The following is a 55,256-nucleotide window of genomic DNA, read 5'->3' on the forward strand; positions in this document are numbered from 1 at the left end:
GCCAGCCCCGCGACCCGGAGACGGTCGCCCGCGAGGTGCGGACGATGCGGGCCCTCGTGGCGAAGGAGAAGGGCGACCACGGCCCCCTCGACCTCAAGCTCGCCCCGGGCGGGCTCCTCGACCTCGACTTCCTGGCGCAGGCCCTGGTCCTGTCGCACGCCGCGGCCCATCCCGGGCTCGTCGGCCTCGCCGCGCCGGAGTTGCTGGAGCAGGCCGGGACCCTCGGCCTGATCGAGGCCGGCCTCGCCGGCCGCCTCGTCACCGCCTACCGGCTCCTCGACGACGTGCACCACTGGCAGCGCCTGATGGTCGAGGGCGAGTTCGGCCGCACCGCACCGGCGGCGGCTCGCGCCCGCCTCGCCGCCGCTTCGGGCCAGCCCGACGAGGCGGCCCTGGTCGCGCAGCTCGCCGAGACGCGGGCCGGGGTGAGGGCCGCGTTCGAGGAGATCCTGAGATAGTCGGGACGCCTGGCGGCGCCCCCGGGCTACGTCACGGCTGCCAGGCCGTCACGGCTGCCAGGCCGGCCGCTCCACGGAGGTCTCGGCGGCGGCCGCGTCCATGCGGGCCATGAGCGTCCGCAGGGCCTCGGTCACGCCCTGGCGGGTCGCCGAGGACAGGATCAGCGGCTTCTGGCCGGTCTCCTCCTCGATCCGGGCGACCTGGAGCTCCAGCGTCTCGGGATCGAGGGTGTCGGCCTTCGACAGCGCGACCACCTCGGGCTTGTCCTCGAGCCCGTGGCCGTAGGCTTCGAGCTCGGTGCGCACCAACCGGTAGGCGGCGCCGGCATCCTCGCTCGTGCCCTCGACGAGGTGGAGCAGCACCCGGCAGCGCTCGACATGGGCCAGGAACTTGTCGCCCAGGCCCACGCCCTCGTGCGCGCCCTCGATCAGGCCCGGGATGTCGGCCAGCACGAACTCGCGGGTGTCGACCCGCACGACGCCGAGCCCCGGATGCAGGGTGGTGAAGGGATAGTCGGCGATCTTGGGCTTGGCCGCCGTCACGGTGGCCAGGAAGGTCGACTTGCCGGCATTGGGAAGCCCGACGAGGCCGGCATCGGCGATCAGCTTCAGCCGCAGCCACAGCCAGTGCTCCTGGCCTTCGAGGCCCGGATTGGCGTGTTTCGGGGCGCGGTTGGTCGAGGTGGTGAAGTAGGCGTTGCCGAAGCCGCCGTTGCCGCCCTTGGCGAGGCGGAAGCGCTGGCCGACCGTCGTCATGTCGGCGATCAGGGTCTCGCGGTCCTCCGACAGGATCTCGGTGCCGGCCGGCACCTTGAGGATCACGTCCTCGCCCTTGCCGCCGGCGCGGTTGCGGCCCGAGCCGTGCTCGCCCTTGCGGGCCTTGAAATGCTGTTGGTAGCGGTAGTCGATCAGGGTGTTGAGCCCCTCGACGCACTCGATCCAGACGTCGCCGCCGCGGCCGCCGTCGCCGCCGTCCGGCCCGCCGAACTCGATGAACTTTTCGCGTCGGAACGAGACGCAGCCGGCGCCGCCGTCTCCCGAGCGGACGTAGACCTTGGCCTCGTCGAGGAACTTCACGGGACGAACTCCTGAATGGGGAAAGGCGGCCGGGGAGGGGACCCCGGCCGCCGGATCTTATCGGACGATCAGGCGCCGACGCGGCATTCCGCCCCGTCGTGGCGCGCGAAGACGAGACCGGCGGCGTGCCAGGTCTTCAGGCTGTCCCAGGCGCGCCGGTCGAGCCGGAACCGGTCGACCGGGAAGACGCCGCCCCGGGCCGGGAAGGCCTGGAGGCCCGACCCGACCGAGGCGAAGCCGCACTTCTCCAGGACCCGCCGCGACGCCGGGTTGACCACCCGGGCCGAGGAGGACAGCTCCTCGCCCTCGGTATAGGCGAAGAACGCGTCGATCATCGCCCGCGCGGCTTCCGTCGCGAGGCCCTGGCCCCAATGCGGCGTGCCGAGCCAGTAGCCGAGATGCGGCGCGTGGCCGTCCGGGTCGGGCTCGATGCTGACGATGCCGATCGCCTGGGTCGGGTGCCGCCGCGGCGTGATCGCCATGACCAGCGCGCGGCCCTCCGCGTTGGCCCGCCGCGACTCCAGGATGAAATTGTCCACGGAGGGCGGATCGAGCGGATGGGGAATTCGGGCGGTCATCCCGGCTACGGCTTTCTCACCGGCGAATCGGACGAGGGCCTGCGCATCGGCCTGACGGGCCCAGCGCAGCCACAGCCTCCGGGTCTCGAGCCGGAAGACATCGTCGCGGGTGAGGTCGGGAAACATCGCCTGACTCCGATCCGAACCCAGAGCCTCCCGCTCGGGCACGGTTACGAGAACGACGAAAGGGAAGGTGGTTCCCCACCTTCCCCTCGTGATCTCGCTCGGAGCTTGGCCGTTTCGGGGCCTAAGGTGAGCAGGAGTCGCCGGGTCGGTGTGGGGACACCGGCGGAGCTCCCTCGTCACTGGCTCCGTCGGGTTATTCTGCGGCCTCCAGGGCCGGGCCGGCGTCGTTGGCGACGACCGTTACGAACGCGCGACCGCGTTTCGTAATAAATTGCACCTTGCCGGCGGTGAGGGCGAACAGGGTGTGGTCGGTGCCCATGCCGACGTTGACGCCGGGATGCCACTTGGTGCCGCGCTGACGCACGATGATGTTGCCGGCGATCACGGCCTCGCTGCCGAACTTCTTCACGCCGAGACGACGACCAGCCGAATCGCGACCGTTGCGGGACGAACCGCCTGCCTTCTTGTGAGCCATGGGGCTAACTCCTGGATTCTGGGAAAAGGGCTCGCGGCCAGCTTACGCGGCGCTGATGCCCGTGACGCGGACCACGGTGAGGTCCTGGCGGTGACCGCGCTTGCGGCGCGAGTTCTGGCGGCGGCGCTTCTTGAAGGCGATGACCTTCGGGCCGCGGGCCTGCTTGACGATCTCGCCGGCGACGCTGACGCCGGAGACCAGCGGGGCGCCGACCTGGGTCGCGCCGGCGCCGTCGGTGAACAGCAGCACCTCGCCGAAGGTGACCGCGGTGCCGGCCTCGCCCTCGAGCTTCTCGATCGTGATGACGTCGTTGGCGGCGACGCGGTACTGCTTGCCGCCGGTCTTGATCACTGCGAACATCGTTCTCGTCCGTGTTCCATCCGACCTCCGGCATTTCGCCGGGATCGTCTTTTTGGCAATTGACGCTCGGGCGCCCGAAGGGCGGTCCGCGAACGCGACGGCACACGGTCCCTCACGGTCCGCGCGCCAGATGTCTCCGTTACGGGTCCGCATCCCGTCTGTCAACGCCGCGGCCGCCGGGATTCGGCTCCCCGCCTTGATTTCGCGGCGGCCTTCGCCGAAGACCGCCCGGTCGCAGGCCGCATGTCACCCCACCGACATGGGCGGTGCCGACGCGCGGGAGACCACGATGGAAGAGCTTGTTGCCCGGGTGACGCAGGCCACGGGACTGGACGCGACCACGGCCCAGACGGCGATCGGCCACATCCTGGCCTTCCTGCAGAAGGAGGGCCCGGCGACGGAGGTCAACCAGCTCATCGCCGCCATGCCGGGCTCCGAGGCGGCGATCGCCCAGGCCGGCTCCGGCGAGGGCGGCGGCGGCCTGATGGGCATGCTCGGCGGCATGATGGGCGGCGGCGTGATGGCGCTCGGCCAGAAGCTGATGTCGGCCGGCGTGCCGATGAACCAGATGCAGCCGCTCGGCCGCGAGCTGTTCGCCTATGGCCGCGAGAAGGCCGGCGAGGACGTGATGGGGCCGATCGTCGGCTCGATCCCGGGCCTGAGCCAGTTCGTCTGAACGGCGCGCGGGCGGGGCAGGACTGCCCCGCCAACCCTCTGATCGATCTCAACAACCCTTGTCATATTCCCGTGCCGGCTTCGTGGTGTTGTGTCGGCACGCGGGGACGGTCGCGGCGACCGCTCCACGGGCGCCGGATCGGTCGGCGCCGCACGGGATGCCTCGACCATGGTTCCGTTCCTTACCCGCGGCCCCTCCGGCGACGGCCGCGACGCCCCGCCCGGCATCCCCCTCGCGCGCCTCCTCGGCCGCGCCGCCGAGGGCGGCATCCACCTCAAGGACATCGGCCAGAAGGGGTTCGGCCAGACCTCGCGGCTCTTCCCGCGCCTGAGGCATTTCGAGACCCCCGGCCTCGACCCGGTGCTCGGCCGCATCGGCTCGCTGGAGGTGCGCCTCGCGACGACGCCCAAGGAGATCAAGCGGGCCCAGCGCCTGCGCTACCGCGTCTTCTACGAGGAGATGGCGGCGATCCCGACCGGCCTAGCCCTGCTCAAGCGCCGCGACGCCGACGAGTACGACGCGGTCTGCGACCACCTCCTGGTGATCGACCACGACGCAAAGGAGCAGACGCCGTTCCGCAAGCCCAAGCCCCGGGTGGTCGGCACCTACCGGCTGCTGCGCCAGGAGCAGGCCGACCGGCATTTCGGCTTCTACACCGCCGGCGAGTACGATCTCGGCCCGGTGCTGGAGGCCAATGCGGGCAAACGGCTGCTGGAGCTCGGCCGCTCCTGCGTGCTCAAGCCCTACCGCACCAAGCGCACCGTCGAGCTCCTGTGGCACGGCATCTGGACCTACGTCCTGCACCACCGCATCGACGCGATGCTCGGCTGCGCCAGCCTCGAGGGCACCGATCCCGACCGCCTGGCGCTGCCCCTGAGCTTCCTGCACCATTTCGCCCGCGCCCCCGAGGGCTGGCGCGCCCGGGCGCTGCCCGGCCGCCACGTCGCCATGGACCGCCTCAGCCGCGAGGCGATCGACCCGAAGGCCGCCCTCCATGCCCTGCCGCCCTTGATCAAGGGCTATCTGCGGGTCGGCGCCACCTTCGGCGACGGGGCGGTGGTCGATTACCAGTTCGGCACGACCGACGTGTTCGTGGTGCTGCCCGTCGAGGCGATCGCCAAGCGGTATATCGGGCATTTCGGGGCGGAGGCGGGACGGCACGCGGCGTGAGGCGGTCAGGTCTCGTGGCTGCATCACGTCAGGGCGTCGGGCGGGATGGTCTCCCCGGCGCGACGGTCGTCGCGCGCACTGTCGAAAGGTCGTGGGCAGCTTGCAGGTTGCTCCAGAACTGAGCCGTGGTGCCGAAGAAGCGGCCGAGTCTCAGGGCCAAGTCGGCATCGATCCCTCGGCGCTTGTGCATCAAATCACCGATGCGGGATCGGGGCAGATCGAGCGCGTCCGCGAGTTCGTCGGCGCTGAGGTTGGAGCCCCCGAGATATTCCCCGGCCAAGTATTCCCCAGGATGGATCCGTGTCCGGGGCATCGCGGTTTTCCGGTCGCGTCGGCGCTCATGACATCGTGCGGTGGGGTTCGGCACCTGTTTCCGATCGGGGCAATCGTCGCTTCAAAGGTCGGGCAGGGCAACCCACAACGGTCGCACCAGCCCCGACATCCCGCGTGACCACGGCGCCGGCCCCGACGACCGCCCCTCGGCCGATCCGCAGGCCTTGCAGGACGCAGGCATTGAGCCCGACGAAGACGTCGGCCTCGCACAGGACGGTGCCGGCGAGGCGCGCTCCCGGGCCGAGGCAAACCCCGGCATCGAGCCGGCAATCGTGGTCGAGGCTCGCGCCCGTGTTGACGAGGCAGGCTTCCGCCAGGATCGCACCGACGCCGACGATCGCGCCGGCCGCGACGAAGGCCCCTGCGCCGATCACGGCACTCGGCGAGACGATGCCGGCGGGGTGCACGATCGTGCCGAGTCGCCCGCCATTGGCCTCGACCACCTCCGCCATCGACCGCCGCACCGCCCGGTCGCCGGTGCCGAGGTGAAGGCGGCAGCCCTGCAAGAAGCTCCGGTCGTCGAGAAGGTCGAGCTCGCCGAGCACGCGATGCGATCCGAAGAACGGTGCGCCGGCCGGCATCGCATCCGACAGAACGCCGAGGACCGCCAGCCCGGCGAGATCGGCGGCCTCCAGAACGACGCGGGCGTGCCGGCCCGAACCGCCGACCGCGACGACCAGGGGAGCCGGCGGGACGGACACGGCGTGCCCCTACACCAGCCCCCGCAACCCCTCCCGATACGTCGGGTAGGCCAGCTCTACTCCCAGCTCCTCCCGGATCAGGCGGTTTTGCACCCGCTTGTTCTCGCCGTAGAAGCTGCGCGCCATCGGGCTCAGGGACGCGGTGTCGAAATCGACCGCCGGCGGCAGCGGCAGCCCGGCGAGCTCCGCCGCGAAGGCGGTGACGTCCTGGGGCGGGGCCGGCTCGTCGTCGGTGACGTTGTAGACCGCGCCCGGGCGCGGCCGGTCGAGGGAGGCGGCGAGCGTGGTGGCGATGTCGTCGACGTGGATGCGGTTGAACACCTGGCCGGGCTTGACGATGCGCTGCGCCTTCCCCTGGCGCAGCTTCTCGAAGGCATTGCGGCCCGGCCCGTAGATGCCCGACAGCCGGAAGACCTGCACCGCCTTGCCGGTCCGCGCGCCGAGCGCCAGCCAGGCTTCTTCCGCCGCCACCCGGTCGCGGGTGCGCTGGTGGGTGGGGGTGGGCGGCGTCGCCTCGTCGATCCAAGCCCCGCCCTGGTCGCCGTAGACCCCGATCGTCGAGAGGTAGCCGATCCAGCGCGCCGGCCCGGCCGCGATGGCGTCCGCGAAGGCGTGCAGCGCCGGGTCGTGGCCGGAATCCGGCGGGATCGACACCAGGATCGCGTCGGCCCGCGCGAGGTCGTCGGCGATCCGCGGATCCGCCTCCCCGGGCGAGAGGACCCGCAGCGTCACCCCGTCGATCGCGGCGGGCGCCTGGCGGGTCGCGGTGACGGAGGCGAAGCGGGCGCGCTCGCGCGCGACGAAATGGCCGGCGGTGTAGCCGAGCCCGAAGACGAACAGGTTCATGCGGCCCAAAGCCTCGCCCGAGGGAACGTGCCGTCTTATGCAGGGCGCCGCCCGGCCCCCGCCAGTGGGCGCGCCCTGCGAACCCCTCGGTTTTTTGCCGCCGCCCATTCGGCGAGGACGTCGGGATCCCGCTCGTCCTGCGGTGGACCATCGGGCAGGCGGCCGAGGCGGGCGAGCGCCCACACCGCCATGCCGCGCACCAGCGGCGAGGCGTCGCCGAGGAGCCGCAGGGCCTCCCCGGCGAGGTCCGAATCACCTGAATTGCCCACCGCGATCAGCACGTTGCGCAGGAAGCGATCGCGCCCTGTCCGCTTGATCGGCGTGCCGGCGAACCGCTGGCGGAAGCTCGCCTCGTCGAGCCGGGCCAGTTCGGCGAGGGGAGGGGCGGCGAGGTCCGCGCGGGCCGTAAGCCGTGCCTCCCGGGCCGCGGCCGCGAACTTGTTCCACGGGCAGACCGCCAGGCAATCGTCGCAGCCGAAGACCCGGTTGCCCATCGGCTCCCGGAACTCCGCCGGGATCGGCCCCTCGTGCTCGATCGTCAGGTAGGCGAGGCAGCGCCGGGCATCGAGCCGGTAGGGAGCCGGAAAGGCGTTCGTCGGGCAGGCGTCGAGGCAGCGCCGGCAGCTCCCGCAGCGGTCGGGCTCGGATGCGTCCACGGCGAGGTCGGCCGTGGTGTAGATCGCCCCGAGCAAGAGCCAGTTGCCGAACGTCCGCGACACCAGCACGCTGTGCTTGCCCTGCCAGCCGAGGCCGGCGGCTTCGGCGAGCGGCTTCTCCATCACCGGCGCGGTGTCGACGAAGACCTTGACCTTGGCCCCCGCCTTGGCGGCGAAGGCGCCGCCCAGCTCCTTGAGCTTGCCCTTGATCACGTCGTGGTAGTCGCGCCGCCGGGCGTAGGTGGCGATCGACCCGCGTGCCGGATCGGCCAGGGCCGCCAGCGGGTCGCCCTCCGGCCCGGCATTCATTCCCAGCATCACGATGCTGCGGACCGCCGGCCACAGCCGCGCCGGCTCGGCCCGCTCGGCCGTGCGCTCCTCCATCCAGGCCATCTCGCCGTGGTAACCGGCGGCGAGCCAGGCGGAGAGCCGCTCCGGCAGGGCCGGCACCGCGTCGGGCCGGGTCACCGCGAGTGTGTCGAAGCCGAGGATCCGGGCGCGGGTCTCGAGGAAAAGCCGAAGCTTGTCCGGGGTCGGGGCCGCCGTCAGAAGTCGAGATCCGCGTAATGGTCGGCCGGCGCCATCCCGGCCACCCGATCGGCCAGCAGGCTGCGGAAGGACGGGCGCGACTTCACCCGCGCGTACCAGTGGCGTGCCATCTCGTCCTCGTCCCACGGCACGTCGCCGAGATAGTCGACGCAGGACAGGTGCGCGGCCGCCGCCAGGTCGGCATAGGTCAGATGGCTGCCCGCCAGCCAGTTCCGCCGCGAGATCAGGTAGCCGATGTATTTCAGGTGGTAGCGCACGTTGCTGCGCGCCGCCCGGATCGCGTTCATGTCGGGCGGACCGCCGCCGTGCTGCGAGGTCATGAAGCGCTTGTGGATCTTCTCGGTGACGAGGTAGCCGGTCACCTCCTGGTCGAACTTCTGCAGGAACCAGTCGAGCAGGCGCCGCACCTCGACCCGGGCGGCCGGCGCCTCCGGCAGCAGCCGGATGCCGCTGAGCCCGAGGCCCCGGGTCTCGTCGAGATACTCGGCGATGACGCTGCCGCCGGGTACGGCGAGGCCGCCTTCCTCCACCAGCACCGGCGTGGTGCCGGCGGGGTTGAGCATCAGGAAGTCGTCCCGGCGCTCCCAGGGGCGCTCTTCGACGAGCTGGGGCTCCATGCCCATCTCGGCCATCACCAGGCGCACGAAGCGGGAATGCGGGCAGAACGAGGAGTGATGGAGCGTCGCCATGCGGGGCCGTTTCGCGCTTCGTCTGTTGGCTGGCCTTGAAGGTCGGCTCGCGGTGGGTCGTGCGGTGGGTCGCGTCTGTGTCAGGCTTGGCCCGCGCGTGATTAACGCCCGGTCACCACCATGGCTATGTCTTTCGGCATCCTTAACACGGTGATGCGAGGCTGGTAACCGAGCCTCAACCGTACCGGTGCGAGGCTTCGTCCCGTAGCCGGGACCATCGATCGGGGTCGCGGAACGGAGCCATGCGGCCGGAGCGGTCCGGTCCCCCGTGCCGGTCGGCCTCCCACCACAGACTTGCCACAGAGGTCTTGCCACACGGACCGGCAGGCGGGGCACGGCGCCGGCCCGACCAGGGCGACCCCAGTTCTTCCCCCCCATCCCCGCCGGGCGCGGTCGCGACCGCCCGCGGCGCGACCACGAGAGCAGGCGACGATGACGACGGTGACAGGGTGGAAGGCGGGCCGGCCCGCGTACGGCACGACCACGGACCGGGGAGCGCGGTGATGGACGTCGCCAGCATCGGCAAGGCCGTGGTGCTCGCCCTCGTGGAGGGCGCCACCGAGTTCATCCCGGTGTCCTCGACCGGCCACCAGCTCCTCGTCGGCCACTTCATCGGCTTCGAATCGCCCAACAACACCTTCGAGGTGCTGATCCAGCTCGGCGCCATCCTGGCGATCGTCGGGGTCTATTTCCGCCAGCTCCTCGACCTGCTGCGCCGCGCCCCCCGCGACCCGAGCGCCCGCCGGTTCATCCTGGCGATCCTGATCGCGTTCCTGCCCGCCGCGATCATCGGCGGCCTGTTCTCGAAGTACATCAAGTTCTACCTGTTCAACCCCTGGATCATCTGCTCGACGCTCGTCGCCGGCGGCCTCGTGCTGCTCGTCATCGACGAGACCGAGATCGAGCAGAAATACGACGACGTGCACCAGTACTCGCTGCCGATGGCACTCAAGATCGGCTTCTTCCAGTGCCTGGCGATGATCCCCGGCGTGTCGCGCTCCGGCGCCACCATCGTCGGGGCGATGCTGATGGGCTCGGGCAAGCGCGCCGCCACCGAGTTCTCGTTCTACCTTGCCATGCCCACCATGGCGGGCGCCTTCGCCAAGGACCTCCTCGACAACTACAAGAACCTCTCGAAGGACGATGTCGGGCTGATCGCCATCGGTTTCGTGGTGGCGTTCCTGTCGGCCCTGTTCGTGGTCCGCAAGCTCCTCGACTACGTCTCGCGGCACGGCTTCGCGCTGTTCGCCTGGTGGCGCATCCTGGTCGGTGCCGCGGGCTTCGCCGGGCTGATCATCTTCGGGTGACGCTTCGGCGGAGGCGCCCCGCGCCTCCGCCGAACGCGACGGACCTCGACCCACGCCCCGCGAGGGACCTCGACCCACGCCCCGCGAGGGACCTCGACCAATGGCGTGTGGCGCGGCTATGTGCTGGCGTTAGGGAGAGATCCGCGCCACGAGGACCCGCGACATGGACGATACGACGCTCGCCGCCGCCTTTCCGGCCGCCACCGAGGCGCAGTGGCGTGCCCTGGTCGACGGGGTGCTGAAAGGCGCCGATTTCGAGAAGCGGCTGGTGCGCCGCACCCCGGACGGCATCAAGGTCGCCCCGCTCTATCCGCCGGCCGAGGCCGCCCCCCAGCCGGGCCGCGCCGAGCCCGGCCGCTGGCGCGTCAGCCAGCGGGTCGACCATCCCGATCCGGCCGAGGCCAACGCCCTGGCGCTCACCGACCTCGACGGCGGTGCCGACGCCCTGACCCTGGTGATGGCGGGAAGCCCGGCCGCCCGCGGCTTCGGCCTTCCCGGCCCGCAGGCCCTGGACGCCGCACTCTCCGGCGTGATGCTGCCGCTGATCGGCCTGCGCCTCGATGCCGGCGCCATGGGGCCGGACGCCGCGAGGGCTCTCCTCGCCCTCGCCACAAGCCGGGGCGACGACCTCACCGCCCTCGACATCGACCTCGGCCTCGATCCCGTGGCGATCGAGGCCGCGACCGGCGCCGCGCCGTCCTGGCCGGCCCTGCCCGAGATCCTGCGCGACCTCGACGCCGCGGGATTTGCCGGCCGCGCCTTCCTGGCCGATGCCCGCCCGTTCCACGAGGCCGGGGCCGGCGAGGCGCTGGAACTCGCCGCGCTGCTCTCCGGCGCGCTCGCGACCCTGCGGGCGCTGGAGGCCGGCGGCATTCCGCTCGAGCGGGCGCGTGAAGCCCTGGCCTTCCTGCTGGTCGCCGATTCCGACGAGTTCCTGACGGTCGCCAAGACCCGGGCCCTGCGCCGGCTCTGGGTCCGGGTGGAGGAGGCCTGCGGGCTCGCGCCCGCGCCGATCCGGCTCCACGCCGAGACCGCCTGGCGCAGCACCACCCGGCGCGACCCGTGGGTCAACCTGCTGCGGGCGACCACCGCCGCCTTCTCGGCCGGCCTCGGCGGGGCCGACGCGATCACGGTCCTGCCCTTCACGGCGGCGCTCGGCCTGCCCGATGCCTTCGCCCGCCGCTGCGCGCGCAACACCCAGCACGTCCTCCTCGACGAGGCCAACCTCTGGCGCGTCGCCGATCCGGCCGCCGGCGCCGGCGGGTTCGAGGCCCTGACGGAGGCTCTCTGCACCGAGGCCTGGGCGCAGTTCCAGGCGATCGAGCGGGACGGCGGGATCGCCGCGAGCCTGCGCTCCGGCGCCCTGGCGACCCGCCTCGCGGGCCTGCGCAAGACCCGCGACGCCGACCTCGCCACCCGCCGCCAGCCGATCACCGGCACGAGCGAGTTCCCGGACCTGCACGAGGCGCCGGTGGCGGTGCTGGCCCCGGCCCCGGCGGCCGAGCCCGTGCCGGAGGGGGCGCTGCCCTCGCGGCGCCTCGCCGAGCCCTACGAGGCCCTGCGCGATGCCTCCGACGCGGCGCTCGCCCGGACCGGCCGGCGCCCGCGGGTCTTCCTCGCCAATCTCGGGCCGTTGAGCGCCTTCAACACCCGCGCCACCTTCGCCCGCAACGCCTTCGAGGCCGGCGGCATCGAGGCGGTGACGAACGAGGGCTTTGCGGATCACGCCGCCATGGCGGAGGCCTTCCGGCAATCCGGCACGCGCGTCGCCTGCCTGTGCTCGTCGGACGCGGTCTATGCCGAGCAGGCGGTCGCCGCCGCCGAGGCGCTGCGGGCGGCGGGCGCCGCGACCCTCTATCTCGCCGGCAAGCCGGGCGAGTTGGAGGCGGCCTTGCAGGCGGCGGGCGTCGCCCACGACCTCTATGCCGGCTGCGATCTGGTGAAGCTCCTCGCCCAGGCGCAGGAAGCGGCCTGAGCATCGTGCCCCGGGCCGGTGCCGCCGGCCCCGGGGTGCCCTATCTCATGAGCGTGACCGAGATCCTGTTCTACCACATGCAGCGCCAGCCCCTGGAGGCGGTGCTGCCGAGCCTCCTGGAGAAATCCCTGGAGCGGCAATGGCGCGTCGCCATCCAGGCGACGAGCGAGGAGCGGCTGCAGGCCCTCGACGACCACCTCTGGATTTTTTCGGAGGAGAGCTTCCTGCCCCACGGCACAGACCGCGACCCCGACTGCGCGACGCAGCCGGTGGTGCTGACCCTGCGCGACGCCAACCCCAACGCCGCCTCGATCCGCTTCCTGGTCGAGGGCGCATCCCTGCCCGACGACGCGGCCGAGTACCAGCGCATCTGCATCCTGTTCGACGGCACCGACCAGGACGCCCTGCTGCGCGCCCGCGAGCAGTGGCGCACCGCCAAGGAGGCCGGCCATGCCGTCGCCTACTGGCAGCAGGACGAGGGCGGCCGCTGGCAGAAGAAGGCCTGACCGGGCCCGCCCGACACAGAAGGCGCCGGCCGTCCGGCCCCGCCTCCCGAGGAGACGTCATGACCCGCATCACGACCCGGATCCTCGCGCTGGCGGCGGCCCTGTGCCTCGGGCCCGCTCCGGCCGTGCTGGCGCAGCAGGCCCGCCAGGAGAATCGGCAAGAGACTCGGCAGGAGGCGCGCCAGCCCGAGGGGCGGCGCCTGCCGCCGGATGCCACGACCCAGCACAGCCTCGCCCTGGCGGGCGGCCGTAACTTGAGCTTCACCGCGACCGCCGGCAGCCTGCCGCTGGTCGACGAAGCGGGCAAGCTCCAGGCCGAGATCGCCGTCACGGCCTTCACCCTCGCCGGCAAGGATGCGGGGACGCGGCCCGTGACCTTCGCGATCAATGGCGGGCCGGGGGCGTCCTCGGCCTATCTCAACCTCGCGGCGGTCGGACCCTGGCGCCTGCCCCTCGACGGCACCAGCATCAGTCCCTCGATGGCGCCGGTGCCGGTCCCCAACGACGAGACCTGGCTCGACTTCACCGACCTCGTCTTCATCGACCCCGTCGGCACCGGCTACAGCCGCGCGACGGGCGACGACGCGAAGCGCTATTACGGGGTCGAGAGCGACGCCGCCGTCCTGTCGGCGGTGATCGCCCGCTGGCTGCGCACCAACGACCGGCTCGCCTCGCCGAAATTCTTCCTCGGCGAGAGCTATGGCGGCTTTCGCGGGCCCCTGATCGCCCGCAAGCTCCAGGACGATGTCGGGGTCGGGCTGTCGGGCCTGGTCCTGCTCTCGCCGGTCCTCGATTTCGGCTACCTCCAGCCGCCGCGGCACAACCCGCTCGGCGCCGTGACGCGGCTGCCGTCGCTGGCCGCCGCCGGGCTCGAGCGGCGCGGCGAGACGCCCGGTCCCGCGCGGATGCAGGAGATCGAGGCCTACGCCACCGGTCCCTACCTCGCCGACCTCCTGCGCGGGCCCGCCGATGCCGCCGCCCTCGACCGCCTGACCGAGCGCGTCGCGGGCCTGACCGGGCTCGACCCGGCGCTCGTGCGCCGCCAGGCCGGCCGGGTCTCGGGAGCGAGCTACCAGCGCGAGGCCGATCGCGACGCGGGCCGGGTGGCGAGCGCCTACGATACCGGCGTGAGCGGATGGGACCCGGATCCGAGCGCGGCCTTCGGCCGGTTCCAGGATCCGATCCTCACCGCCATGCAGGCGCCGCTCACCAGCGCGACGATCGACCTCACCGCCCGCACCCTGAACTGGCGGGTGCCGAACCTGCGCTACGAGCTCCTGAGCAACGCGGTCAACGGCGCCTGGAACTGGGGCGGCGGCCGCGCGGCCCCGGAGGTGGTCGGCGAGCTGCGCCAGGCGCTCGCCCTCGACGGCAACCTGCGGGTCCTCGTCGCCCACGGCTACACCGACCTCGTCACGCCGTACTTCGCCTCGAAGCTGATCCTCGACCAGATCCCCTCCTACGGGCCGACGCCGCGCCTCTCGCTGGCGGTCTATCCCGGCGGGCACATGTTCTATTTCCGCCAGGCGTCGCGGGCGGCCTTGCGCGGGGACGCCATCCGCCTCTACGAGACGGCCCTGGCCGCACGGGGAAGCGGCCCGAGGACGGACGAGGCGCGATGACCGGCCAGACGACGACGCGGCGCATGGTGGCGGTCCTGATGGGTGTCGGCACGCTGGCGCTCGCCGGCTGCGGCGGCAGCACCGACCGGGCCGCCCCGCCGCCGGTGGTCGCCGCCCCCAAGCCCACGCCGCCGGCCCCGTCCTGGGGCCCGGTCCTGGCGCAGGACGGCAGCTGCACCGGCTCCGTGCCCGCGACCGCCACCGAGATCGCTCCCGGCATCCCCGAATGCGAGCTGGTGCGGCTCAAGGGCCGCCCGCCGACCGACGTGCTGGTCGGCGAGAGCGGGCGGGGCCAGCGCGAGGTCCAGGTGCTCTACACCGAGCCCGGCGCCAAGGAGCTGTACTTCTTCGTCAACAACCGGCTCGACCGGATCGTGAAGTAGCGCGACGGCACTCGACTTGCACCGCGCCGCCAGGGGCGGCGGCGCCTCCCCGAGATCGGCCGAGCGAGACCCGCGAGAGGGACCACGGGCATCATGCGTGAACCGAATGCGGTCGATTTCTGGCGCGGCATCGCGCTGATCACGATCTTCATCAACCACATCCCGGGCAACGTCTTCCAGAACTATACCTATTCCCAGTACGGGATCTCGGACGCCGCCGAGCTGTTCGTGTTCCTGGCCGGCTGGTCGATCGGCATCGCCACCCGCGGGCGCGACGGCACGCCCGAGCCGGCGCTGCGCACGGTGCTGCGGCTGCTGTCGCGTATGGTCGAGGTCTACCGCGCCCAGCTCGTCATCACCGCGCTGGCGCTGGCGATGCTGGCGGGCGCCGCCCTCTACCTCGACAACCCGCTGCTGGTGGAGTGGCACAATGCCGGGCCGATCTTCAGCGACCCGATCCAGGCCACGGTCGGCTGGGTGACGCTGCTGCACCAGCTCGGCTTCTTCAACATCCTGCCGCTCTACGTCGTGCTGCTCGGCCTCGCCCCGGCCTTCGTGCTGCTGGCGCGGGTGCATCTCGGGCTGTCGGTCGGGATCTCGGTGCTGCTCTACGCGGTCAGCCTGGTGTTCGAGATCAACATCCCGAGCTGGCCGATGGAGGGGCACTGGTTCTTCAACCCGTTCTGCTGGCAGCTGCTGCTGGTCCTGGGCTTTGCCGCCCACGAGTGGCGGCGCGGCGCGGGCCGGTTCCTGGCTTGGCGCCGTCGCCTGATGCCGCTCGGGATCGTCATCGTGATCGTCGGCGCGGTCCTGTCCTGGTTCAATCTGCGGCCCGATCCGCTGGCGGTGCCCGAGCCGCGCCTGCTCTTCATCTTCGACAAGTCCTACCTGTCGCCGGCCCGGCTGGTGCACTTCCTGGGCGTGCTGCTGGCCTTCCAGACGGTGTTCGGACTGGTCCAGCCCCGGGCGCGATGGCTCACCGAGCAGCTTGCCGGCCTCGGGCGCAACTCGCTCGCGGTCTTCTCCGTCGGCTCGGTGGCGAGCCTCGGTGCACAACTGATTCGGTTCTGGACGGGGGGAGGTTTCGCGACCGACGTCTTTGTCGTAGGGTGTGGCTTGGCTTCTCTCTCCTTCACGGCATGGTTCGTCGAATGGCGCTCTCGCTCTCCCCGTCCCTCCTCGGCGGCGTGAGCGTCGCGTTGCTCGCAAGCCTCGGCTTCGCCGTGCAGGCGCAATCGACGACGCCGCCGGCAGCACAGGTCCAGCCCGCGCCGTCGCAGCCCGCCCTGGCGGAGATTCCGGCGCTCCAGGCCACCGCGCCGAGCCTGGAGGCGCCCGATCCGAGCCTGTCGCCCGAGTGCCGGGTGCCGGGCTCGAAGCTCTACACCCTGGCCAAGCTCAAGGCGGTCAAGAAGGCCCTGCGCGAGCATCGCGCCGTCCAGGTTCTGACGATCGGCTCCAGTTCCGGCGGTCTCGGCACCGCCGCGACCTACCCGGTGCGGCTCGAGGACGCCCTGACCCGCTCGCTCCCCGACATCGAGGTGACGGTCGAGAGCCGTGGCGTCTCCGGCGAGATCGCCTTCGGGGCGGCGGAGCGGCTGCGCAACCAGGTGGCGGAGATCGAGCCCGACCTCGTGGTCTGGCAGGTCGGTGGCAACGACGCGCTCGCCCGCGTCGACATCGAGGACTTCTCGCAATCGCTCGCCGAGACCGTGGCCTGGATCAAGTCGCACGGCATCGACGTGGTGCTGGTCGATCCCCAATACACCGCCAGCCTCGCCAAGGACGACTATTACCGCCAGTTCGTGCTGGCGATCCAGAAGGTCGCCGAGCGCGAGCAGGTGCCCCTGGTGCAGCGCTACGAGGCGATGCGCTACCTCGCCACCCGGGCGATCAGCGCGCTGAAGGGCAATGCGTCGCAATCCGGCGCGGGCTTTCGCCTCGCCGATCTCGGCTATCGCTGCATGGCCGAGCACGTCACCCGGGCGATCACGGTGTCGCTGCTCCAGCCTGACATCGCCGGCCCGGCCCTACCGCCCCCGGCGCACTGACGGGGTCGTCCCGCCGTTCCGTCGTTACGGCTTGGGCGGCAACTCGCGCAGAATGTTGTTCACCACGTCCTCGACCGCCTCTCGGCCGGTCTCGTGTGCCTTGAGGCGGCTCTCCAGCCGGCGAAGCTGCGGCGTGAATTCCGCCGGCAGGACCGGATCCCCGAGGTAGTCCGGCTTGTCGGCCTCGGCGTTGTAGGCCGAGCGAAGCTCCTTCCCGAGGTGCTCGCGCACCGGCTCCGGCAGGGCGGCGTCGTGGTTCTCGTGCAGATCGGGGGGCATGGGCGTCCGCGTCGGTCAAGGTTTCGTGGTAGCGGATGCAGTCGATCCGCGCCTTCCTCGGGAAGAACGACGTTCGACGTGGTTTCGTTGCAGTCTTTGACGCAACACAGCGAAGGAAATCGTGCCGCCGAAACGCAGGAAGCCCCGACCAAGAGGCCGGGGCTTCCCGAAGGTCCGTGTCGCGCCGCCGTTGGGCGGCGCGGCAGGCGATCGATCAGTCGATCACCTGCACGATGCGGCGGGTGCCCGGATCGACCAGCACGACGCGGTCGTTGACCACGGTGTAGCGGCGGCCGCGGATGCCGTACTCGGACGGGACCTCGTAGTAGCTCACGCCCGAGGAGGGCAGCACGCCGCCGACGGCCACGTCGCCGTCCCAGTCGTAGGAGCGGTGCTGGCGCACGGCGTAGGAGCGGAAGCGGGGGCGCTCGTCGACGCCGAGCAGGCCGCCGACCGCACCGGTCGCGGCGCCGACGGCACCACCGACGATCGCGCCGACCGGACCGGCCGCAGCGGCACCGTCCTCGGCGCCGCGCTGCGCGCCCGGCAGCAGGCCCTGGGCCTGGGCGGCCATCGGCAGAGTGAGGGCGAGGGCGGCGGCGGCCAGAAGGGTCTTCTTCATCGGATCGGTCTCCGTTTCGTCCAGTCCACCCCGGTCGAGCGGGGCGGCTCTCGGGGGATGTAACGTCGCTGTTGGCGAAACGGTTCAATCGATGCGGCGGGTTTTGTCGCACCGACCCCGATGACCGACACCCGAACCCGGTGGGAGTACTCTACCCGCGAAGGAAGCCGGGTCAGGCGTCCTTCGGCATCGCCGACTGGATCAGGCGATCGGTGCCGAGATCTTCCTCGTCGTAGCCCAGAAGCTCCGCCAGGCGGCCGCGGGCGCGGCTGACGCGGCTCTTCACCGTGCCGACCTTGCACCCCATGATCGTCGCCGCCTCCTCGTAGGAGACGCCCTCGGCGCCGACGAGGACCAGGGCCTCGCGCTGGTCCGGCGGCAGCTTGGCGAGCGCGCTCTGCAGGTCCTCGACGTCGAGCCGGTCGCCCTGGTGCGGCGCGGTGGCGAGCCGGGCGGCGTACGAACCGTCCTGGTCCTCGACCTCGCGCACGCGCTTGCGGTGGTCGGAGTAGAAGATGTTGCGCAGGATCGTGAACAGCCAGGCGTTCAGGTTGGTGCCGGCCTGGAACCGGGCCCGGTGCTGCCAGCCCTTCAACAGCGTGTCCTGCACCAGGTCGTCGGCCCGGGCCGGGTTGCTGGTGAGCGAGAGCGCGAAGGCGCGCAACGACGGCACCGCCTGCAGCAGCCCGTCGCGGAATTCCGGCAAGACGATCTCGCCCTGCGCCTTCAGCACCGCCTCCAGGCGCGCGATCAGGTCGGCGAAGCGGTTGTCCGGGTCGGCGTCGCCCAGGGCCTCGTAGGTCGCCCGGAGCTGGCTGCCGAGATGCGACCGGATGGTGGCCGAGAGGCCGGGACGGTCCTCCCCTGAGGGGATCGGGGCCGACGGATTCGGGGCTATGTCTCGCGTCATGGCTCTCGCGTCTGCCTGCCTAGGGGAAGATGGGCCCGGGGGCCGCGACCGGAAAGGGGCAACCTTAGCGAGAAACGGGCCGGGACCGATAGACCGCCCGGCCGGAGCGGCTCAGCCGCCGATGCCGGCCCCCGCTTCGTCACCGTCCGGCACGCCGAGACGGAAGGCCAGGACCTCGCCGGGGGCGAGGTCGGTCCAGCGTTCGTCCCGGGTCAGCGGTCGCGTCGCCACCACGGTCACGATGTCGTCTGGCGTGGTCTCCTGCGCGAAGTCCACCCGCCAATCCTCGTCGATCAGCGTCGCGGTGCCGAACGGCGCCCGCCGGGTCAGCGTGCACAAGCGCTTGCCGCAATGGGCGTAGAGGGTGCGGCTGTCGGAGAGCAGCATGTTGAACACCCCGAGCCCGTGCAGCTCGGCGCAGAGTTCCCGCACCGCCCCGTCGAGGCGTGTGGGTTTCGGCAGGCTGGCCCAGCGCTCCTCGAGCCTGCCCAGCATCCAGCAGAAGGCGTGCTCGCTGTCGGTGGTGCCGACGGGCTTGAAGCGGCCGAGCGTCAACCGCTTCACGCCCTTGAGCTGGCCGTTATGCGCGAAGGTGAAGGTGCGGCCCCACAATTCGCGGCTGAAGGGATGCGTGTTCTCCAGCGTCACCCGGCCGCGGTTGGCCCGGCGCACATGCGCGATCACGATCCGGCTCTTGATCGGGTATTGCCGCAACAGCCGGGCGATCTCCGAGCGCGCGCTCGGCTCCGGATCGTGGAAGCTGCGGCTGCCGCGGCCTTCGTAGAACGAGATGCCCCAGCCGTCCTGATGCGGGCCCGTCTCGCCGCCGCGGCGCGCCAGGCCCGCGAAGCTGAAACGGATGTCGGTCGGGACGTTGGCGCTCATGCCGAGCAATTCGCACATGCGACCGATATAGCGCTGCGGTGGTGAGCGGGGAGTGAACGGCCCTATCCCCGCGACAGGTAATCCACCAGGGTCATCGCGAACAGGATCCCGACCCAGAAGAAGCCGATGCCGGCAAACAGCTTCACCAGCGGCGGCTCGTGGCGGACCTCCATGGAGACCAGCAGGATCGTCGCCACCATGGCGCCGGCGACCAGAAGCTCGACGATCCAGACATGCGGGAAGGGAAGGGCGGCCCCGAGACCCACATTGACCGCGAGTAGGGCCAGGAGCGCGCACGCCGTCAGGACCGGCTCGCGCATGTGCCGCCAGAGGATGCGGCGCTCGTCGGGGGTGCCGAACACGGGCCTCTCTCCTAGCGGTTGAGCACGTAGAGGATCGGGAAGGCGAGGATCCAGATCAGGTCGATGAAGTGCCAGTAGAGCCCGAAGATCTCGATCCGGTTCTGGTGCCGGCTCAGGAAGCCCGGCCGGCTCGCCTGCAAGGTCAATGCCAGCAGGATGCTGATGCCGGTGACCAGGTGGAGGCCGTGCAGCGAGGTCGCGACGTAGTAGAGGTTCACGAACAGCCGCGAGGGCGGCGAGTCCTTCAGCTCGTAGGGCCGATCGGCCAGGAACGGCATCATGTGTTCGTGGTAGTCGGCGTAGTACTCGTAGCCCTTGAGCACCAGGAACAGGCTGCCGAGCGCCGCGGTGGCGAGCATGAACCGCACCATGCCGCGCTGCCAGCCGAGCCGCGAGAGCTGGATCGCCCCCGACATGGTGAGGCTGGAGCCGATCAGCACGACGGTGTTGACGGCACCGATCCAGAACTTGAGGTGGCGCGCCGCCTCCTGCACCGCCTCCGGGTGCAGCAGGCGCAGGATCAACGCCGTGAGGAACAGGCCGGCGAAGAGCAGGAGCTCGGTCAGCAGCCAGGCCCACATCCCCAGTACGGCGGCGCGCTTCTGCTGCTCAACGCAAGCGAAGTGGGAGACGAGCTTGACGCCGACCGGCGTCTCGGTGGCACCCGCGCTCACGAGTGCTGCCTCCCGGTCTCGCGCGCCTGGATCGGGTAGTCGTAGGGCACCTTCGGCGCCACCGGCTCGGTGAGGAAGTTGTGGGCCGGCGGCGGCGAGGGCACCGTCCATTCGAGGCCCCTGGCGTCCCAGGGGTTGGCCTGGGCCCGCTTCCCGAACCAGATCGAGTAGACGAGATAGACCATCGGAAAGATGTAGCCGACCGCCAGGATGGTCGATCCCGCCGAGGACAGGATGTTGAGGAACTGGAATTCCGGCGGGTAGACGTGGTAGCGCCGCGGCATCCCGAGATAGCCGAGGATGAATTGCGGGAAGAAGGTGACGTTGAAGCCGATGAAGATCAGGAAGGCGGAGATCCGGCCCCAGGCCTCGATATACATCCGCCCGGTGATCTTCGGCCACCAGAAATGCAGGCCGCCGAGGAAGGCCAGCACCGTGCCGCCGACCATGATGTAGTGGAAATGCGCCACGACGAAGTAGGTGGCGTGGACGTGCTGGTTGATGGCGAGCGTGGCGAGGTAGAGGCCGGTCAAGCCGCCGAGCACGAACAGGCCGATATAGCCCATGGCGTAGAGCATCGGCGTGTCGAGCTTGAGCGAGCCCTTGTGGATCGTCGCGGTCCAGTTGTAGACCTTGACGGCGGAGGGTACCGCCACCGCGAAGCTGAGCACCGAGAACGCCACGCTGGCAAAGTCGCTCTGCCCGTTGACGAACATGTGGTGGCCCCAGACGAAGAAGGTCACCGAGGCGAGCCCGATCGCCGCGTAGGCGACGAACTTGTAGCCGAAGAGCTTCTTCTGGGCGAAGGCCGGGACGATCTCCGAGATCACTCCCATGCCCGGCAGGACCATGATGTAGACGGCCGGGTGCGAGTAGAACCAGAACAGGTGCTGGAACAGTACCGGGTCGCCGCCATAGGCCGGATCGAACACCCCGATATGGAAGGCGCGCTCGGCGATGAGCAGGATCAGCGCCACGGTGATGACCGGGGTGGCGAGCAAAAAGATCAGGCTGGTGGCGTAGTGGGTCCAGACGAAGATCGGCAGCCGGAACCAGGTCATGCCCGGCGCCCGCATGGTGTGGATCGTCACCACGAAGTTGAGGCCGGTCAGGATCGACGAGAAGCCGACGATGGTGACGCCGATGAGTGCGGGCACCACCCAGGTGTTCGAGAAGGCGGTGGAGAGCGGGGTGTAGAACGTCCAGCCGGTATCGACGCCCCCCAGCACCACGCTGACCAGCGTGAAGAACGCTCCCGTCATGAACACGTACCAGGAGGCGAGGTTCAGCTTCGGGAAGGCGAGGTCCCGCGCCCCGATCATCAGCGGGATCAGGAAGTTGCCGAAGGTCGCGGGGATGCTCGGGATCAGGAAGAACCACACCATCACGACCCCGTGGATCGTGAACAGCTTGTTGTAGGTGTCGTTGGTGAAGACCTGGCCGTTCGGCACCACCAGCGCCAGGCGCACCAGACCCGCCGTCACAGCGCCGATGACGAAGAAGCCGGTGATGCTGGCGAGATACAGGAGCGCGATGCGCTTGTGATCAGTGGTGAAGAACCACGAGCGCAGGGTGTGCTCGGCGTGCAGGTAGTCGGCCCCGTGGCCGAGACGGGAATCCGGGGTGTGGGGCTCGCGCAGCGCCGCCCCGTCGGTGACCGTGCCGCTCGTCATGGGGAGGCCTCCTGCTGGGCCGTCGCGCGTCCGCTCTTCAGGTAGGAGACGAGACGGTCGAGGTCGTCGTTCGGGATCACGTTGCGGAAGGCCGGCATCACCTGCTTGTAATCCGCCGCCAGCTTCTGCCGGTTCGGGTTCAGGATCTTGTCGCGCAGATACGTCTCGTCGGCCGTCACCGTGCGGCCGTCGGCGAGCTTGACCTCGCGGCCGTAGAGGCCGGCGAGCGAGGGCGCCCGCACCTTGGCGCCGGGGTCGTGGCAGGTGCCGCAGCCGTAGGATTCGTAGATCGTGCGGCCCGCCCCGGCCTGGCCGCCCTGCTGCGCCCCGGCATTCTGCAGCCAGGCGGCGTAGTCGGCCTGGGTCATCAGGGTCAGGTTGCCGTCCATCTTCGAATGGTCGGTCCCGCAATATTCCGAGCAGTACAGCCGGTAGCTGCCGGTGCGGTCGGCCTTGAACCACATCTCGGTGTAGCGGTCGGGCAGGGTCGCCATCTGCATCCGCAGGGCCGGGAAGTAGAGATTATGGATCACGTCCTGGCTGATCATCCGGATCTTGATCGGCTGGCCGATCGGCAGGTGCAGGTCGTTGATCTCGGATTGTCCGGTCGGGTGCTGGAACTTCCACATCCATTGCCGGCCGATCGCCTCGACCACCATGGCATCGCCCGGCACCTGCTTCGAGATGAAGAACAGCCGGGCGCCCCAGACGAAGAAGATCAAGGTGAGCAGGAACGGGATCAGCATCCAGCTGATCTCGATCAGCACGCTGCGGGTGTTGCCGTGGCTGCGGTCGGCCTCCTCGCCCTGGCGGTAGCGGATCGCGAACCAAGTGATGGCGACGAAGACCGGGACGGTCAGGAGCAGCGTCAGGACCGTGAAGGCGAGGATCAGCCAGTCGGTCTCGACCGCCGTGGCGGAGGCCGCCGCCGGCCAGAGCTGGAGCGCGAGGTCGGTCGGGTTCATCGAGCGGGGGCTCCGCCGGCGGGCGGCAGGGACGGGGGAACCGGCGCGCCCGCTCCGGCGGGATCGAGGGGCGTGCCGGCGATCAGCCGCATGGCGCGCTCGACCGGGATGCGGGCGCGCCCATCGGGCAGGAGGGCGTAGGTGGCGAACTGCGCGGCCTCCCGCGCCTCGTGGCGGGCGAGATCCTCGTAGGGCGCGCCCTGCAGGTTCGGCGGCGGCGGCTGGACCCTGGCGCTCTGCTGCGGCGTCAGCGGCACGCGGTTGGCGACGTTCCAGGCGCCGAACAGGTGCATCATCAACCCGATCGCCCCGATCGCGGCGGCGACGGAGCCGGCGAGCCCCACGACCACGAAGGCGGTGCGGCGGACGTCGACGTCCTCCTCCTCGAACCCCTCGGGGTTGTGCGGGCCTGGGTCGGGCTCGGGCCGGTGCGGGGCGGGCTTGAAGCCGGAGAGGCGCAGGAGCCCCGCCGCCGCGAGGGCGGGCAGGAGCGCGAACGGGCCGGGGCGGGTCTCGTCGCTCACGAGGCGCGCCCCCGCAGGCGGCGGTCCACCGGGCCGTAGAGGCCGCCGGCGACCCCCACCACCCCGATCAGCGCCAGCGCATCGGCCCAGGTGAACCGGAAGGCGCCGCGGAAGCCCGGCGTGACGAGCCAGAAGATCTCGGCGCCGTGGAGCAGCAGGATCAGGAGGGCGATGCCGGCGAGCAGCGCCGGCCGGCCGGCATGGCGCTGCGGCACCAGCACCAGCGCGGCGAGCACCATCACGCCGACGCCGATCCAGATGCCGAGGCGGCCGAGCGCCCCGTCGCGGGCGAGGTACCAGCGCGCCTCCTCGGGAAGGTTGGCCGACCACACCGTGAGGTACTGGGTGGCGTGGACGAAGCCCCAGATCGCCAGGAGCACCAGGATCGGGTCAGCGAAGGCCGCGGCGGTGCGCTGGTCGCGGCCGGGCCGGCCCGAGGAATCCCGCGCGGCGATCAGCGCCGCCGCCGACAGCGCCAGGCCGGTCTGGATCGTCATCATCAGGAGCCCGAAGGCCGTGGAGGCGAGGCCGGGATCGGCCGACTGCACCCAGTCCTCCGCCGCCAGCGTGCCGGTGACGGCATAGAGGCCGAGCCCCACGACCGCGCGGGCGCGCCGCCGGGCCGCCGCCGGGCTGCCGGGCTCGGCGGCCGGGCGCCGGAAGGTGTCGGCGAGCCACAGCCAGATCGCCAGGTAGGCGAGGCTGCGCAGGATGAAGAAGACGGGGGTGAACCACAGGGCGGCCAGAGCCGTGCGCGGCGGGGCGCCCCTGTCCCACGGGTAGAGGCCGCCCAGGCTCAGGAGCACCGGCAGCAGCAGCAGGCCGGCGATGGGCAGGAGCCCGAGGAGCCGGCGCAGGGACGCGGCCATCGGCCCGGCGGAGAAGCCCGCGAGCTCGAGGCCCATCAGCAGGGGCAGGGCGCCGGCGGGCAGCGCCACCAGCACCAGCCAGGCGGCGAGGTAGGAGGGCATCACCGGGCTGCCGGAGGCGCCGGCGAGCGCGCAGGCCGCGAGCGCCGCCGCGCCGAGGGCGAGGGAGATCGGGCGGCGGCTCATCGCTTGGTCCTCTGCGGGTCTGTCGATTCGCGGTCGGTCGCTGGCTTGGCTGTCGTCGGCTCGGCGGCCGCGACCTTCGCCCGGTCTTCCTCCGGCAGCGCCGCCAGGGTCGCGCCCTGGCTCAGCTGCAGCGCCCGGATGTAGGCGACGATGGCCCACCGGTCGGCGGGCGGCACCTGGGCGGCGTAGGGCAGCATGGTGCCCCGGCCGTGGGTGATGACGTCGTAGAAGTGCCGCGCGGGCGCCGCCCGCAGGCGGGCCTCGTCGAACGAGGGCGGCCGTGGATAGCCGCGCTCGACGATCATACCGTCGCCGTGGCCGGCCCCGCCGTGGCAGGGGGTGCAGAAGACGCCGTAGCGCTCCTGGCCGCGGGCCAGCAGGTCCGGGGTCGCGGCGGCCGGCTGCGGCACCGGCCGGTCGGGCGCCGCGCGGGCGACGGTGCCGGGCGGGGGCAGACGCATGGTCTGGCCCTGAGGGAAGAACGGGTTGCGGTCCCAGGTCTTCGCCTTGGGCTGGCTCACCATGTCGGCACGGTCGCAGGCGGCGAGCACCAGGGGCAGCAGGAGCGCGAGGCGGGGGAGGAGCGGGGAGCGCGTCACAGCGGCACCCTCCGGACCATCAGCGGCCGCCCCTGCGGCAGGCGCGCCAGCGCCCCCTCGATCCGGGCCGGATCGAAGCGCGGGCCGGCGGCCTCGAGGGCGAGGAAGAAGCGGTCCTCGCTCGCCCGGGCGAAGCCCGGGATCGCGAAGGCCGGATGGTTGAGGCGCGGCAGGCGGTTCTGGAACAGCAGCGCCAGCACGGTGGCGAGCCCGCCGCAGAGGGTGCCGAACGACACGCTCGGCACCATGAAGGACTGCCACGAGAAGCGCGGCCGGCCGCCGACGTCGAACACGTAGTCGATGCCGCTGGCGTAGAGGCACATCGCCATGAAGGCGAGGCCGCCCGCCAGCGCCGCCCCGAGGGCGAGGAGCGGCAGGATGCCGGCCGGGTGGCCCAGCGCGCGCGCGACCCGCGCCATCGGCACGGGGCCGTAGGTCTCGATCCGGGCCCCGAGGTCGCGGTCCTTCAGGGCCTCGACGGCGGCGGCGAGATCGCCGGCCTGCGCGAACTCGGCGCTGACGCCCCAGAGCGGCGCGTCGTCCGTCTCGGCCGCGGTCGGCGCCCGCTCGCCGCTGGCGCGCCCGTCGGCGTGGCTCTCGGCGAAGCGCCGCGTCTCGGTGATCGAGACCATCGGCAGCGTGCGCAAGCCGAGGAGCAGCAGCGCCAGGAACAGGCCGACGGTGCCGAGAAGCGTCGCGATGCCCCACACGCCCATCGAATAGGGATGGGCGGAGGACGGCAGGAAGTCGTGGCTGAGCGTGACGATCAGCAGCATGAAGTGGTCGCCGAAGCTGCCGACCGCCGCCGCGATGCCCACCATCGCGACGACGAGGCCGGAGCGGCGCAGCGCAGCGCGCCAAAAGAGCTGCACCGGCAGCAGGGCGAAGACGACGATGAGCCAGAACGCCCAGGCATGCGGGCCGGCGAGGCGGCGCACCAGCACCGAGCGGTCGAAGGCGTCGCCGTGCAGGAGGCTCGAGAAGATCTCGGTGCCGTAGCAATAGGCCGAGACGAGGCCGAGCCCCAGCATCAGCCGTGCCATCAGGTCGAGATGCCGCTCGGTGATCAGCGCCTCGAGATGGAGGGCGCGGCGCACCAGCACCGCGAGCGCCGCCGTGACGCCGACGCCGGACAGGAGCGAGGCGGCCAGGAAGGTCACGGGCAGAAGGGTGTCGTGCCAGCCCGGCAGCACCGTGCCGGCGAGCATCACCGAGGCCCCGGTCTGCAGCGCCACCACGAGGACGATGGCGAGCGCCGACAGCGTGCGGGTCGCCAGCACCCAGCGCTCCCAATGGGTCGCCGCGCCGCGCCAGCCGAGCGCCAGGATGCCGTAGATCTGCGCCCGCAGCATCGTCCGGCGCCGGCGCCGGCCGCTGCCCTCGTCGGCGGCGCGCCCCTCCGCCCGGGCCGCCTCGAAGGCGCGGTCGCGCAGGACCGCGAAGTCGGGCAGGAGCCCGACATACCACAGGCCGAGGCAGACCCCGAGGAAGCTCACGATGTCGATGGCGTCCCAGACCAGCGGCGAGCGGAATTGCGGCCACAGCGCCAGGGTGTTGGGGTAGGGCAGGGTCCAGTAGAACACCCAGGGCCGCCCGAGATGGATGATCGGGTAGAGGGCGGCGGCCGCCGCGGCCAGCACCGCGGTCGTCTCGGCGATCCGGTCGATGCCGGAGCGCCAGGCCGCCCCGGCGAGCCGCAGGGTGGCGGAGGTGAGGAGCGCCCCGCAGGCGATGCCGATCCACCAGTCGTAGGCGACGATGTCGAGCGCCCAGACGACCGGGTTGTTGTTGTGCCAGATCCCGACGCCGTTGAAGAGGAGCCAGGCGAGGGCGGCCGCGAACACGCCGAGGAGGCCGCAGGCCCCCGCGAAGGCGATCCACCACGCCCGCGAGCGGGCGCGCGCCGGGGCGCCCGCGACGGCGCGGCCGATCGAGGCGAAGTCCTCCTCGGCGCCGAGCAGGCCGGCCCGGGGGGAGAGGGTGCCGCTCATCGGGCGCCTCCGGGCTTTGCCGCGCCGGTCGCCGAGGCCGCCTCGACCAGCCGAGCGAGGTAGGTGGTGCGGGGCTTGGTGTTGAGCTCGGCGAGGAGGCCGTAATTGCGCGGATCGGCCGCCGCCGCGGCGACGCGGCTGCCGGAATCGCGCAGGTCGCCGAAGGTGATCGCCCGGGTCGGGCAGGCGCCCTGGCAGGCGGTGACGACGGCGCCGTCGGGGATCGGCGCATGGTCGCCGCGCGTCGAATCGATGCGCGCGGCGGCGATGCGCTGCACGCAATAGGTGCATTTCTCCATCACCCCGCGGGCCCGGACCGTCACTTCGGGGTTGCGCTGCTGCTGCTGCACCGGCGCGGTGTCGCCGGAATAGTCGAGGTAGTTGAAGCGCCGGACCTTGTAGGGGCAGTAGCTCGAGCAGGCCCGGGTGCCGACGCAGCGGTTGTAGACCATGAGGTTCAGCCCCTCGCGGTCGTGCACGGTCGCCTCCACCGGGCAGCCGACCTCGCAGGGCGCCTGCTCGCAATGCATGCACGGCACCGGCATGAAGTGGGTCTTCGGATCCTCGAGCCCGCCCTCGTAGTAGCGGTCGATCCGCAGCCAGTGCAGCCAGCGCCCCAGCGCCACCTCCTCCTTGCCGACGACCGGGATGTTGTTCTCGGACTGGCAGGCGGTGACGCAGGCGTTGCAGCCGATGCAGGCGTCGAGGTCGATCACCATGCCCCAGGCGCGCTCGCGGTCGTAGCGCCCGCCGGGCGAGGTCGGCGCCGGGGGATAGAGCGAGGGCAGGGCCTCGCGGGAGGCGACCGGGGTCGCCGCGCCCACCGGCTGCACCCGCACGAGGTCGTGCCCCTCCATCGTGCCGTGGTTCTGGGTCGTCACCGGCGGCGCCTTGCGGCCGGTCTTCGCCAGCGTCGCCTCGGCGAGGCGCCAGGGGCTGGCGCTGCGGCGCAGGGGGTAGGCGTCGTAGCCGAGGCCGTCGGCGAGTTGCTCGGGAACCCGGCGTCCGTAGCCGAGGGAGACCGTGACGGCGTCCTCGGCCTGGCCGGGCTGGATCCAGACCGGCCCCTCGATCCGCCGGCCCTCGGCTTCGAGCGTCACCACGTCGCCCTGGCGCAGCTCCTCCCGCTCGGCGAGGCCGGGGCTCACCGCGATCACGTTGCCCCACACCACCTTGGTCAGGGGCTTGGGCAGCTCCTGCAGCCAGGCGAGGTTGGCGAGGCTGCCGTCCCAGACCGTCGCGTCGGGCCGGAACACGACCTCGACCCGCCGGGCGGGCCCGGCCGGCGAGGGCGCGGGCGCGGGCCGGGCGGACGCTGCGGCGGGCAGGGGAGTGCCGATCGTCTCGGGGGCGAGCGCGGTGTCGGGAAAGAAGCCGGCCTGCAGCACGGCCTCGCGGCGGGCCGTCCAGGCGGCGTCCGCCTCGCCGGGCCGGCGCCAGTGGGCGTCGAACAGGGCGGCGCCGTCCTTGGCCTCCGCGTCGGTGAGGATCGACAGGATCTCCGGCACCGAGCGGCCGTCGTAGAGCGGACGGATCGTCGGCTGGATCGGCGTCACCGTCCCGTCGAGGGAGCGGGCGTCGCCCCAGGCCTCGAGCGGGTGGGCGAGCGGCAGGTTCCAGTCGCAGTGGAAGGCGGTCTCGTCCTGGTAGAGGCCGGCATGGACCTTGAGCGGCACCCGGGCGAGGGCCTCCAGGAAGCCGAGATCGCCCGGCGCCTCGTAGACCGGGTTGACGTCGAGCATCACCAGGAGCTGCACCTCGCCCCGGCGCATCGCCTCGGCGAGCGCGTCGAGGGGCTCGGCGTCGAGGACCGGCACCGGCGCGGTGTGGAACACGGTACGGCCGGTATTGCCGAGTGCCGCGTTGAGGCGGTGGACCTGGGCCAGCAGGTCCGGCCCGGCCTGGGTGCCGGCGAGGACGAGCCCGCTGCCCCGCGCCGCGTCCAGCGCCGCGAAGGCGCGCGCGCGCCAGGCCGCCGCGGGGCCGCCGCGATCCGCCGCCGTGCCGCCGCCAGCCTCCGCCAGGAGGTCGCGCACGAGGGCGGACAGGCCGTCCGAGCCGATCGCGAGCGGCGACTCGGCCTTGGCCGACGTCAGGTTCGGGCTCGGTCCGGCATGGTGGAGGGCGAGGAGGCGCCCCTCGGCGGCGGCCTTGCGGCGGGCCTCGACCCAGTCCCGCGCCTGGCCGACCTGGCCGGGCCCGGGATCGAGCACGTCGCCGTCGAGGGACACGACGACCCGGGCCCGGTCGAAGCGCCAGCGGGTCTCGAGCGGGCGGCCGAGGGCGAGGCGCGCGCCCTCGTAGAGCGCCTCGCGCCCGGTCGGGGCCGAGATGTGCCAGCGCATCGCCGGGAAATCCCGGCGCATCGCGGCGATCTGCGCGGCGAGCGACGGGGAGGTGACCGGCCCGGTGACGAGGTGGAGCCCGCGCCCGCCCGCGGCAGCCTTCAGCGCGGCGAACCGCCCGGTCATCGCCGCCCGGAAGGCCGGCCAGGAACTCGGCCGGCCGAGATGCTGCGGGGTCTGGAGCCGGAACGGATCGTAGAGCCCGAGCACCGAGGCCTGTGCGAACACGTCGGTGCCGCCGCGGCTCCAGGGATGCTCGGCGTTGCCCTCGATCTTGAGCGGCCGGCCGTTGCGGGTGGTGACCGTGATGCCGTTGGCGAACCCGTCGACGAGCGCCGCCGAGGCATAGGCGAGGGGTGCCCCCGGGACGATCCGCTCGGGCTGGCGGACGTAGGGGATCTCCTGGCTGCGCCCGTCCGGCTGGCCGCAGGCGGCGAGCCCGCTCATCGCGAAGGACGCGGCCATCAGCTTCAGGAAGCCGCGCCGGTCGGGCGCGGCGGCGAGCCGCGCGGCCGCCGGGTACTCGGTGTCGAGGAAGGCGCGGAACTCGGGAGAATCCGCCACCGCGTCGAGGCTGCGCCAGAAGGCCGGGCCGTCGCCGGCGGCGAGGCGGGCGCGCAGCGCGCCGATGTCGTGCGTCATCGGTGGCAGACCCCGCATTCGGTCAGGCGCTCGCCGCCCCGGATATGGTACTGGGCCACGAGTTCCGGCCCGAGCGTGGCCTGGTTGGCCGGCGGGCTCCAGGTCATGTTGAGGATCTGATCCTTCGGCCGCACGTATTTCTCGGGATTGCGGTGGCAATCGAGGCAGAAGCTCATCTCGAACGCGTTGGCCCGGTAGGTGAGCTGCATGTCGGTGACGCTGCCGTGGCAGGTCGAGCAGCCGATGCCGTTGGTCACGTGGACCGAGTGGTTGTAGTAGACGTAGCCGGGCAGCTTGTTCAGGCGGTTCCAGACCAGGGGCTGGTCCTTGGCATAGCTCGCCCGGACCGGCTCCAGCATCTCCGAGCCCGACCAGATCTGGGAGTGGCAGGTCATGCAGGTCTCGGTCGGCGGGATCCCGGCGGTCGCCTGCGTCTCCACGGTGGTGTGGCAGTAGCGGCAATCGATCTTCAGCTCGCCCGAATGGTGCTTGTGGCTGAACGGCACCGGCTGGGCCGGCGCCACCCCGACGCCGGTGACGTAGGAGGATCGCACCAGTCCCGCCCCGACCACCGGGATGCCGGCAAGGCAGGCGGCCGCGGTGAGGAGCGCGAGGCGCAGGAGGGCGTCGGCCCCCGGGGCGAAGAGCTGGCGCATGGCGTCAGGCCCTCTCCGCGCCGCGCATCGTCCGCAGCGGGGGACGGCCCTGCGGGATCGTTCGCTTCAAGGCGGGTATCACGCTCCGCACGCCGTCCTCGTCATGCCCTGGCCGCCCTGTTCGGAACGATGCCAGGCTAGGTGGCGCGCGACCGGGCGGCGGCCAGAGGCGGCCCGGCGATCGATGCCGCGCTGCGACAGCATGGCGTCGGAAAACCGAAGGCCGTGTCGCCGGGGCCTCGCCTCACGGCACCAGGGATCGCACCATCACGGTCGCGCCGGCGCCGTAGCCCGCCGGCGCCGCGGCCGGGGCCGACCGGAAACCGTGCCGTCGCCAGAAGCCGGCGGCATCGCCGACCGCGACCAGCACCGCCTCGGGCAGACCGCGCCGCGCGGCCTCGGCGAGCATCAAACCGACGACCTCTCCGGCCGCCCCATGCCCGCGCGCCTCCGGCAGCAGCGCCACGTCGTGGATGCACCAGGCTTCCGCGGGCACGGGCAGGGCGCCGAGCAGCGTGTCGAGGTCGGGCACCGAGCCCGATAGCCAGGGATGCCCGACGGCGTAGCCCACCGGGAGGTCGCCCGGCCCGGCGAGGGCGTGGCAGCCCTGCGGGCACAGGCGCAGGCGCTCGGCCATCACCGCATCGTCCTCCGGGTAGCCCGGATGGACGCGGGCCGCGACCGCCGAGGCCACCGGAAGGTCCGCGTCCCGCATCGCACGCCAGCGCGGCGCCCCTGCGCTCAACGGGCGGCCTCGTACCGGAATTCCGGCGCGGCCTGGAGCTGGGCCTTGGTCAGCCGGATCTCGGCCTCCGCCACCGTGGCGTCGGGCCCGGTCGCCAGCACGGTCGCGCGACCGCGGGGTTCGGGCGCCGCGACCGTGCCGGTGGCGTCGTCGACCGTGCCGCTGCGCTTGGCCGGGACGGCGGCCAGCGCCTGGTCGGTCACCTTGGCGCCCGGCATGGTCTGCGGGCCGGCGCTCTGCGCGGCGGCCTCGCTCGGCGCCCGCTCGGGCGTGGTGTGGGACGGCGGCGCCTCCGCGGCGGCGCGACCGGTGTTCCAGGCCAGGGCGTCGAACGGCACGGCGACGGATTTCTGGCCGATGCCGAGGAAGCCGCCGACGCCGATCACCACCGCGCGCACCCGCCCGTCCTGGGACAGCAGCACGTCCTCGATCTCGCCGACCCGGACGTGGTCCTGGCCGATCACCTTGACGCCGACGAGCTTCGAGGCCCGCACGCTGCCGGGCTCGGGCCGGGTCAGGAAGCCGGCCGCCTCGGGCGCCGGCTGCTGGGCGAGGACCGGGAGGGCCAGCACCGCGACGAACGGAAGGGCGATCAGGGGCGCGAGGCGGCGGACGGGCATGGATCAAGATCTCCGGGAGGTCGCGGCGCGAAAACACGTTTGGGCTCGGAGGCTCAACGGGGCGGGAGCGTGACGGTTCACCGTGGAGTGCCGGCCCTCGCATAGGCCCGTCACCCGATGGACCGGGCGAGCGAGGCGGCGTCCCCGGGGCCTTTGTGCGCTGGCGCACACCGCCCACCGGCGGCCGAGCGATGGCGAGTGACGATTATTGACATTCATCACTCGTCCGGTAGGTTGACGGACATGCGGCCGGGCCGGTCGCGATCTTCGGTTGAGCTCCGCCCCCTCGCTCCGCCGCAGACCGTCGACCGGCCCGGCCGTACCCGTTTCCGGGCCGCCCGCTTTACGCGGGCCGGCGTTTCTGGCACCGGCCCGTCATGTCGCTGCACGCCTGCTTCGTCCTCGCCCTGCTCGCCGGCCTCGCCGGACTGTCCCTGCGCGTCGCCGTACCGGTCACCCCGGTCGACCAGGATTACCGCGACGTGGTCGCCTTCTACCGCGCCATGCCGGCGGGCGCCGGGCACTGACGCCTCGCCCGATCTCCCGTTATCCGATCTCTCTGCCGGCCGCCGTGGCCAGGTCCCGGAATCTCGCCCCGTCCAGCCCCTCCGCTCCGTAGAGCAGACGCCCGCCGTTCGGCAGGATGTCGAAGGCGTGATCGGGCGCCTCGCGGAAGCGCTCGAGGGCGATGGGATAGCGGTTCAGGGTCTCGGCCTGGCTCGCATGGGCCGCGAACAAGGCGGCCTTGAAGGCGCAATCCTCCGGATCGAGGTGGAGCGCGATCGAGCGCCGCGGCGGCTCTGTCGGCAGGAAGCCGCCGGGCTCGGGGCCGTCCATGCCGGCATGGCGAAACGTCATCTCGATCACCGCGAGGCGCTCGGGCCCGAGGATCCGGCGGGCGCCCGCCACCGCCAGCGCCACCGCGTCGTGGTCCGGGTGGCCGCCCTCGTAGGCGTGGGTCAGCGCCAGCGTGATGCCGCGCGCCGTGAACAGCGCGGCCAGGCGGCGGGCGAGCGGCGCGATCGCCCCGGCGACCTCGCCGTCGGGATAGCCGAGGGCGACGCGCCGCTCACGGGCGATGCCGGCGAGCGTCAGCGCCGCGTCGAGCTCCCGCGCCCGGACGGCCGCATAGGCGGCGGAGTCGGGGAAACCGGGCCGGACGCGGCCCCGCGGCGCGCCGTCGGTGACGTGGACCACGGTGAGCCCGGTTAGGCGCGGCAGTTGCGCGCCGCAGCCGATGCTCTCGTCGTCCGGGTGCGCGACCACCAGGGCGGCGGCCTCGGCCGGAACGGGCCCGCAGGCCGGGTGCGCCAGGGCGGCCAGGACGCGCTCGGCGGCCGGCGAGGTCGGGGCGATGACCGTCATCGGATCAGATCGCCGGTTGCGGCCCGCGGGCCGGACCGCGCCGGATCATCCCGGCATCGCGCCGCACCATGGCGGAGACCGTTTTCGCCCGCGGCGGGCGGGCGGGGTGGGGAGTGATACCCCGGTATCGGGGGATGGAGCAGAAGGTCACGGTCATGTCGAACTCCGCCAGGGGCTCCGTCGTCCGGTCGGGGCCGCCACCGGCATCGGGCCGGGGAGATGCCGCCCCGGGCCGACGCATCCAGGGCGCCGCCTCGTTCAGGTGCGCGGTCCTGATAAGGCAAGCACGGGCGCAGGCCCAGGGCCGGGCACAGCCCCGACCGTTCGCCGCGACCCCTGACGCACCGGAGGCGGGGTCGCGCCGCGAAGCATTCCAAAGAACAGCCGGTTATCCCTGCGGCGTGACGGTCACGCAGACCCCGCTTGTGCGGCGGCGCCTTGACGGCACTGCCGCACCTGCGAGATGACCCATCCCAAACCGCGACGCGCGTCGACCGCGAGACGCGATACCGTCGGAAAGACCGCAGGATCCCTGGCACGATGAGCAACTTCAACGAGGAGCGCGTTCTGGCCGTCCATCACTGGACGGATTCGCTCTTCAGCTTCCGCACCACCCGCGACCCGTCGTTCCGCTTCCGCAACGGCGAGTTCACGATGATCGGCCTCAAGGGCGAGGGCAAGCCGCTCCTGCGCGCCTACAGCGTGGTGAGCGCCAACTACGAGGACGAGCTGGAGTTCCTCTCCATCAAGGTGCCGAACGGCCCGCTCACCTCGAAGCTGCAGCACCTCAAGGTCGGCGACCCGATCGTGGTCAGCCGCAAGGCCACCGGCACCCTGGTGCTCGACAACCTGATGCCCGGCCGGCACCTCTACCTGCTCGGCACCGGCACCGGCCTGGCGCCGTTCCTGGCGATCATCAAGGACCCGGAGACCTACGAGCGCTTCGAGAAGGTGATCCTGGTCCATGGCTGCCGCCAGGTCCAGGAGCTCGCCTACGGCGAGACGATCACCGAGACGCTGCCCCAGCACGAGCTGATCGGCGAGATGGTCCGCGACCAGCTGATCTACTACCCGACCGTCACCCGAGAGCCGTTCCGCAACCGCGGCCGCATCACCGACCTGATGACCTCGGGCAAGCTCTTCTCCGACATCGGCCTGCCGACGATGACGAAGGAGGCCGACCGCTTCATGCTCTGCGGCAGCCCCGACATGATCCGCGACACCCGCGACCTGCTGTCGGAGGCCGGCTACGTCGAGGGCAACCATGGCGAGGCCGGCCACTACGTCATCGAGAAGGCCTTCGTCGAGAAGTAGCGGCGTGCTACGCGGGATGCGCCGGGAGACCGACCGTTGCGCATCCTGCTGATCAACCCCAACACGACGCCGTCCGTGACCGAGCAGGCGGCGGCGCATGTCCGGCGCCTGGTCGCGGCCGAGATCGTGACGGCGACCGGGCGGTTCGGCGCCCGCTACATCGCGAGCCGCGCCGCCGCGGCCATCGCCGGGCATGCCGCCCTCGACGCGCTCGCCGCGAACGTCACGGGCTGCGACGCGGTCTACCTCGCCTGCTTCGGCGATCCTGGGCTGCTCGCCCTCAAGGAAGTCTCGCCGGTGCCCGTCATCGGCATGGCGGAGGGGGCGCTCCACCTCGCCTGCACCCGGGGGCGGCGCGTCGGCATCGTCACCGGCGGCGTCCTGTGGAAGCCGATGCTGACCGAGTTCGTCGCGATGCTCGGCCTCGCCGAGCGCCTCGCCGGCATCCGCACCGTGGCGCCCACCGGCGGCGAGATCGCCCGGGCCCCCGACGCGGCCCTCGACCGCCTGGCCGCCGCCTGCCGCGACTGCGCCGAGATCGACGGCGCCGACGTCGTGGTGCTCGGCGGTGCGGCGCTGGCCGGCCTCGCCGAGCGGGTCCAGCCCCGGGTCGCCGTCCCGGTGATCTGCTCGGTCGAGGCCGGGGCGCGGGCGGTGATCGCCGCCGCGGGCCTCGCCGGGCCGCGGCCGGTGCTGCCCGCGACCGAGAGCGTCGGGCTGTCGGACGAGCTGGCGCGGATGCTGCGCGCCGAAGGATGAGGGTTTGGGGCGCCGGTCCGTCGAGGCCGGGAAGCGTTGGCGGACTAAGCAGATTTCGCCGAAGTGGTCGCCGGTTCGGCGCCGAAAATCTGCGACAAAACAAGAACCTAAGCGGGCGGAGCGTTGGCCTGCCAACGCAAGTCTGCTTAGACCAACGAGATCATCGCCAGCCCGTCCCTGCTGAAACGGCTCGAACCGGGACCCGCACCTTTTCCATCACCCCCGCGACGATGATCCCCTCGCGAAACGCGCGTAAGCCCTTCCGCGACAGGCTCGTGGTCGCGCCTCCGTGCACGCCCAGACCCGCATCGCGGAGGCCGTCCCGGCAATCTCACCCGTCGTGGCGGCTCTCCACCGAGAAGCTGCGGATCGCCGGGTCGAGGGCGGTCTCGAAGGTCACGGGTTCGGGGGCATGGCCGGGGTCGGGGCTCAGGTGCACCGCCGCCTCGATGCGGATGCGCAGGAGGCGCTCCAGCGGATCACGACCCTTGAGCACCGTCACCGTCACGGCGCGAAAGCGCAGCTCGAAGGCCTGGATCGTCGTCTCGAGGGCCCGGGCGAGGTCGGCGCGCTGCTCGGGCGTGGCGAGGGGGGCGCCGACGAAATCCTCGACGCCGTAATGCGGCAGCGCCGCGCGCACCCGTTCGAGGCCGGCCGGCGGGCTCGTCGGCAGGCGGCGGGTGTTGAGCAGGGCCTCCAGGTCGCGGCGAAACCCCTCGCGCACCCGGCGCAGCTCATCCGCGCGGGAGCGCGGCGGGTCGACGACGCGCTGCGGCTCGTCGTCGATCAGGCGGTCGAGGAGGGAGGGCTGGAGGCGCATCGGCTCACGCCTCGACGGCGATGCGCTCGATCGTCAGGAGGTCGCGCGCCTCCTCGCCGACGAGCCAGACCCGCTGGCCGCGCCCGCGCACCACCCCGCCGGGCGCCGCGATCCAGGCGGTCTCGCGGGCGAGCCGCTCGGCCTCGCCCGCCTCCGGGTCGTGGTACTGGGCGAGCACCAGGAAGGTCGCCTCGCGCCCGTCGCGCAGGCGCGCCTCGGCGCGGCGCCAGAGCAGGTCGCGCGGGCGTTTCGGCGCCGCGAAGGTCAGGCTCTCGATCCGTTCCGGAGCCAGCCAGAGGTAGCGCCCGGCGAGCGTCAGCGCCTCGAATCCGGCCTGGGACAGGTCGCAGGCGTCGCGCACCTCCTGCGCCACCCCGTCGTCGATCCGGGCGCGGACCGGCGGCATCGCCTCGAGGGCGGCGAGGGCGGTCCCTGCCGCCTCGGCATCGCCGGACCGCACCGCGAGGGCGAGGCGCATCGCCTCCGCCTGGCGCGGCGTCGGCCCGTCGACGAAGTCCGGCACCGCCCCGGTCTCGTACCAGGCGACGCGGGCGACCGCTCCGCGCAGCAGGTGGCGCAGGATCGCGAGGGCCGGCGCCTCGGCGGGCGCCTGCTCGGCGGCGATCTGGAGCTGCGCCTCGGCCCGGTCGAGGGCGCCCTGGAGGATCAGCAGCTCGGCCAGCGTCACCCGGGCGGCGGCGTCGCCCGGCCGCGCCTTCACGCTGCGGCCGGCCGCGGCCACCGCCTCGTCGAGGCGGCCGGCCGCCAGGAGGTCGGCGAGGGCGGGGGTGTCGAGGACCGTCATGCTGACCTCCTGATGCGGGCGGCGCTCGCGCCGGCGTCTCGGATGAGGATGGGCGGAGCCCGGGTGCGTCTAGGCGGCGCCTTGGGCGGCACCCTGGGCGGTGGTGACCTCGGCGACGAGCTGGAAGCTCGCCGCCACGTCGTCGAGCTGGAAATGCGGCTGGAGGCGCAGCGTGCAGCCGAGGACGCCGGGACGCCCGGGGATCTCGCGGACCTCGACACCGGCGTCGCGCAGGGGGTAGCGGGCCTTCAGCTCGGCCTCGGCGCTGTCGCTGCCGAGACGGTAGCGGGCGAGCCAGTCGACGATCAGCCGCTCGACCGCCGGTGCGCCGCCGAGGCGGCCGACCTGGTCGCGCATCATCACCTTCAGCGTGTGGGCGAAGCGCGAGGCGCACAGCACGTATTGCAGCATCGCGGCGAGCCGGGCGTTCTCCTCCGCGGCGAGTCCCGCGACGCGGGCCGGCCGGTGCAGCGAGGGATTGGCGTTGAAGACCAGCGCCGCCGTGAACGGCACGTGGCCGACCGGGATGATGCCGTGGTCGGCGAGCTGGCGCTCCTGCGCCGCGGTGAGGCGGAGCTCGACCGGGGGCTGCGCCGCCAGGCCCGGCCGGTCGGTCGAGAAGCTCAGGGTCGGCAGGTCGGCGACGAGCCCGCCGCCCTCCTGGTCCTGGGGCACGCCGCGAAGGTCGGCGAACCAGCCCGAGGCCTCGAAGGCCCGCAGCACCACCCGGGCGAAGGCGTAGACCGGGCTGCCCCAGAGCAGGGCCGCCCCGTCCGCCCGCACCTCCTCCTCGAACGGGAAGCCGTCGATCCGGGGGCGGTGATGGGCCCGATGGGGCGTGCGCATCAGCACCCGCGGGGCGAGGAGGCCGACGAAGCGGCAATCCTCGGTCTCGCGCAGGCTCTTCCAGCGCACGAAGTCCGGCCCGTCGAAGATGGCGGCGAGGTTCGGCAGGCCGTCGAGATCGGCGAAGCCGTCGAGGGCGAGGGCGGCGGGCTTGAGGCCCGCCAGGAACGGCGCGAAGGCCGCCGCCGCCACCCCGGCGATGCCCTGGAGCGTGGCGACGTCGTCGGTGCGCGCCGCCGGGTCGACCCGGTGGCCGACCGCGTAGTCGCCGAGCAGGAGCCCGAACGGCTCGCCCCCCGGCATGCCGAACTCGCGGGCGTAGACGAGTTCGAACAGGTGGCTCTGGTCGAACTCCACCGCGCGCTCGAAGTCGCGGGCGAGCTCGCGCCAGGACACCGCCAGCACCTTGACGGCGACCGTGCCGCTCCCGTGGCCCCCGCCCTGCGCCGCGCCGACGAGGTAGGACAGGCCCCGCCAGCGCGCCTCCAGGCCCTGGAAGCCCGGGTGGTGCAGGATCGCGTTGACCGCCCGGTTGAGGCTCCGGTCGATGAGGGCGACGAGCCGGTCGGCGCGCCGCCGCACGTCGTCCCCGTCGGATGCTCCCGCCGCGGCCCTGCCGCCCGCCATCCTCCGGTCAGCCCTGGCGCGGGATGCGGGCGACCATGCGCAGCGAGGTGGTCAGTTCCTCCATCTGCAGCCAGGGCCGCATCCAGGCCACCGCGTTGTAGGAGCCCGGCCGGCCCGGGATCTCCTGCACCTCGACTCGTGCCTCGCGCAGGGGGTAGCGCGCCTTCATCTCCGCCCCGGCCTCGTCGTTGGCGTTGACGTAGTTGCCGATCCAGCGGTTCAGCCACTTCTCGCAATCCTCGGCCTCCATGAAGGAGCCGATCTTGTCGCGGCCGATGACCTTCAGGTAATGCGCGAAGCGGGCGGTCGCCATGATGTAGGGCAGCCGCGATGAGATCGCGGCGTTCGAGGTCGCCTCGGGCCGGTCGTACTTCTCGGGCTTGTGGGTGGTCTGGGCGCCGAAGAACACCGCGTAGTCGGTGTTCTTGTAGTGGCACAGCGGCAGGAAGCCGAGCTTGCCGAGCTCGGAATCGCGCCGGTCGGTGATGCCGACCTCGGTCGGGCATTTCAGGTCGAGGTCGCCGTCGTCGCTCTGGAAGACGTGCATCGGCAGGGCCTCGACCTTGCCGCCGCTCTCGGCCCCGCGGATGGCGGTGGCCCAGCTGGTCTTGGCGAACGCGTCGGTCAGCCGGGCGCCGAGCACGTAGGCGGCGTTCGACCAGCAGTAATGCCCGTGGTCCATGGCGAGGCGCTCGCCGGGCGTGCCCGGTGCCTCCTGGAAGTCGAACTCGTCGACCATCCGGGTCTCGCGCCCATAGGGCAGGCGGGCGAGCACCCGGGGCATCGTCAGGGTGACGAAGCGCGAATCCGGCGAGTCGCGGAAGGAACGCCATTTGGCGTACTCGACCGTGTCGAAGATCTTCTCGAGGTCGCGCGGCCGCGCGAGGTCGCGAAAATCCTCGAAGCCGAAGAGCTGCGGGCTCGCCGCGGCGATCAGCGGCGCGAAGGCGGCGCTCGCCACCCCCGACAGTCCCTGCAGCATCTCGACGTCCTCGAAGTGGTTCGAGAACTCGTAGTCGCCGATCAGCGCGCCGTAGGGCTCGCCGCCCGGCGTGCCGAACTCGCTCTCGTAGATCGACTTGAAGATCTGGCTCTGGTCGAACTCGGCCGCCTTGAGCAGGTCCTTCGCCAGCTCGCGCTTCGAGACGTTGAGCACGCGGATCTTCAGGTTGACCGAGGTCTCGCTGTTGTTGACGAGGTACTTGAGGCCGCGCCACGAGCCTTCGAGCTTGAGGAACTCGGGCCTGTGCATGATCGCGGCGAGCTGGCGCGAGATCCGCGCGTCGATCTCGGCGATCGCCCGGTTGATCGTCACCGTGAGGTTGCGCTCGAAGCTGACGGTGCCTTCCAGCGCGCTCTGCGTCAGGGTCCGCAGCAGCGCCTCGGTGCGGTCGGGGGCGGTCTGCTTCGTCGCCGCGATGGCGGAATCGAGCAGGCCGCTCTCGACGGTCGCGGGGATTGCTGGGTGCGCCGCGTCCGGGCGAGCGGTGTCCTTGGTGGTCGACATCTCAGGCGGCTCCGTCGGAGGGCGTTGCGGGCGGGGTCGGGCGGCCGGCCTCGCCCGTCCTCTCGAGCTCGTCGACGAGGCGGCGGAGCTGGCCGTTGTCCTGCAGGATCCGCTCGAGCAGGAGTTCGAGGTCCTCCGAACGGTCGGCCTTGGTCATCAGGTCGCGCAGGGCGTCGCGGGTCTCGAGGAGCTTGGCCAGCGCCGGCACCTGCCGGACGATCGCGGCCGGCTCGAAGTCGTCGAGGCGGTCGAAGCGCAGGCGCACCGGCATCTGCGTGCCGTCGTCGGCCAGGGTATTGTCGACGACGAGGTTCAGGCCGGGCGCCATCCGGGCCATCACCTCGTCGAAGTTGTCCCGGTCGATCTGGATGAACTTGCGCTCGCGGAACGGCTTGAGCGGCCGGCTCGGGTCGCCGGTGAAGTCGCCGAGCACGCCGACCACGAAGGGCAGCTCCTTCTCGATCAGCGCGCCCTCGGTCTCGACCTCGTACTTGATGTGGACCCGGGGCTTGCGCACCCGCTCGAGCTTCTCGTGAATGCTGGACACGCGCGCACCTCTTCAGCAGGGACGGATGGGGGTTGGGGACCGGCCCGGCGCGGGCGCCGACGGCCGTCCGGGGCGGATCGGGCGGGTCACGGCCCGCGGCCCTCGCCGCCGGCCTCGATCCCGGCCTGACGCAGGAACCGCTCGCGCCCCTCGGGCTCCGGGATCAATTCGCCCAGGAGGTCCATCAGGGTCATCCGGCCGCGCCGGACGACCGTCTCCAGGGCGTAGGAGATCGGCGAGTGCGGCTCGGTCTGCCGGAAATACGCGGCGATCGTCAGGAGCTCGTCGAAGGCTTGGTCGCGGCTCGCGATCGTCCGGGGGCCGGAGGGGAGGGCGGCCGGGGGCGGTACGGCGAAGGGCGCCTCGGCCGCCGGGGCGGCCCGCGCCTCCGGCTGTCCCGGCGCTTGCCCCCAGGCGGCGCCGAGCAACCCGCGATAGACGTCCAGCACCTCCTCCAGCACGGTGCGGATGTTGGCGAGCGGCGGCGCGTCCGTGCCGCAGAAGGCGTCGAGCGTCGCGCTCATCCGCAGGAACGCGGCATGCGCCGTCCGGGCCGTCTCGGCATGGGCCCGCAGGGCGTCCGAGGCCGTCGCCGCCCGCGCCTCCATGAAGTCGTGGCCGAGCTGGCCGGTGCCGCGGCCGCCGCCCCGCGCGTGCCACAGCGCGTGGGTGCCGTAGGCATGGCCCGGCACCAGCGGGATCATCCGGATCGGCTGGATCAGCACGCCGTCGCCGCCGATCCCGTTCAGGCCGGCGAGCGGCGCGAGCCGGCCCTCGGCGTCGTCCTCGTCGACCGAGTGCAGGTCCGGCCAGTAGCGGTCGACCAGCCCGTCGACCAGGGCGAACCCGAGGGCGAGCCCGGAGAAGCCCTCGAGCCGCGCCAGCGCCTCGATCAGCCAGGCGGCGACCTCCAGGTCCTTGCTGCGGGCGAGAAGCCCGCCGGCCAGGTCGCGCACGGTGGACCAGGCCGCCGGTACCGCGATCGGCTCGCCGGCGGCCTCGGCGGCACGCTCGGCGGCGCGGGCCTGCGAGCGCGCGTCCTTCAGCTGCAGGTACGTCGCGCTGACCGAGATGTCCGATCGGATATCGGGTCCGACGGGATCGTCGTCGCGGACTCGCGCCAGCATGTTGTCGAGATCGATCGGCATAGGCAGTGCGTTCGAACCAATTCCACGGCGGAGCTAGAGCGATTGTCCTCGGGCGGAAAGACGTCGTTCGAGATTTTTTGCCCCTATCGCTGGAATGAGCGAGCGTGCGTTCGGTTCCATAGTCGATAAGAGCTAACTACTGGATGCCGTCGGGACTCGTCGCGGTGATGCGCCGTCTAATCGTCAGATTTTCTCAGGGCAGGCTTTTCACGGCAGGGCATATGCCTATAACATCAGCGTCACTCGAACCGTATCGATGGTGCCTCGTCTCGGGGTCCGTCCCATGGAGGGACATCGCGCATGCCGACCTTCGACCTCCACGTGGTCGTGGGCCGTCTCGATCCCGGCCTGCGCCGGGCTCTCGAGCGGGCCGTGGGACTTGCGGTCGCCCGCGAGCACGGCTCCGTCGAGGTCGAGCACTGGCTGTCGGCCCTGACCGACGAGGGGGAGCCGTTCGGCGCCCTGGTGCGGTCGGCCGGCTGCCCCCCGGCGAGCGTCAGGGCCGAGCTGACCACGGCCCTCGACCGGATGCGGCGCGGCGGCGCGGCCGCGCCGTCCCTGTCGCGCGGCACCCTGGGCTGGATCGAGGAGGCGTGGCTCACCGCCTCGCTCCGGTTCGGCCGCGACGCCGTCGCCCCGGTCGACCTCGCCCTCGCGCTCACCTCCTCGACCGGCCTGCGGGCGGCCCTGCGCGAGGCCGCCCCCTCGCTCCGCCTCGATCCCGCCGTGCTCGAACGCGAGGCGGCGGAGGTGACGGGACCGCCGCAGGCCGCCCCGGGCGAGGCCGCGGCGCCCGGCGGCGCGCCCGACCCGGAGGTCGAGCGCTACACCCGCGACCTGACCGCCGAGGCGCGGGCCGGGCGGATCGACCCTGTGGTCGGCCGCGAGGCCGAGCTGCGCCAGGTGATCGACGTGCTGCTGCGCCGGCGCCAGAACAACCCGATCCTCACCGGCGAGGCCGGGGTCGGCAAGACCGCGGTGGTCGAGGCCCTGGCCCTGCGCATCGCCGAGGGCAGCGTGCCCGAGCCCCTGCGCAACGCCACCCTGCGCGCCCTCGATCTCGGCCTGCTCCAGGCCGGGGCCGGGGTGAAGGGCGAGTTCGAGCGCCGGCTGACCGCGGTGATCGCCGCCTGCCGCACCGCCTCGGTGCCGGTGATCCTGTTCATCGACGAGGCCCACACGCTCATCGGCGCCGGCAACCAGGCGGGGGGCAGCGACGCGGCCAACCTCCTCAAGCCGGCGCTGGCCCGGGGCGAGTTGCGGGCGATCGCCGCCACCACCTGGTCCGAGTACAAGCGCCACATCGAGCGCGATCCGGCGCTGACCCGCCGCTTCCAGGTCGTGACGGTGGCCGAGCCCGACGAGGCGACGGGGGCCCGGATGCTGCGCGGGCTGGTGCCGGCGCTCGAGGCCCATCACGGTGTCGTCATCCGCGACGAGGCGGTGGTCGAGGCGGTGCGCCTCTCGGCCCGCTACCTGCCGGCCCGGCAACTGCCCGACAAGTCGGTGAGCGTCCTCGACACCGCCGCGGCCGCGGTCGCCATCGGCCGCCAGTCCGAGCCGGCGGCCCTGGAGGATCTGCGGGCGGAGGCGGCCGGCCTCGCGGCCGAGCGCGCGGCGCGCGCCCGCGAGGCGGACGCCGATCCGGACGACCTCGCCGACCTCGACGTCCGGCTCGCCGCGACCGAGGAGCGCCTGTCGGCCCTGCGCGACCGGCTCGGCCACGAGCGCGGCCTGATCGCCGAAATCGACGCCCTCGCGCGGCCGCAGGAACGGGAGCGGGCCGAGGCCCGCGACCGCCTGGCGGAGCTGCGGGGCGAGCTCGCGCGGCTGCAGGGCGAGGCGGCGCTGGTCCACCCGGAGGTCGACCGCGGGGCGGTGGCCGCGGTGGTCGCCCGCTGGACCGGCATCCCGGTCGGGCGCCTGGTGCGGGATGCCGCCCGGGCCGCGCAGGCGCTCGAGGACCGCCTGCGCGCCCGGGTCACCGGGCAGGACGCCGCGCTCGCCACGATCGCGGCGGCGATCCGCACCGCGGGTGCCGGCCTCGCCGACCCGCGCAAGCCCCCGGGCGTGTTCCTGATGGTCGGCACCTCGGGCGTCGGCAAGACCGAGACCGCGCTGGCGCTGGCCGAGGCGCTGCACGGCGGCGAGGCGAGCCTGACGACCGTCAACATGTCGGAGTTCAAGGAGGAGCACAAAGTCTCCTCCCTGGTCGGCGCGCCCCCGGGCTATGTCGGCTACGGCGAGGGCGGCGTGCTGACCGAGGCGGTGCGGCGGCGGCCCTACGGCATCCTGCTCCTCGACGAGGTCGAGAAGGCGCATCCCAGCGTCCAGGACGTGTTCTACCAGGTCTTCGACAAGGGCAGCCTTCGCGACGGCGAGGGCCGCGACGTCGATTTCCGCAACACCACGATCCTGCTCACCGCCAATGCCGGCTCCGACACCCTGGCGGCGCTCGGCGCGGACCCGGAGACGATGCCGGAGGGCGAGGCCCTGGTCGAGGCGATCCGCCCGGAGCTGCTGCGCCACTTCAAGCCGGCCTTCCTCGGCCGGGTGACGATCGTGCCCTACCGGCCGCTCTCGCCCGACATCCTCGCGCGCATCGCCCGGCTGCAGCTCGAGCGGGTGCGCGAGCGCGTCGCCGCGGCGCACGGGGCGGACCTCGCCTGGGACCCGGCGGTCGAGGACGCCCTCGTCGCCCGCTGCCTCACCGCCGACATCGGCGCGCGGGCGATCGAGGGAGCGCTCACCCGCGAGGTGCTGCCCGCCCTCTCGGACCTGGTCCTGGCCCGCGCCCTCGACGGGGCCGCGGTGCCGCCCATCGCACTCACCGTCACGCGGGAGGGCCGCTTCGCGGCGGCGCCCGCCACCGGAGCAACCGCCGGGGCGGCACCGCCCCCGGTCGCACCCCCGCCGGACGCCGCCTGAGGCGCGTCCGGCGATCTCGCACGGGCCGGACGCCGCCCGCATCCACCACACGAGAGGACAGGGATCACACGACCATGCCGATTTACCTGCAGATCGACGGAATCCAGGGTGACGCCACCCACGAGTCGCACCGGCGCTGGATGGACATCGAGTCCCTGCACTGGAACGTGACCCGCAACATGAACACCTTCGCGGGCTCGGCCGCCAACCGCGAGGCGTCCGAGCCGACGGTGAGCGAGGTCACGCTGACCAAGGTCAGCGACTCCTCGACCACCAAGCTGTTCCAGGAGGCCTGCTCGGGCCGCAACGGCAAGACGGCGGTGATCCACCTCGTCACCACCGGCAATCCGGGCGACACCTACATCGAGTTCACGCTGCACAACACGCTGATCGCCGGCTACACGATCGGCACGACCGGCGACCGGCCGCTCGAGACGGTGACGCTGAACTTCACCAAGATGGACGTGAAGTACACGCCGTCCGACAACCAGAACGCGTCGCAGTCGCCGATGATCGCGTCCTACGACCTGGCCACGGCCCGGTCGTCCTGAGCGCCGCCCCCCTCTCAGTACCGGCAGGCGGGAGGCGCCGCGCGCGCCTCCCGCCCCCACCGCGGCCGCGCCGACCGGCGGGCCCGCCCGCTTGTCCGGAGGACACATGAAGCCCGTCCGCTACGTGCTCAAGGCCGGCGACACGCTGTGGAGCGTCGCCGAGGCGCATTACGGCGACCCGGTGCGCTGGCCCGATCTCTACGCCTACAACAACCGGCCCGACATCGTCGCCCTGACCGAGCGGCCGATCGCCGATCCGGGGCGGCTGAGCCCCGGCCAGGCGATCTACCTGCCGCCGGCCGAGGCGCGCGCCACCCAGCGCCGTGCGCCGGCGAGCGCGGCGACCAAGGGCGGCGCCCCGGCCTCCGGCCTCGGCGGCGGCGGCCTCACCGGCGGCATCCGCGGCGCCCATTCGGGCGCGACGCTGACAACCGGCGGCCTCGCGCCGAACCCGGCCGCCGAGACCTTTGTCAACGATTTCGCCCACGCCTTCGACCTCGACGGCGTCCAGGTGGCGCTGCGGGGCGAATCCGGCACCGCGACGCTGACGCTCTCTGGCCTCGTCCTGCTGCAGAAGACCGGCCGGGTGCCGCTCCTGCGCTACAGCAACCGCAGCGCCGAGGCGCAGGCGCGCAGCCTGTCGGCGATGCTGCTCGGCCGCCTGCTGGCCGCACCGCAGACCCGCCTCGGCTGGAATCCGGGCCGCGCCCGCCTGCGCCTGCAGACCCCGCTCGCGCTCAATGCCGGCGCACCGCCGCCGGAGGGCGCGCTCGCCCGGGGGACGACCGCCCGGGGCGCGCCGGCCTGGACCGCGCGGCTGGCGCTGCCCGACCTCGCCGGCCGCATCGCCGGCCACGCCTACCTGACGCAAGGCGTAGTGGCGCAGGTCGCCCTCGCGGGGGCGCAAGGAGCGGCGACCGACGGGCAGGGTGGCTGGCTGTGGCTCGACGGGGTGTCCGACCCGTCCGTCGCGATCCTCGGCGCGACCCTGTCCGAGGCGGCGGTGACGGCCGGCAACGGGCTCGCCGACGCGGCGACGACCCTGGCGGCGCGAGGCGGCCGCGACATCGACCCGGTCGCGGCGACCGCCTCGTCGTGGACGCCGGTCCAGATCGGCGGCTGAGCGGACGGGTGGGGGCAGGAGGGCCGTCGGTGAGCGGCCGAGGGAGCGATCCGGGGAGCGGCTCGCGATGATGTACACCCAGGCCGGGCGCCTGATGGCGATCGACACCGTGCTCGGCGCGGACGTCCTCCTGCTCGAGCGCCTCGAGGTCGAGGAGGGCATCAACCGCCTCTTCACCATCCAGGCCCGCGTCCGGGCGCAACGCGACGAGGTCCGCCCCGACGAGATCGTCGGCACCGCCGCCGATCTCGTCCTCACGCTGGCCGACGGCTCGCAGCGGGTCTGGAACGGCCTCGTCACCGACCTGCACGAGGGGCCGATCGTCACCCGCGGCGCGCGCCAATACGCGCTGACCCTTCGCCCGCGGCTGTGGCTGATGAGCCAGCGCAGCGACTGCCGCATCTTCCTGACCCAGTCGACGCTCGAGGTGGTCGAGACGCTCTGCGCCGAGCACGGCATCCGCGACTACACCCTCGCCGGCGTCACGAGGCCTCCGCAGAAGCGCGACTACGTCGTGCAGTGGAACGAGACCGATCTCGCCTATCTGCTGCGTCGCCTCGAGGAAGAAGGTATATTTTACTGGTTTCGGCATGAGCGCGGCAAGCATATGCTCGTGATCGGCGACCATCCCTCGGCCTACGACGGAAGTCCAGCCACCCGCGTTCGTCTCGCCTTCGGCTCGTCGGATGCCGAGCACATCCACGACTGGCGCCGGCAACTCTCGTTCACCCCGGGGCGGCGGGCCGCAAAGGATTACGAATTCCTAACGCCAAATCTCGATCTTGCTTCGAATACGCCGTCGATCGACCGCGTTCCCGAGAACACGGCGTATGAACTCTACGAGTACCCCGCCCGGGCGCTGACCCGGGAGGCCGGCGAGTGGGCGACGCGGCTGCGGATCCAGGCGACCGAGACCGGGTTCGACCGCGTCGAGGGCCGCTCGAGCGTACGCACGCTGGCGGCGGGCGAGCGCTTCACGCCCTACGAGGTGGCGCATCCGGGCCACGTCTACCCGGCGCAGGTGGTGACGCAGATCCTGCACCGGGCCGAGGACCCGACCTACGAGAGCGGCGCGGGCACGCCGCACTACGAGAACGCCTTCACGACGCTCCCGGCGGACCGCCCGGCGACGCCGCACCGGGCGATCCCGCGCCCGCGGATCGACGGCTTGCAGATCGCCCTGATCGCGGGGCCTCCCGGCGAGGAGATCCACACCGACGCGTTCGGGAGGATCAAGCTGCAATTTCCCTGGGATCGGCGGGCCCGGGGCGACGGGACCGATACCGGCTGGGTGCGGGTGACGCAGTCCTGGGGCGGCCGGACCTGGGGCCATCAGGTGATCCCGCGGGTCGGGATGGAGGCCTTGGTGGCCTACCAGGAGGGCGATCCCGACCGGCCGATCGTGATCGGGATCGCCCCCAACCCGAACAACCCGGTGCCCTACGACCTGCCGGCCAACAAGACCCGGATGGTGATGCGCTCGAACTCGTACAAGTCGAAAGGCTTCAACGAGATGACCTTCGAGGACGCGACGGGCGCAGAGAACATGTTCTTCCACGCACAGAAGGACCACACCACCAAGATCGAGAACAACCAGACCCATTCGGTCGGCATGGATCACGCCAACGTGGTCGGCCGCAACCAAGCCCTGACGGTGGGCGCCAACCAGACCCAGGAGATCGGCGGCTCGCTGAACCTGACGGTCGGTGGCACCGGGGCGGGGGCTGCCGCCCTGATGGGGCCGCTGCTCGGGATGGCCGGGCAGACGGCGGGGTTGCTGGGCCAGGCGATGGACCAGGGCGGCGGCCTCGCGGGGCTTGCCGCGATGGCGCCGCAGCTCGCCTCCTCGGTAATCGGCATGCTGGGTCAGGACGGCCAGCAGGCACAGCAGGGGGTGTGGAACGGCCCTTCGCCGCGACCGGATGCGGGCGTGGCCCTGGCGGCGGCGGGGGCCGGGTTCGGCCAGGCGGCGGGCGGTCTGTTCTCGCTGCCGGGGATGATGAACACCCTGGTGGGCAGCCTGAAGACCGACTCGGTCGGGGTCGCCCGGGTCGAGCAGATCGGCTCGGCCAAGGTGACGCATGTCGGCACGGCCTTCGCCACGCAGGTCGGCAAGGCGTGGTCGCTGTCCGTGGGGGAGAGCGCCAAGACGCAGGTCGGCCGGGCCCAGCAGGTTCTGGTGGGCGAGGCGGCCGAGGAGCAGGTCGGCAAGACCAAGACGATCGACGTGGGCCAGGTGTTCGAGATCCAGGTCGGCGAGCGGTTCGCGATCACGGTCGGTGCGTGCCGGTTCGTGATGGACAAGTCCGGCACGGTGACGATCGAGGCGCCGAAGACCACGCTGGTAAAGGGCGGCGGAGCGGCGCTGACGGTAGGGCCGGGTCCGGTTCTGTACACGCCGGATCTGGTCAAGGGCGGGGGCGGGTCGTCGTCGGGGCAGTGTCTGCGGCGCATGGCGCAGGCCGGCATGCCCTTCGTGCGGAGCTAAGGCATGAGCGACACTTCGTCGATCGATCGTCTCGCGAAGCTGAGGGCTGTCGTCGAGGCGTTTCCCGGCCAAGCCTTCGCGGTCGTGGATGGCGGGCAATTCGACGACCTCCCGGATGTCTGCCGCCGCGAGCAGCTCCTGGTGCGCTCCCTGTTCCTCGACCATCCCGATGCCGAGGTGGAGCGCGCCGGGCCCTGGCTGGTGTCACTGGCGCAGTCACCGGACGCCCTGGAGCGCATGTTCGCCCTGACAGCGGAGAAACCGGCGGCGGTCTACTGGAGCTGCGCGTCGGGTGAGGCCATCCTTCATCGCCATCTCCGCACCTTGAACATGGTGCGCATTCCCCGATGGGCGGCGGATGGCGGCGAAGTCCCGCCGTCGGACGGTTCGGGGCAGGAGCCGGCGGCGGTGATGTTCCGGCACTGGGACCCCCGGGTTCTGGGGGCGACGATGCCGGTCCTGAACCCTGGGCAGTTCGCACGCATCCTGGGACCGGCGGCCGAGATCGCCTTCCTGGCCGAGGATTACGGGGGCGTGCGGCGGGTGGTGGCCGATCCGGCCTTTCCGCCGGATCCGGGCGGCGTGCTGACGATCGGCTCCAAGCAGATCGAAGCGTTGACGGCGCGACGGCTGACGGCGTCGCACCGGCGCATCGCGGCCTACTTGCGCGAGGTGGCGGCCGGCGAAGTCGGCACCGCCTCGGACACGGCGTTGCACGAACACGTCGTGATCAGCGATCGGACCGGGCGCAGCCTCGGTCTGGCGGGTGAGGCGGCGCAGTGCCGCTGGGCGCTGTTGATGCTGCTGAGCCAAGGCCGGATCGCCAGCCATGAGCCGACCCGGGCGTATCTGGCGCAAGGCGGGGATACGCCGGACGGGCATTTGAGACGTCTGTTCGATCTGACGATCGCGGCGATGCGTGAGGCTCGCGATGCGCGGGGGCCTCGTCGATGAGCGGCTTGTTCGAGGGGATCGGCGGTTCGGTCGGCGGAGTGATCGCGGGTGGCGCGAGCGGGGTGGTGCAGGGGCTGCCCGGCGCGGTGGCGGGGGGAGCGGCCGGCGGGGCGATCGGGGCGGCAGCGGGCGCGAGCGTCGGAGTCCTGGCCGGGGCCGGGACGGGCGGGGTGACGATCCCCGTGACGGGAGCGGGCGGTCTTGCGGGCGGCGCGGTGATCGGGAGCGCGGTGGGGGCGGGTGCCGGCTTTGCGCCGGGCTTCTCCCAAGGGTACCGTGAGGGATACGGTCCCGGTTCTGCGATCGGCGGCGGCTATGGCCGAGCGGTGGACGACACCTGGCTCGGTAAGAAGCTGAACGCCATGGTCAAAGGCCAAGATAGGGCTAATGAACAGGCGAGCGATGAGGATCAGAAAAAGTGCGCCGGGAAGTGTGATAAGGCGTACTCCGACCCGAAGCAAAGGCCAAAATATGGCAAGAATCAGGTGAAAGATGTCTGGGACGCAGCAAAAGATGAAAATGGCGATGTCTATGACCCCAATACCGGCGAAAAACTTGAATGGGATGAATCTAAGTCACGATCAGGGCAATGGGATATGGGCCACAAGCCAGGAGAAGAATATAAAAAATTACATGATGACTACATTAATGATAGAATCACACAGGAGGAATTTATGCAACGTTATCGCGATCCCAACAATTACCAGCCAGAGGCAATGAGCGGAAATCGTAGCCATCGTTTTGAGCAGAAATGAGTGATGCTATGGATGTATTTGCAAATATCAGAACAAATCCAGACTTTCAGCCAGAAGATGTAGAAGATTTTTCTATTTTAAGTAATGATAATCATACCTTGCTTCAAGAAGCCATAGTTTGGCGCCCCGAGGTTGCTGAATTTTTTATAAAAAATGGTGCGCCAATCGACCACCAAGATGATAAAGGACAGACCGCGCTTCAATATGCGATTGCCAGATCTCATAATCAAATCGTTCTTTCTTTACTCCAAAAGGGCGCGAATCCAAATTTAATAGATCAATATGGCAATAATGCATTATGGACAGCTGTCATGAACCCAAAGCCTGACTATGATGTCATTGCTGCCTTGTTTTCAGCGAATGCAGATCCTCAACACAAAAACGCAGCCGGTCGGTCTCCACTTGATATGGCTCGCACGAAAAAAAATACTAAAATATTGCAGATTATTGATAAATAATATTTTTGACATCGAAGTTTGTTATATTCTAATACATCGAAAATAAATGTGCGGTATTTTATATTATTAGATAAATAAAATTAAGAAATAGAACGCAGTCCGATCACGTTGCGATCGGGCTGCGTTCTACTCAGATAAATCCATCTTATTATTAGAAATTTGCTCTAGTAGAAGATACAGATCAAATCTTCTAGCAGCCTCTGCCGTTCCGGCTCGTTCGCTGCCGCGCGACGAGTCCGGCGGCCCGTGACCCACTGACCTCCGCGGTCGCCCTCGTCGGCGGTCCGCTGCCCGAGGCGGAGACGGCCGAGATCGTCCTGGCGGAGCGCGCCCGACTGCGCCGGTTCCATCCCGACACGGAGAACGTCGCATGAGCGGATCGGGCGAGGCGAGCGAGGCCGGGGACGACTATGCCGGGGAGCCGCCCCGCCCCGATCCGTGGACGACGCAGCGCCCGCTGGAGGGCCTGCGGGAGACCCACGAGGCGCGGGTGGTGAGCCTGTCGCCGGACGTGTGCCTGACGCCGCGCGGCGCGGCGCTGGTGCCGGTGCCCTACCCGATCGTCGACTACGCCGACCACTTCGAGGCCTACGCGCACACGGTGCGGTTCACCGGGCAGAAGGCGATGGTTCTGCGCTCGCGCACGACGCACGTGCACGGGGACGAGGCGGGGACGGGCGGGGGCGTGAAATCGGGGACGCATGGCGACGTGACGGAGCCGATCGGCCACGCGCCGCAGGTACGGGCGGAGGGGTCCTCGGTGATCCGGCACCTGGACCGGTTCTGGATGAACCGGCGCAACACGGTGGGGGAGGCGGTCTACGTGAAGGACCAGCGGGCGCGTGCGGCACCGGCGGATGACGACCCGCTGCCGGGCAGCCTGCGCCGGTCGTCCTGAGGGAGCGGGGCGATGGCGGGAACGGCCGAACCGACTTGGAGCAGTCCGCCGCCGGCGGCGTCTGCGAGCCCGAACCTGGAACGCTGGGGGCGGTGGGGATTCCGGCTGTTCGGCCGTGGAGGTCCCCTCCTGCGAGCCGCGACCGCGATCTTCGATGCGTCGCCGACAGCTCCGCCGTGACGAGACGAGATCCCGCGCGACGCGTTCGAGCAGCAGTTGTTTCGGAAGGCGACCGACCTCGAGAAGCAAGGCGTTCCGCAGGCCGACGTTCAGGAGTGGTTCAAGAATGAGCGCTCCGCGAGAGCACGTCGGAAACCTGACAACCAGGAAGGCCCTCGTCCGAAACCCGTTCCGCCTCCGCCCGGCACGGTTCGTATCACGCAGAAACGCCGCAAGTGCCTCGTCGACGAGTACAAGAAACTTCTCAAGGTCTGTGACGGCGATTCGCATCACATCGTTCCCGACATGGTCTACAGGCTGGGCAGCCGGCCGAAAGGCGCCGGGATGAACTCGACCGCCAATCGTATTCGGAACGCGCCAACCCTCAACGAGGGCATGGCCGTTTGTCTGACCGAGGAGCAGCATGGCAGCGGTGAGGATGGCATCCATGCGGACTTGCGAGCTTCGCTCAATGATCTAGGCGAAAAATACTCGCCCAATGGCACAGCTCCGCTAATTGAAATCATAAAGGCATCAAAAAATCGATCGATAGAATCGAAAATCTCCCCGTTGAATGCAAGCAACTCGCAAAATCCAAACTTGATTCGCAGGCGCAACAAAAGAACCTTGATCTAGAACAGCCAGGAAGAACACGCGAAAAGCCTCTTCCAAGTGGAGATGCCAAAACAGTTATGCAACGTGGGCATTACTAAAAGGGAGCAGGAATATGGAAGACAATGATTGGAATCCGACGATCAATGCGGCGCATGCCGCTGGTCACGGCCGCTTCTGCATTGCTTTATCCGAGTTGGAGTACGACGATCCCTTCACGGCGATCGTCGAATATGGCGACGCTTTCCCGCAACCCTGGTCTCGGACCGACGTATTACGCGAAATCTACGCAATCAAATCTGCTCCAGTCACCGACCAATCAAGCTCAAGGTTTGCAGCCCTGAGCAATGAGGGCGATGTGTATTGGATTGGCGATCAGACGGTACACGAGACAATCCAGGGTGCTGGGATCCAGAGCCCCGATGCGACGGGTGCAGGAGCCCTCGCCAATCTCGGCTTGATCGAGGGACAGCTCTGGGCTGTCGGGCATGGGGCTCAGATCTATCACAGGACCGCTGACCATCAGTGGGTGAAAATGCCTTTTCACAGCGAGCCCGAGCCCGGCTTTAACGTCATCAGATTTGGAAATATTGCCGGCCCAAGTGAGGATAATTTTTATATCAAAGGATCACTGTCTCCAAAACGCATAGATTTGGACGAAAAAACCAGGAAAAGCCTAAAAGGCAACAAGAGCTGGGATGATTGGAATCGGGCACACGAAATCGCCGAAGAAAACTCTCCAAGCAAAGGGTTGGTCAACGAGGGCCGTGCCTACCACTGGAATGGCACGAGATGGACGGAGATCCCGATCCCCGGATCGAGCCCGCACATCATCAAGGACATCTACGTCGAAACGCCGGACAAGGTCTGGATGGTCGGCAGCCACGGCACCATCTTGGTCGGCAACGGACGCGACGGCTTCCGGAGCATCGGCTTCGCGGGCGACACCGAGACCCTTCTGTCGATCACGCGCTTCAAGGACCAGTACGTCGTCGCCTCCGACTACGCCCTGCACCTCTTCGACGGCCACCACCTCACGCCCTTCAAGCCGCGGCTGCGCGGTCGCGCGCGACCGACGCCGCTGAAGGTCCAGTCGGTCGACGACGTGCTCTACTACTTCGACTACAAGCGGGGCATCCACTGCTACGACGGCGAGCGCTGGACGGAGATCGTGATCCCGCCCGAACTGCGTGCCCGCGAGTTCAAGGGCCTTCCGCCTCGCTCACCCTGACTGGATCCAGGCCGGGAAGCGAACGCATCGCCCGCGTTGCCGACACCGACCCCGATGGGGCAGGCGATGCTGCTGTCGGTGCCGGTGGACGCGTCGCGCCGGGATGATCAAGTCGACGACGACAGTGATGTTCCGGCACTGGGACCCCCGTGTTCTACTTGCACGAGGTGGCGTCCAGCGAAGTTGGTACGGCCTCAAAGGCGGCGCCCTCCCGCTTCACCCGCTTCGGCAACCTCCTGGAGCTCTGCGCCCTGGCGCTGCCGAACGGTGCCACGGCGGGGGGCCTGCCGCTCTCGCTCCAGATCGTCTGCCGCGGCTACGAGGAGGCGATGGCGCTGCGGATCGGCCAGGCCTACCAGGCGGCGACGGAGTGGCACCGGCGGGCGCCGGATTTGTAAGACCCGGTCCGACGTGAGAGGGGCCCCTCATCGCGTCGAGGTCGCCCAAAAACGATACCCCCGAACGTCATCCGTCCATGGGGCGATTGACGCCGCCGATGCGTTGTCCCGGTCAGCCCCGCCGCAGCGACGCCGCGTCCGGCAGCTTCTGGCGCTTGGCGCGGGCGACCGCCTGGAGCGGCTCGGGCCGCGGGGTCACGGCGTCGAGGATGTCGCGGCCGAGCGCCTGGACGAGGCAGGCATAGCCCTGGTCGCCCATGTGGAAGCGATCCGAGGACAGCATGCCGGCCAGAAGCGCCGGATCCTGGCGGTTCCAGTCCTTCATCAGGGCATAGCGCGAGAAGACCGGCACCTCGGCCTCCTGCGCCACCGCGGCGACGAGGCCCACGAAGCGCTCGTAGCGGGCGTGGTCGGGGATCGCCGGATAGTATTGCTGATCGAGGACGATGAGGTCGCTGCCGGCCGCGCGGACCAGGGCGACGCCCTGTTCGAGCCGGCGGCGGAACGCCGCCTCGTCTCCGCCCGTGATCGCGTCGTTGGTGCCGACCTGCCAGATCACCAAGTCGGGCTTGACCGGGCGGGCCAGGGCCTCGGCGAGGCGGGCGAGGGTCTGGTCGGCGGTCTCGCCGCCGATGCCGGCATTGGTCACGTCGACCGGAGTGCCGCGCCAGGCGCCGCGCAGGGCCTGCTCCAGGAGATGCGGGTAGGTCCGGTCCGGACCCGAGGCGCCGATCCCCTCCGTCGAGGACGAGCCGATCGCCAGAACCCGCACCGGCTCGCGCCGGGCGACGTGCGCCTCGGTCACGTCGAGGCTCATCCGTTCCGCCGCCGGCGGCAGCGCGGCCGGGCAGGCCGACGCCGGACGGGCCGCGACGAGG

Annotated in this window: 57 protein-coding genes (2 of these 57 only partly in view); 24 read left to right on the top strand and 33 right to left on the bottom strand. The window is 71.2% G+C overall.

The window, feature by feature from the left end; genetic code table 11:
• Positions 1-458: the final stretch of a bifunctional [glutamine synthetase] adenylyltransferase/[glutamine synthetase]-adenylyl-L-tyrosine phosphorylase gene (locus BMX97_RS13635; protein WP_091750837.1), read on the top strand. It extends 2,446 nt beyond the left edge of the window; only the last 458 of its 2,904 coding nucleotides appear in the window; its start codon lies off the left edge, out of view; its stop codon occupies positions 456-458.
• Positions 459-506: 48 nt separating this feature from the next.
• Here the strand turns inward: BMX97_RS13635 and obgE are convergent, their stop codons facing one another.
• From obgE to rplU, 4 genes are all read right to left on the bottom strand, one after another.
• Positions 507-1,535 carry a GTPase ObgE gene (gene obgE / locus BMX97_RS13640; protein ID WP_091750840.1) on the bottom strand — a complete coding sequence of 343 codons (1,029 nt, stop codon included), beginning with the start codon at positions 1,533-1,535 and terminating at the stop codon, positions 507-509.
• A 68-nt stretch (positions 1,536-1,603) separates the two neighbouring features.
• Positions 1,604-2,239: a GNAT family N-acetyltransferase gene (locus BMX97_RS13645; RefSeq protein ID WP_091750843.1), complete on the bottom strand. Its 636-nt coding sequence runs from the start codon at positions 2,237-2,239 to the stop codon at positions 1,604-1,606.
• A 193-nt stretch (positions 2,240-2,432) separates the two neighbouring features.
• Positions 2,433-2,714, bottom strand: coding sequence for a 50S ribosomal protein L27 (rpmA, locus tag BMX97_RS13650; RefSeq protein WP_060846406.1), 282 nt, complete (start codon positions 2,712-2,714; stop codon positions 2,433-2,435).
• 42 nt (positions 2,715-2,756) lie between these two features.
• Positions 2,757-3,074: a 50S ribosomal protein L21 gene (rplU, locus tag BMX97_RS13655; protein WP_048436258.1), complete on the bottom strand. Its 318-nt coding sequence runs from the start codon at positions 3,072-3,074 to the stop codon at positions 2,757-2,759.
• Between the two features lie 289 nt (positions 3,075-3,363).
• On the opposite strand from rplU, the gene BMX97_RS13660 reads away from it, so the two are divergent.
• Both BMX97_RS13660 and BMX97_RS13665 read left to right on the top strand, forming a co-directional pair.
• Positions 3,364-3,750 (top strand): DUF2267 domain-containing protein, encoded by a 387-nt coding sequence (locus tag BMX97_RS13660; RefSeq protein WP_091750845.1) that lies wholly within the window; start codon positions 3,364-3,366, stop codon positions 3,748-3,750.
• Between the two features lie 168 nt (positions 3,751-3,918).
• Positions 3,919-4,920, top strand: coding sequence for a l-ornithine N(alpha)-acyltransferase (locus BMX97_RS13665; RefSeq protein ID WP_091750848.1), 1,002 nt, complete (start codon positions 3,919-3,921; stop codon positions 4,918-4,920).
• Positions 4,921-4,948: 28 nt separating this feature from the next.
• Here BMX97_RS13665 and BMX97_RS13670 read toward each other — a convergent pair whose 3' ends face one another.
• From BMX97_RS13670 to BMX97_RS32850, 5 genes are read right to left on the bottom strand one after another with little or no spacing between them, the layout of a single operon-like run.
• Positions 4,949-5,233: a HigA family addiction module antitoxin gene (locus tag BMX97_RS13670; RefSeq protein ID WP_091750851.1), complete on the bottom strand. Its 285-nt coding sequence runs from the start codon at positions 5,231-5,233 to the stop codon at positions 4,949-4,951.
• Positions 5,234-5,258: 25 nt separating this feature from the next.
• The gene (locus BMX97_RS13675; protein WP_091750854.1) at positions 5,259-5,954 is read right to left on the bottom strand and encodes a NeuD/PglB/VioB family sugar acetyltransferase; all 696 of its coding nucleotides are present in this window, start codon (positions 5,952-5,954) and stop codon (positions 5,259-5,261) included.
• Between the two features lie 9 nt (positions 5,955-5,963).
• The gene (locus BMX97_RS13680) at positions 5,964-6,800 is read right to left on the bottom strand and encodes an SDR family oxidoreductase (RefSeq protein ID WP_091750857.1); all 837 of its coding nucleotides are present in this window, start codon (positions 6,798-6,800) and stop codon (positions 5,964-5,966) included.
• Positions 6,801-6,835: 35 nt separating this feature from the next.
• Positions 6,836-7,948 (bottom strand): tRNA epoxyqueuosine(34) reductase QueG, encoded by a 1,113-nt coding sequence (queG, locus tag BMX97_RS13685; protein ID WP_280142799.1) that lies wholly within the window; start codon positions 7,946-7,948, stop codon positions 6,836-6,838.
• 53 nt (positions 7,949-8,001) lie between these two features.
• Complete coding sequence (locus tag BMX97_RS32850; protein WP_091750860.1) at positions 8,002-8,694, bottom strand: glutathione S-transferase family protein; 693 nt, start codon at positions 8,692-8,694, stop codon at positions 8,002-8,004.
• Between the two features lie 503 nt (positions 8,695-9,197).
• On the opposite strand from BMX97_RS32850, the gene BMX97_RS13695 reads away from it, so the two are divergent.
• The 7 genes from BMX97_RS13695 to BMX97_RS13725 all read left to right on the top strand — a co-directional run bounded on the left by BMX97_RS13695 (position 9,198) and on the right by BMX97_RS13725 (position 16,538).
• Entirely contained in the window at positions 9,198-10,001 is an 804-nt protein-coding gene (locus BMX97_RS13695) for an undecaprenyl-diphosphate phosphatase (RefSeq protein WP_060846401.1), read from the top strand.
• Between the two features lie 163 nt (positions 10,002-10,164).
• Positions 10,165-11,976, top strand: a complete 1,812-nt coding sequence (locus BMX97_RS13700) for a methylmalonyl-CoA mutase family protein (protein ID WP_091750863.1) — start codon at positions 10,165-10,167, stop codon at positions 11,974-11,976.
• Between the two features lie 53 nt (positions 11,977-12,029).
• Entirely contained in the window at positions 12,030-12,482 is a 453-nt protein-coding gene (locus BMX97_RS13705) for a DNA polymerase III subunit chi (RefSeq protein ID WP_091751405.1), read from the top strand.
• Between the two features lie 59 nt (positions 12,483-12,541).
• Entirely contained in the window at positions 12,542-14,104 is a 1,563-nt protein-coding gene (locus BMX97_RS13710; RefSeq protein ID WP_091750866.1) for a S10 family peptidase, read from the top strand.
• 26 nt (positions 14,105-14,130) lie between these two features.
• The gene (locus BMX97_RS13715; RefSeq protein ID WP_091751408.1) at positions 14,131-14,487 is read left to right on the top strand and encodes a hypothetical protein; all 357 of its coding nucleotides are present in this window, start codon (positions 14,131-14,133) and stop codon (positions 14,485-14,487) included.
• 93 nt (positions 14,488-14,580) lie between these two features.
• Positions 14,581-15,678 carry an OpgC family protein gene (locus BMX97_RS13720; RefSeq protein ID WP_091750870.1) on the top strand — a complete coding sequence of 366 codons (1,098 nt, stop codon included), beginning with the start codon at positions 14,581-14,583 and terminating at the stop codon, positions 15,676-15,678.
• The gene (locus BMX97_RS13725) at positions 15,639-16,538 is read left to right on the top strand and encodes an SGNH/GDSL hydrolase family protein (protein ID WP_060846396.1); all 900 of its coding nucleotides are present in this window, start codon (positions 15,639-15,641) and stop codon (positions 16,536-16,538) included. The genes BMX97_RS13720 and BMX97_RS13725 overlap by 40 nt, the downstream gene beginning before the upstream one ends.
• Before the next feature lie 24 nt (positions 16,539-16,562).
• Here the strand turns inward: BMX97_RS13725 and BMX97_RS13730 are convergent, their stop codons facing one another.
• The 16 genes from BMX97_RS13730 to BMX97_RS13805 form a co-directional block, all read right to left on the bottom strand.
• The gene (locus tag BMX97_RS13730) at positions 16,563-16,817 is read right to left on the bottom strand and encodes a hypothetical protein (RefSeq protein ID WP_091750873.1); all 255 of its coding nucleotides are present in this window, start codon (positions 16,815-16,817) and stop codon (positions 16,563-16,565) included.
• Between the two features lie 214 nt (positions 16,818-17,031).
• A complete protein-coding gene (locus tag BMX97_RS13735; RefSeq protein WP_048428427.1) occupies positions 17,032-17,439 on the bottom strand; it encodes a DUF1236 domain-containing protein in 408 nt (135 codons plus the stop codon).
• 172 nt (positions 17,440-17,611) lie between these two features.
• On the bottom strand, positions 17,612-18,349 hold the full coding sequence (locus BMX97_RS13740) for a sigma-70 family RNA polymerase sigma factor (protein WP_091750876.1): 738 nt from the start codon (positions 18,347-18,349) through the stop codon (positions 17,612-17,614).
• 111 nt (positions 18,350-18,460) lie between these two features.
• Positions 18,461-19,252 carry a class II glutamine amidotransferase gene (locus BMX97_RS13745; protein ID WP_091750879.1) on the bottom strand — a complete coding sequence of 264 codons (792 nt, stop codon included), beginning with the start codon at positions 19,250-19,252 and terminating at the stop codon, positions 18,461-18,463.
• Positions 19,253-19,296: 44 nt separating this feature from the next.
• Complete coding sequence (locus BMX97_RS13750; protein WP_244538415.1) at positions 19,297-19,596, bottom strand: cytochrome C oxidase subunit IV family protein; 300 nt, start codon at positions 19,594-19,596, stop codon at positions 19,297-19,299.
• 11 nt (positions 19,597-19,607) lie between these two features.
• Positions 19,608-20,270 (bottom strand): cytochrome c oxidase subunit 3, encoded by a 663-nt coding sequence (locus BMX97_RS13755; protein ID WP_244538416.1) that lies wholly within the window; start codon positions 20,268-20,270, stop codon positions 19,608-19,610.
• A complete protein-coding gene (locus BMX97_RS13760) occupies positions 20,267-21,943 on the bottom strand; it encodes a cytochrome c oxidase subunit I (protein WP_091750884.1) in 1,677 nt (558 codons plus the stop codon). The genes BMX97_RS13755 and BMX97_RS13760 overlap by 4 nt, the downstream gene beginning before the upstream one ends.
• Positions 21,940-22,908: a cytochrome c oxidase subunit II gene (gene coxB, locus BMX97_RS13765; RefSeq protein WP_091750887.1), complete on the bottom strand. Its 969-nt coding sequence runs from the start codon at positions 22,906-22,908 to the stop codon at positions 21,940-21,942. Before coxB ends, BMX97_RS13760 begins: the two co-directional genes overlap by 4 nt.
• A complete protein-coding gene (locus BMX97_RS13770; RefSeq protein ID WP_091750890.1) occupies positions 22,905-23,432 on the bottom strand; it encodes a hypothetical protein in 528 nt (175 codons plus the stop codon). Before BMX97_RS13770 ends, coxB begins: the two co-directional genes overlap by 4 nt.
• Entirely contained in the window at positions 23,429-24,487 is a 1,059-nt protein-coding gene (locus BMX97_RS13775; protein WP_091750893.1) for a hypothetical protein, read from the bottom strand. Before BMX97_RS13775 ends, BMX97_RS13770 begins: the two co-directional genes overlap by 4 nt.
• Positions 24,484-25,011 carry a c-type cytochrome gene (locus BMX97_RS13780; protein WP_091751414.1) on the bottom strand — a complete coding sequence of 176 codons (528 nt, stop codon included), beginning with the start codon at positions 25,009-25,011 and terminating at the stop codon, positions 24,484-24,486. Before BMX97_RS13780 ends, BMX97_RS13775 begins: the two co-directional genes overlap by 4 nt.
• Before the next feature lie 71 nt (positions 25,012-25,082).
• Positions 25,083-27,077, bottom strand: a complete 1,995-nt coding sequence (locus BMX97_RS13785; RefSeq protein WP_091750896.1) for a quinol:electron acceptor oxidoreductase subunit ActD — start codon at positions 27,075-27,077, stop codon at positions 25,083-25,085.
• The gene (locus tag BMX97_RS13790; protein ID WP_091750900.1) at positions 27,074-30,064 is read right to left on the bottom strand and encodes a TAT-variant-translocated molybdopterin oxidoreductase; all 2,991 of its coding nucleotides are present in this window, start codon (positions 30,062-30,064) and stop codon (positions 27,074-27,076) included. Before BMX97_RS13790 ends, BMX97_RS13785 begins: the two co-directional genes overlap by 4 nt.
• Positions 30,061-30,720, bottom strand: coding sequence for a cytochrome c3 family protein (locus tag BMX97_RS13795; protein WP_091750903.1), 660 nt, complete (start codon positions 30,718-30,720; stop codon positions 30,061-30,063). Before BMX97_RS13795 ends, BMX97_RS13790 begins: the two co-directional genes overlap by 4 nt.
• 244 nt (positions 30,721-30,964) lie before the next feature.
• The gene (locus tag BMX97_RS13800) at positions 30,965-31,465 is read right to left on the bottom strand and encodes a GNAT family N-acetyltransferase (RefSeq protein ID WP_091750906.1); all 501 of its coding nucleotides are present in this window, start codon (positions 31,463-31,465) and stop codon (positions 30,965-30,967) included.
• On the bottom strand, positions 31,462-32,085 hold the full coding sequence (locus tag BMX97_RS13805; RefSeq protein WP_091750909.1) for a PRC-barrel domain-containing protein: 624 nt from the start codon (positions 32,083-32,085) through the stop codon (positions 31,462-31,464). Before BMX97_RS13805 ends, BMX97_RS13800 begins: the two co-directional genes overlap by 4 nt.
• Before the next feature lie 377 nt (positions 32,086-32,462).
• Here BMX97_RS13805 and BMX97_RS32855 point away from each other — a divergent pair, with 377 nt between their 5' ends.
• Positions 32,463-32,612 carry a hypothetical protein gene (locus BMX97_RS32855; protein ID WP_177202217.1) on the top strand — a complete coding sequence of 50 codons (150 nt, stop codon included), beginning with the start codon at positions 32,463-32,465 and terminating at the stop codon, positions 32,610-32,612.
• A 19-nt stretch (positions 32,613-32,631) separates the two neighbouring features.
• On the opposite strand, the gene BMX97_RS13810 is transcribed toward BMX97_RS32855, so the two are convergent.
• Positions 32,632-33,450: a PIG-L deacetylase family protein gene (locus BMX97_RS13810; protein ID WP_091750912.1), complete on the bottom strand. Its 819-nt coding sequence runs from the start codon at positions 33,448-33,450 to the stop codon at positions 32,632-32,634.
• A 540-nt stretch (positions 33,451-33,990) separates the two neighbouring features.
• Between BMX97_RS13810 and BMX97_RS13815 the strand changes: the two genes are divergently transcribed.
• Both BMX97_RS13815 and BMX97_RS13820 read left to right on the top strand, forming a co-directional pair.
• Positions 33,991-34,764 carry a ferredoxin--NADP reductase gene (locus BMX97_RS13815; protein WP_091750915.1) on the top strand — a complete coding sequence of 258 codons (774 nt, stop codon included), beginning with the start codon at positions 33,991-33,993 and terminating at the stop codon, positions 34,762-34,764.
• Positions 34,765-34,800: 36 nt separating this feature from the next.
• A complete protein-coding gene (locus tag BMX97_RS13820; protein ID WP_091750918.1) occupies positions 34,801-35,523 on the top strand; it encodes an aspartate/glutamate racemase family protein in 723 nt (240 codons plus the stop codon).
• Between the two features lie 331 nt (positions 35,524-35,854).
• Here BMX97_RS13820 and tssE read toward each other — a convergent pair whose 3' ends face one another.
• From tssE to tssA, 6 genes are all read right to left on the bottom strand, one after another.
• Positions 35,855-36,343, bottom strand: a complete 489-nt coding sequence (gene tssE, locus BMX97_RS13825) for a type VI secretion system baseplate subunit TssE (RefSeq protein ID WP_091750921.1) — start codon at positions 36,341-36,343, stop codon at positions 35,855-35,857.
• A 4-nt stretch (positions 36,344-36,347) separates the two neighbouring features.
• The gene (locus tag BMX97_RS13830; protein ID WP_091750923.1) at positions 36,348-37,148 is read right to left on the bottom strand and encodes a type VI secretion system accessory protein TagJ; all 801 of its coding nucleotides are present in this window, start codon (positions 37,146-37,148) and stop codon (positions 36,348-36,350) included.
• A 69-nt stretch (positions 37,149-37,217) separates the two neighbouring features.
• A complete protein-coding gene (tssC, locus tag BMX97_RS13835) occupies positions 37,218-38,621 on the bottom strand; it encodes a type VI secretion system contractile sheath large subunit (RefSeq protein ID WP_091750926.1) in 1,404 nt (467 codons plus the stop codon).
• A 7-nt stretch (positions 38,622-38,628) separates the two neighbouring features.
• Positions 38,629-40,128: a type VI secretion system contractile sheath large subunit gene (tssC, locus tag BMX97_RS13840; RefSeq protein WP_091750929.1), complete on the bottom strand. Its 1,500-nt coding sequence runs from the start codon at positions 40,126-40,128 to the stop codon at positions 38,629-38,631.
• 1 nt (position 40,129) lies between these two features.
• Positions 40,130-40,675 carry a type VI secretion system contractile sheath small subunit gene (gene tssB, locus BMX97_RS13845; RefSeq protein ID WP_091750932.1) on the bottom strand — a complete coding sequence of 182 codons (546 nt, stop codon included), beginning with the start codon at positions 40,673-40,675 and terminating at the stop codon, positions 40,130-40,132.
• An 86-nt stretch (positions 40,676-40,761) separates the two neighbouring features.
• Positions 40,762-41,823 (bottom strand): type VI secretion system protein TssA, encoded by a 1,062-nt coding sequence (gene tssA / locus BMX97_RS13850; protein ID WP_091750936.1) that lies wholly within the window; start codon positions 41,821-41,823, stop codon positions 40,762-40,764.
• Between the two features lie 300 nt (positions 41,824-42,123).
• On the opposite strand from tssA, the gene tssH reads away from it, so the two are divergent.
• From tssH to BMX97_RS13905, 11 genes are all read left to right on the top strand, one after another.
• The gene (gene tssH / locus BMX97_RS13855; protein WP_091750939.1) at positions 42,124-44,751 is read left to right on the top strand and encodes a type VI secretion system ATPase TssH; all 2,628 of its coding nucleotides are present in this window, start codon (positions 42,124-42,126) and stop codon (positions 44,749-44,751) included.
• A gap of 74 nt (positions 44,752-44,825) precedes the next feature.
• Positions 44,826-45,302, top strand: a complete 477-nt coding sequence (locus tag BMX97_RS13860) for an Hcp family type VI secretion system effector (RefSeq protein WP_091750942.1) — start codon at positions 44,826-44,828, stop codon at positions 45,300-45,302.
• A gap of 106 nt (positions 45,303-45,408) precedes the next feature.
• Positions 45,409-46,425 (top strand): LysM peptidoglycan-binding domain-containing protein, encoded by a 1,017-nt coding sequence (locus BMX97_RS13865; protein ID WP_091750945.1) that lies wholly within the window; start codon positions 45,409-45,411, stop codon positions 46,423-46,425.
• 67 nt (positions 46,426-46,492) lie between these two features.
• Positions 46,493-48,913: a type VI secretion system Vgr family protein gene (gene tssI, locus BMX97_RS13870; protein ID WP_091750948.1), complete on the top strand. Its 2,421-nt coding sequence runs from the start codon at positions 46,493-46,495 to the stop codon at positions 48,911-48,913.
• A gap of 3 nt (positions 48,914-48,916) precedes the next feature.
• Entirely contained in the window at positions 48,917-49,867 is a 951-nt protein-coding gene (locus BMX97_RS13875) for a DUF4123 domain-containing protein (protein ID WP_091750951.1), read from the top strand.
• A complete protein-coding gene (locus BMX97_RS13880; RefSeq protein ID WP_091750954.1) occupies positions 49,864-50,622 on the top strand; it encodes an HNH/ENDO VII family nuclease in 759 nt (252 codons plus the stop codon). Before BMX97_RS13875 ends, BMX97_RS13880 begins: the two co-directional genes overlap by 4 nt.
• The gene (locus BMX97_RS13885) at positions 50,619-51,080 is read left to right on the top strand and encodes an ankyrin repeat domain-containing protein (protein ID WP_091750956.1); all 462 of its coding nucleotides are present in this window, start codon (positions 50,619-50,621) and stop codon (positions 51,078-51,080) included. The genes BMX97_RS13880 and BMX97_RS13885 overlap by 4 nt, the downstream gene beginning before the upstream one ends.
• Before the next feature lie 370 nt (positions 51,081-51,450).
• Positions 51,451-51,978, top strand: a complete 528-nt coding sequence (locus tag BMX97_RS13895; protein WP_091750962.1) for a DUF4150 domain-containing protein — start codon at positions 51,451-51,453, stop codon at positions 51,976-51,978.
• 216 nt (positions 51,979-52,194) lie between these two features.
• On the top strand, positions 52,195-52,773 hold the full coding sequence (locus BMX97_RS32060; protein ID WP_143074618.1) for a hypothetical protein: 579 nt from the start codon (positions 52,195-52,197) through the stop codon (positions 52,771-52,773).
• A gap of 91 nt (positions 52,774-52,864) precedes the next feature.
• Positions 52,865-53,980, top strand: a complete 1,116-nt coding sequence (locus BMX97_RS33685) for a beta propeller repeat protein (protein WP_244538417.1) — start codon at positions 52,865-52,867, stop codon at positions 53,978-53,980.
• A gap of 149 nt (positions 53,981-54,129) precedes the next feature.
• Positions 54,130-54,378 carry a hypothetical protein gene (locus BMX97_RS13905; protein ID WP_244538418.1) on the top strand — a complete coding sequence of 83 codons (249 nt, stop codon included), beginning with the start codon at positions 54,130-54,132 and terminating at the stop codon, positions 54,376-54,378.
• A gap of 112 nt (positions 54,379-54,490) precedes the next feature.
• Here BMX97_RS13905 and BMX97_RS13910 read toward each other — a convergent pair whose 3' ends face one another.
• A protein-coding gene (locus tag BMX97_RS13910; protein ID WP_060845810.1) for an SGNH/GDSL hydrolase family protein crosses the window boundary here: on the bottom strand, positions 54,491-55,256 show its 3' portion. 62 nt of this gene lie beyond the right edge of the window; 766 of the gene's 828 nt are visible here — the last part of the coding sequence; the start codon falls outside the window, past its right edge — the gene reads right to left on this strand; its stop codon occupies positions 54,491-54,493.

The sequence above is a fragment of the Methylobacterium sp. ap11 genome (assembly GCF_900110515.1).
Taxonomy (GTDB): domain Bacteria; phylum Pseudomonadota; class Alphaproteobacteria; order Rhizobiales; family Beijerinckiaceae; genus Methylobacterium; species Methylobacterium ajmalii.

What these genes read in the sequence shown, in the direction of transcription:
- BMX97_RS13645 (WP_091750843.1), bottom strand. Translation starts at nt 2,239, where the DNA reads ATGTTTCCCGACCTCACCCGCGACGATGTCTTCCGGCTCGAGACCCGG.
- rpmA (WP_060846406.1), bottom strand. Translation starts at nt 2,714, where the DNA reads ATGGCTCACAAGAAGGCAGGCGGTTCGTCCCGCAACGGTCGCGATTCG.
- rplU (WP_048436258.1), bottom strand. Translation starts at nt 3,074, where the DNA reads ATGTTCGCAGTGATCAAGACCGGCGGCAAGCAGTACCGCGTCGCCGCC.
- BMX97_RS13660 (WP_091750845.1), top strand. Translation starts at nt 3,364, where the DNA reads ATGGAAGAGCTTGTTGCCCGGGTGACGCAGGCCACGGGACTGGACGCG.
- BMX97_RS13665 (WP_091750848.1), top strand. Translation starts at nt 3,919, where the DNA reads ATGGTTCCGTTCCTTACCCGCGGCCCCTCCGGCGACGGCCGCGACGCC.
- BMX97_RS13670 (WP_091750851.1), bottom strand. Translation starts at nt 5,233, where the DNA reads ATGCCCCGGACACGGATCCATCCTGGGGAATACTTGGCCGGGGAATAT.
- BMX97_RS13680 (WP_091750857.1), bottom strand. Translation starts at nt 6,800, where the DNA reads ATGAACCTGTTCGTCTTCGGGCTCGGCTACACCGCCGGCCATTTCGTC.
- BMX97_RS32850 (WP_091750860.1), bottom strand. Translation starts at nt 8,694, where the DNA reads ATGGCGACGCTCCATCACTCCTCGTTCTGCCCGCATTCCCGCTTCGTG.
- BMX97_RS13695 (WP_060846401.1), top strand. Translation starts at nt 9,198, where the DNA reads ATGGACGTCGCCAGCATCGGCAAGGCCGTGGTGCTCGCCCTCGTGGAG.
- BMX97_RS13700 (WP_091750863.1), top strand. Translation starts at nt 10,165, where the DNA reads ATGGACGATACGACGCTCGCCGCCGCCTTTCCGGCCGCCACCGAGGCG.
- BMX97_RS13710 (WP_091750866.1), top strand. Translation starts at nt 12,542, where the DNA reads ATGACCCGCATCACGACCCGGATCCTCGCGCTGGCGGCGGCCCTGTGC.
- BMX97_RS13720 (WP_091750870.1), top strand. Translation starts at nt 14,581, where the DNA reads ATGCGTGAACCGAATGCGGTCGATTTCTGGCGCGGCATCGCGCTGATC.
- BMX97_RS13725 (WP_060846396.1), top strand. Translation starts at nt 15,639, where the DNA reads ATGGCGCTCTCGCTCTCCCCGTCCCTCCTCGGCGGCGTGAGCGTCGCG.
- BMX97_RS13730 (WP_091750873.1), bottom strand. Translation starts at nt 16,817, where the DNA reads ATGCCCCCCGATCTGCACGAGAACCACGACGCCGCCCTGCCGGAGCCG.
- BMX97_RS13735 (WP_048428427.1), bottom strand. Translation starts at nt 17,439, where the DNA reads ATGAAGAAGACCCTTCTGGCCGCCGCCGCCCTCGCCCTCACTCTGCCG.
- BMX97_RS13740 (WP_091750876.1), bottom strand. Translation starts at nt 18,349, where the DNA reads ATGACGCGAGACATAGCCCCGAATCCGTCGGCCCCGATCCCCTCAGGG.
- BMX97_RS13745 (WP_091750879.1), bottom strand. Translation starts at nt 19,252, where the DNA reads ATGTGCGAATTGCTCGGCATGAGCGCCAACGTCCCGACCGACATCCGT.
- BMX97_RS13760 (WP_091750884.1), bottom strand. Translation starts at nt 21,943, where the DNA reads ATGACGAGCGGCACGGTCACCGACGGGGCGGCGCTGCGCGAGCCCCAC.
- coxB (WP_091750887.1), bottom strand. Translation starts at nt 22,908, where the DNA reads ATGAACCCGACCGACCTCGCGCTCCAGCTCTGGCCGGCGGCGGCCTCC.
- BMX97_RS13775 (WP_091750893.1), bottom strand. Translation starts at nt 24,487, where the DNA reads ATGAGCCGCCGCCCGATCTCCCTCGCCCTCGGCGCGGCGGCGCTCGCG.
- BMX97_RS13780 (WP_091751414.1), bottom strand. Translation starts at nt 25,011, where the DNA reads ATGGTGAGCCAGCCCAAGGCGAAGACCTGGGACCGCAACCCGTTCTTC.
- BMX97_RS13785 (WP_091750896.1), bottom strand. Translation starts at nt 27,077, where the DNA reads ATGAGCGGCACCCTCTCCCCCCGGGCCGGCCTGCTCGGCGCCGAGGAG.
- BMX97_RS13790 (WP_091750900.1), bottom strand. Translation starts at nt 30,064, where the DNA reads ATGACGCACGACATCGGCGCGCTGCGCGCCCGCCTCGCCGCCGGCGAC.
- BMX97_RS13795 (WP_091750903.1), bottom strand. Translation starts at nt 30,720, where the DNA reads ATGCGCCAGCTCTTCGCCCCGGGGGCCGACGCCCTCCTGCGCCTCGCG.
- BMX97_RS13805 (WP_091750909.1), bottom strand. Translation starts at nt 32,085, where the DNA reads ATGCCCGTCCGCCGCCTCGCGCCCCTGATCGCCCTTCCGTTCGTCGCG.
- BMX97_RS32855 (WP_177202217.1), top strand. Translation starts at nt 32,463, where the DNA reads ATGTCGCTGCACGCCTGCTTCGTCCTCGCCCTGCTCGCCGGCCTCGCC.
- BMX97_RS13810 (WP_091750912.1), bottom strand. Translation starts at nt 33,450, where the DNA reads ATGACGGTCATCGCCCCGACCTCGCCGGCCGCCGAGCGCGTCCTGGCC.
- BMX97_RS13815 (WP_091750915.1), top strand. Translation starts at nt 33,991, where the DNA reads ATGAGCAACTTCAACGAGGAGCGCGTTCTGGCCGTCCATCACTGGACG.
- tssE (WP_091750921.1), bottom strand. Translation starts at nt 36,343, where the DNA reads ATGCGCCTCCAGCCCTCCCTCCTCGACCGCCTGATCGACGACGAGCCG.
- BMX97_RS13830 (WP_091750923.1), bottom strand. Translation starts at nt 37,148, where the DNA reads ATGACGGTCCTCGACACCCCCGCCCTCGCCGACCTCCTGGCGGCCGGC.
- tssC (WP_091750926.1), bottom strand. Translation starts at nt 38,621, where the DNA reads ATGGCGGGCGGCAGGGCCGCGGCGGGAGCATCCGACGGGGACGACGTG.
- tssC (WP_091750929.1), bottom strand. Translation starts at nt 40,128, where the DNA reads ATGTCGACCACCAAGGACACCGCTCGCCCGGACGCGGCGCACCCAGCA.
- tssA (WP_091750936.1), bottom strand. Translation starts at nt 41,823, where the DNA reads ATGCCGATCGATCTCGACAACATGCTGGCGCGAGTCCGCGACGACGAT.
- tssH (WP_091750939.1), top strand. Translation starts at nt 42,124, where the DNA reads ATGCCGACCTTCGACCTCCACGTGGTCGTGGGCCGTCTCGATCCCGGC.
- BMX97_RS13860 (WP_091750942.1), top strand. Translation starts at nt 44,826, where the DNA reads ATGCCGATTTACCTGCAGATCGACGGAATCCAGGGTGACGCCACCCAC.
- BMX97_RS13865 (WP_091750945.1), top strand. Translation starts at nt 45,409, where the DNA reads ATGAAGCCCGTCCGCTACGTGCTCAAGGCCGGCGACACGCTGTGGAGC.
- tssI (WP_091750948.1), top strand. Translation starts at nt 46,493, where the DNA reads ATGATGTACACCCAGGCCGGGCGCCTGATGGCGATCGACACCGTGCTC.
- BMX97_RS13875 (WP_091750951.1), top strand. Translation starts at nt 48,917, where the DNA reads ATGAGCGACACTTCGTCGATCGATCGTCTCGCGAAGCTGAGGGCTGTC.
- BMX97_RS13880 (WP_091750954.1), top strand. Translation starts at nt 49,864, where the DNA reads ATGAGCGGCTTGTTCGAGGGGATCGGCGGTTCGGTCGGCGGAGTGATC.
- BMX97_RS13885 (WP_091750956.1), top strand. Translation starts at nt 50,619, where the DNA reads ATGAGTGATGCTATGGATGTATTTGCAAATATCAGAACAAATCCAGAC.
- BMX97_RS13895 (WP_091750962.1), top strand. Translation starts at nt 51,451, where the DNA reads ATGAGCGGATCGGGCGAGGCGAGCGAGGCCGGGGACGACTATGCCGGG.
- BMX97_RS33685 (WP_244538417.1), top strand. Translation starts at nt 52,865, where the DNA reads ATGGAAGACAATGATTGGAATCCGACGATCAATGCGGCGCATGCCGCT.